The sequence below is a fragment of the Chloroflexota bacterium genome, from assembly GCA_035652535.1.
Taxonomy (GTDB): domain Bacteria; phylum Chloroflexota; class UBA6077; order UBA6077; family SHYK01; genus DASRDP01.
On the sequence record DASRDP010000004.1, the window covers coordinates 1 to 57671 of the forward strand.

The 57671-nt window shown below is 67.3% G+C and carries 39 protein-coding genes (1 of these 39 running past the window's edge); 12 read left to right on the plus strand and 27 right to left on the minus strand.

The window, feature by feature from the left end:
• The 14 genes from VFC51_00535 to VFC51_00600 form a co-directional block, all read right to left on the minus strand.
• Nucleotides 1-3071 (minus strand): right-handed parallel beta-helix repeat-containing protein (locus tag VFC51_00535; protein HZT05492.1); only part of this gene is annotated, 3071 nt, incomplete at its 3' end.
• Between the two features lie 404 nt (nt 3072-3475).
• Nucleotides 3476-3985: a hypothetical protein gene (locus tag VFC51_00540; protein HZT05493.1), complete on the minus strand. Its 510-nt coding sequence runs from the start codon at nt 3983-3985 to the stop codon at nt 3476-3478.
• Between the two features lie 209 nt (nt 3986-4194).
• On the minus strand, nt 4195-7956 hold the full coding sequence (locus VFC51_00545) for a DUF11 domain-containing protein (protein HZT05494.1): 3762 nt from the start codon (nt 7954-7956) through the stop codon (nt 4195-4197).
• A 1276-nt stretch (nt 7957-9232) separates the two neighbouring features.
• Nucleotides 9233-10318, minus strand: coding sequence for a hypothetical protein (locus VFC51_00550; protein HZT05495.1), 1086 nt, complete (start codon nt 10316-10318; stop codon nt 9233-9235).
• Nucleotides 10318-11337, minus strand: coding sequence for a dTDP-4-dehydrorhamnose reductase (gene rfbD, locus VFC51_00555; protein HZT05496.1), 1020 nt, complete (start codon nt 11335-11337; stop codon nt 10318-10320). The genes VFC51_00550 and rfbD overlap by 1 nt, the downstream gene beginning before the upstream one ends.
• A 14-nt stretch (nt 11338-11351) precedes the next feature.
• Nucleotides 11352-12665, minus strand: coding sequence for a glycosyltransferase family 87 protein (locus VFC51_00560; GenBank protein HZT05497.1), 1314 nt, complete (start codon nt 12663-12665; stop codon nt 11352-11354).
• Entirely contained in the window at nt 12652-13293 is a 642-nt protein-coding gene (locus VFC51_00565) for a hypothetical protein (GenBank protein HZT05498.1), read from the minus strand. Before VFC51_00565 ends, VFC51_00560 begins: the two co-directional genes overlap by 14 nt.
• Complete coding sequence (locus VFC51_00570) at nt 13286-14287, minus strand: glycosyltransferase family 2 protein (GenBank protein ID HZT05499.1); 1002 nt, start codon at nt 14285-14287, stop codon at nt 13286-13288. Before VFC51_00570 ends, VFC51_00565 begins: the two co-directional genes overlap by 8 nt.
• Nucleotides 14288-14329: 42 nt before the next feature.
• On the minus strand, nt 14330-16576 hold the full coding sequence (locus VFC51_00575) for a hypothetical protein (GenBank protein HZT05500.1): 2247 nt from the start codon (nt 16574-16576) through the stop codon (nt 14330-14332).
• On the minus strand, nt 16576-18117 hold the full coding sequence (locus tag VFC51_00580; GenBank protein ID HZT05501.1) for an O-antigen ligase family protein: 1542 nt from the start codon (nt 18115-18117) through the stop codon (nt 16576-16578). The genes VFC51_00575 and VFC51_00580 overlap by 1 nt, the downstream gene beginning before the upstream one ends.
• A gap of 1 nt (nt 18118) precedes the next feature.
• A complete protein-coding gene (locus tag VFC51_00585; protein ID HZT05502.1) occupies nt 18119-19129 on the minus strand; it encodes a glycosyltransferase family 2 protein in 1011 nt (336 codons plus the stop codon).
• Nucleotides 19126-20592 carry a flippase gene (locus VFC51_00590; GenBank protein ID HZT05503.1) on the minus strand — a complete coding sequence of 489 codons (1467 nt, stop codon included), beginning with the start codon at nt 20590-20592 and terminating at the stop codon, nt 19126-19128. The genes VFC51_00585 and VFC51_00590 overlap by 4 nt, the downstream gene beginning before the upstream one ends.
• A gap of 4 nt (nt 20593-20596) precedes the next feature.
• Nucleotides 20597-22087: a Wzz/FepE/Etk N-terminal domain-containing protein gene (locus VFC51_00595; protein HZT05504.1), complete on the minus strand. Its 1491-nt coding sequence runs from the start codon at nt 22085-22087 to the stop codon at nt 20597-20599.
• 90 nt (nt 22088-22177) lie between these two features.
• The gene (locus tag VFC51_00600; protein ID HZT05505.1) at nt 22178-22885 is read right to left on the minus strand and encodes a sugar transferase; all 708 of its coding nucleotides are present in this window, start codon (nt 22883-22885) and stop codon (nt 22178-22180) included.
• A 275-nt stretch (nt 22886-23160) separates the two neighbouring features.
• On the opposite strand from VFC51_00600, the gene VFC51_00605 reads away from it, so the two are divergent.
• A complete protein-coding gene (locus tag VFC51_00605) occupies nt 23161-24258 on the plus strand; it encodes a hypothetical protein (GenBank protein HZT05506.1) in 1098 nt (365 codons plus the stop codon).
• Nucleotides 24259-24294: 36 nt separating this feature from the next.
• Here VFC51_00605 and VFC51_00610 read toward each other — a convergent pair whose 3' ends face one another.
• Complete coding sequence (locus VFC51_00610; GenBank protein HZT05507.1) at nt 24295-25284, minus strand: glycosyltransferase family 2 protein; 990 nt, start codon at nt 25282-25284, stop codon at nt 24295-24297.
• Between the two features lie 83 nt (nt 25285-25367).
• Complete coding sequence (locus tag VFC51_00615; GenBank protein HZT05508.1) at nt 25368-26513, minus strand: glycosyltransferase family 1 protein; 1146 nt, start codon at nt 26511-26513, stop codon at nt 25368-25370.
• Between the two features lie 326 nt (nt 26514-26839).
• On the opposite strand from VFC51_00615, the gene VFC51_00620 reads away from it, so the two are divergent.
• Nucleotides 26840-27943: a glycosyltransferase gene (locus VFC51_00620; protein HZT05509.1), complete on the plus strand. Its 1104-nt coding sequence runs from the start codon at nt 26840-26842 to the stop codon at nt 27941-27943.
• Between the two features lie 23 nt (nt 27944-27966).
• Here VFC51_00620 and VFC51_00625 read toward each other — a convergent pair whose 3' ends face one another.
• Nucleotides 27967-30927: an N-acetylmuramoyl-L-alanine amidase gene (locus VFC51_00625; GenBank protein ID HZT05510.1), complete on the minus strand. Its 2961-nt coding sequence runs from the start codon at nt 30925-30927 to the stop codon at nt 27967-27969.
• Between the two features lie 161 nt (nt 30928-31088).
• On the opposite strand from VFC51_00625, the gene VFC51_00630 reads away from it, so the two are divergent.
• Both VFC51_00630 and VFC51_00635 read left to right on the plus strand, forming a co-directional pair.
• Nucleotides 31089-31850, plus strand: coding sequence for a class I SAM-dependent methyltransferase (locus VFC51_00630; protein ID HZT05511.1), 762 nt, complete (start codon nt 31089-31091; stop codon nt 31848-31850).
• 44 nt (nt 31851-31894) lie between these two features.
• Nucleotides 31895-32701 carry a class I SAM-dependent methyltransferase gene (locus VFC51_00635; GenBank protein ID HZT05512.1) on the plus strand — a complete coding sequence of 269 codons (807 nt, stop codon included), beginning with the start codon at nt 31895-31897 and terminating at the stop codon, nt 32699-32701.
• A gap of 71 nt (nt 32702-32772) precedes the next feature.
• On the opposite strand, the gene VFC51_00640 is transcribed toward VFC51_00635, so the two are convergent.
• From VFC51_00640 to VFC51_00675, 8 genes are all read right to left on the minus strand, one after another.
• Nucleotides 32773-33642: an ABC transporter permease gene (locus VFC51_00640; GenBank protein ID HZT05513.1), complete on the minus strand. Its 870-nt coding sequence runs from the start codon at nt 33640-33642 to the stop codon at nt 32773-32775.
• Nucleotides 33639-34436: an ABC transporter ATP-binding protein gene (locus VFC51_00645; protein ID HZT05514.1), complete on the minus strand. Its 798-nt coding sequence runs from the start codon at nt 34434-34436 to the stop codon at nt 33639-33641. Before VFC51_00645 ends, VFC51_00640 begins: the two co-directional genes overlap by 4 nt.
• A 177-nt stretch (nt 34437-34613) precedes the next feature.
• Nucleotides 34614-36059, minus strand: coding sequence for a glycosyltransferase family 39 protein (locus tag VFC51_00650; protein ID HZT05515.1), 1446 nt, complete (start codon nt 36057-36059; stop codon nt 34614-34616).
• 104 nt (nt 36060-36163) lie between these two features.
• Nucleotides 36164-36967: an ABC transporter permease gene (locus tag VFC51_00655; protein ID HZT05516.1), complete on the minus strand. Its 804-nt coding sequence runs from the start codon at nt 36965-36967 to the stop codon at nt 36164-36166.
• Nucleotides 36964-39522 carry a DUF6541 family protein gene (locus tag VFC51_00660; GenBank protein ID HZT05517.1) on the minus strand — a complete coding sequence of 853 codons (2559 nt, stop codon included), beginning with the start codon at nt 39520-39522 and terminating at the stop codon, nt 36964-36966. The genes VFC51_00655 and VFC51_00660 overlap by 4 nt, the downstream gene beginning before the upstream one ends.
• Nucleotides 39523-42066 carry a glycosyltransferase gene (locus tag VFC51_00665; protein ID HZT05518.1) on the minus strand — a complete coding sequence of 848 codons (2544 nt, stop codon included), beginning with the start codon at nt 42064-42066 and terminating at the stop codon, nt 39523-39525.
• A complete protein-coding gene (locus tag VFC51_00670) occupies nt 42059-43273 on the minus strand; it encodes a methyltransferase domain-containing protein (protein ID HZT05519.1) in 1215 nt (404 codons plus the stop codon). The genes VFC51_00665 and VFC51_00670 overlap by 8 nt, the downstream gene beginning before the upstream one ends.
• A complete protein-coding gene (locus VFC51_00675; protein HZT05520.1) occupies nt 43270-44592 on the minus strand; it encodes an ABC transporter ATP-binding protein in 1323 nt (440 codons plus the stop codon). Before VFC51_00675 ends, VFC51_00670 begins: the two co-directional genes overlap by 4 nt.
• Nucleotides 44593-44741: 149 nt before the next feature.
• Here VFC51_00675 and VFC51_00680 point away from each other — a divergent pair, with 149 nt between their 5' ends.
• The 8 genes from VFC51_00680 (at nt 44742) to VFC51_00715 (ending at nt 54099) form a co-directional block, all read left to right on the plus strand.
• Nucleotides 44742-46418: a flippase gene (locus VFC51_00680; protein ID HZT05521.1), complete on the plus strand. Its 1677-nt coding sequence runs from the start codon at nt 44742-44744 to the stop codon at nt 46416-46418.
• 113 nt (nt 46419-46531) lie between these two features.
• Nucleotides 46532-46735, plus strand: coding sequence for a CbtB-domain containing protein (locus VFC51_00685; protein HZT05522.1), 204 nt, complete (start codon nt 46532-46534; stop codon nt 46733-46735).
• Nucleotides 46736-46766: 31 nt separating this feature from the next.
• Nucleotides 46767-47495 (plus strand): CbtA family protein, encoded by a 729-nt coding sequence (locus VFC51_00690; protein HZT05523.1) that lies wholly within the window; start codon nt 46767-46769, stop codon nt 47493-47495.
• Between the two features lie 23 nt (nt 47496-47518).
• Nucleotides 47519-48184, plus strand: a complete 666-nt coding sequence (locus tag VFC51_00695) for an RraA family protein (protein ID HZT05524.1) — start codon at nt 47519-47521, stop codon at nt 48182-48184.
• 112 nt (nt 48185-48296) lie between these two features.
• Complete coding sequence (locus VFC51_00700; protein ID HZT05525.1) at nt 48297-50618, plus strand: xanthine dehydrogenase family protein molybdopterin-binding subunit; 2322 nt, start codon at nt 48297-48299, stop codon at nt 50616-50618.
• An 11-nt stretch (nt 50619-50629) separates the two neighbouring features.
• The gene (locus VFC51_00705) at nt 50630-51124 is read left to right on the plus strand and encodes a flavin reductase family protein (GenBank protein ID HZT05526.1); all 495 of its coding nucleotides are present in this window, start codon (nt 50630-50632) and stop codon (nt 51122-51124) included.
• Nucleotides 51125-51916: 792 nt separating this feature from the next.
• A complete protein-coding gene (locus VFC51_00710) occupies nt 51917-53395 on the plus strand; it encodes a response regulator (protein ID HZT05527.1) in 1479 nt (492 codons plus the stop codon).
• Nucleotides 53392-54099, plus strand: coding sequence for a response regulator transcription factor (locus VFC51_00715; GenBank protein HZT05528.1), 708 nt, complete (start codon nt 53392-53394; stop codon nt 54097-54099). Before VFC51_00710 ends, VFC51_00715 begins: the two co-directional genes overlap by 4 nt.
• A 29-nt stretch (nt 54100-54128) precedes the next feature.
• On the opposite strand, the gene VFC51_00720 is transcribed toward VFC51_00715, so the two are convergent.
• Together VFC51_00720 and VFC51_00725 are read right to left on the minus strand one after the other, a co-directional pair.
• Complete coding sequence (locus tag VFC51_00720) at nt 54129-54386, minus strand: hypothetical protein (protein ID HZT05529.1); 258 nt, start codon at nt 54384-54386, stop codon at nt 54129-54131.
• A gap of 109 nt (nt 54387-54495) precedes the next feature.
• Nucleotides 54496-57671, minus strand: partial view of a response regulator gene (locus VFC51_00725; GenBank protein HZT05530.1) — the 3' portion only. The gene runs 55 nt beyond the window's last position; the window shows 3176 of its 3231 coding nt (coding positions 56-3231); its start codon lies beyond the right edge, outside the window; the stop codon is at nt 54496-54498.

A 57671-nucleotide genomic window follows, 5' to 3' on the forward strand; every position in this document is an offset into this window, starting at 1 on the left:
GAGGTGTCCTCGGCCGCGAAGTCCCCGGCCGTGTTCAGATACGCGACGTTGTTCCAGAAGGCGATGCTGTCCGCGATGCCGTCGGTTCCAACGGTGTCGGCGTTTTTATGTTGGACGAGCACACCACCGCCCTGCGTCGGCGCCGACCCGAAGGTGAACGTGTTGTTATAGACCTGCATGTCGCTCGTGCCCGTGCAGACGCTGCACAGCGCGGCGAAGTTGCCCCCGCCCTGTAGCGACGTGTTGCGGGTCAGCACGTTGTCGTACACCCGAAGCCCCGGCACCTCGCCCAGAACCTTCAGGCCGCCGCCCGCGCCAATCGTGTCGCCGCAGCAGCCAGTATTGCTGGCGGAATTGGACTCGAACCAATTGTGGTGAATCGTCGCGTTGGGATCCTGAGTGGTGAGAATGTCGCCATTGCCCAGCTGGAAGGCGCCGCCGGCTCCTTGCGCGCTGTTGCGCGTGAACCGGTTCTCCCGCACCTCCAGACCGGTGCTGCCGCTGCTGCCGCCGAAATACACGGCGCCCCCACTGCCATCGGTCTTGTTACCGTCGAAGGTATTCCCCTTGATGAGCGCATTGGTGGTGGTGCGGGTTGCGTCCCAATAGATGGCGCCGCCATCGACGTCCGCGTTGTTGCCGCTGAAGGTATTGCCGATGACCTGGAATCCGTCCGAGGGAGCCGCGAAGGAGAGCGCGCCACCATCTTCGTACGCGTTGTTGCCCGAGAACGTGCTGTTGGTGATGGCGGCCGGCGTGCCCGCATTGTTGATCGTCGTGTCGTCGTAGAACGAGATGGCGCCGCCCCGGTCGTCGGTCGCCTTGTTCCCTCGGAACGTCGACCCGGTGACGAGCAAGCTGTTCACCAGAGCGTCGAAGAGGATCGCCCCGCCCTGGTCGTAGGATGAGTTGCCGATGAAGCTCGTATTCTGGATCGTCATATTCGGCGATTGCGCTTCGATCTCGATGGCGCCGCCGGAGCTGTTTGTCGAGCTATTGCCCTGGAAGGTGGCGTTCTTGATGGTGAAGTGGTCCATGACATACGACGACGAGGTGAAGATGGCCCCGCCGTCGCTTTGCGACGAGTTATTGGTGAAGCTGGCGCCGTCGATGGTCACCCGCGGCGAGGCGAAGTCAGGGCTGTTGCAGCTGCTGCACAGGAACGACACTGCCCCGCCCTGATAGTAGGACGCGTTGCCGCTGAAGCTCCCCCCCAGGATCTGGAGGTTCGGCATGCCGACGTCGAAGTGCACCGCGCCGCCGCCACCCAACTCGCCCGACCCGGCCGAGTTGCCCGTGAAGGTCTCGTTCTGCATCAGCACCTGGGCGTTCGGCTGGCCAAACGTCTCGGCGGTCGGCGGGGCCGGGGAGTACTCGCCGTAGCTGATAGCGCCGCCGCCATATTCTGCGGCGTTCTCCGTCCACGTGTTCCCGACGAACTGCAGACACGAGTTCGTCGCGCCGATCCACATCGCCCCAGCCGCACTGACGGCCGAGTTGTGGATGAAGGTATTTCCAGTGAAGGTCGTCGGCGCGCCGCAGGTCGAGTTGATGCCGCCCAGATGGATGGCGCCGGCGCGATCGTCGGCGAAGTTGCTGTCGAAGGTGTTGCCCGTGAAGGTGTGGTGGTACCCCTGGTCGCCGATCCGCAGCGCGCCGCCCTCGTAATCGCCGAAGTTGCCCTGGAACGTGTTGCCCGTGAACGTCGTGTTCCCGTTTCCGGAGCCGATGCTCACCGCGCCCCCGGCTGCATCGGACCCCGCAGCGTTGTTATTGAGAAACTGGTTCGAGGTGAAGGTCGGGCTGCTGTTGTTGCCCAGCGCGTTGCTGAAGTCGGGTCCGTTGCCCGACACCTTGACACAGCCGCCCCGACCGCCCTCGCTCTGGCCGTTGATGGATACGTTGGACTGGCAGGTATTCCCGGACATGGTCAGATTCTTGTTGGTCCAGCCAATGGCGATCGCCCCGCCCGAGCTGTTCGAGCTGTTGCTGGTGAAGGTGTTGCCGCTGATGAGCAGGTTGTCCACGTCGGTCAGCACCCAGAGGGCGCCGCCCTCCTGAGCCATGCTCCCCGACGTGGGAATGCAGCAGCTGCCGGTGTACATCGCGACGTTGTTCTCGAAGGTGTTGTTCGCGATCTGGCTGCCGTCGTTGTCCTCCAGGAGCGCGATCCCGCCCCCGCGGCTCGCCGAGTTCAGGCGGATCGCGTTGTTCCGAATCACGACCGGCGTGCCGATCCCGACGAAGATGGCGCCGCCAGCGTCGTCGACGCCGGTGTTGTTGAAGCCGGTGATCGTGAAGTTCTGGATCGTCACCGTTCCCAGGTTGTCCAGCACGCCGATGCCGGGCCCGGTGCTCGTATTCACGGTCGCCAGGGCGTTGGCCCTCGCATTGCTCTTGGGCGCCCCGACCCACTGGCTCACAAAGGCGTTGTAGATCCGCTGCGCGGTCGCCTTCGGATCGTTCTTCCCGCCGGACCGGGCGTTGCCCTGGCTGTTTGCGCGATGGGCTTGCTTCGCCGCGGCCCGTGCAGCGTGCCCCTTGCCGCTCCCGCCCTGGGCGTTGGCTCGCGCGCCTGCGTTCCGCCCGGCGCCGGTCCCGGAGCCCGGACCGGTGCCCGGCTTCGCCTGCTTGGTCGCGGGCCCGCTCGCTCCGCTGGTGTTGGCCCGCGCCCGCAGGGTCGCGGTCGCCGTGGCCAGCTTCGTCTTCGCCGCCGCCTTCGCCGTTGCCGCTTTCGCCTGGGCCGCCGCCACCTCCGCGGCGACGTTCTCGACGCCCGGCCCCTTCAGGTACGTGACGTCCTTCCCCTGACCCTGCAAGGTCAGCGTTTTGTCGATCACGATGGGCACGTCGATCTGGCAGTAGCTCACCCCGGGCCCCTGACTGACCGTCAGGGTATCGCCCGGGCTCGAGGCCGCGATCACGGCGTTAATGCCCGTGCCATCGGCGGAGCCCGTGCAGACGTAGCTCTGCGGGCTGCCCAGCGCGATCTGCGCCGGCACAAAGGGTAGGAGTGGCACGAGGGAAAAAACCACGGCGATTGTCGCGAGAATCGCAACGGATCGGTGCATCAACGTCCCCCCTGAATGTCGTCGTTTCGTGACACCGGTATCGCGGGAGCCGCCCTCCGAGGAGCGCGGCGGAGGAGATCCAGCGCCTAGTATAGTGCAAATCGAACATCTTGTGTTCGCAATTCGAAACGATTCGGAGACGTCGGCTCGTCACATTGTGACGGAGGAGCCCCGGCCCGCCGTTCACGGCGGCGGCTCTCGCCCAAGGGAGGGATGCCGCCCTAAAGGGCGGGCCTTCGTTCCCGGAGCCCCGGCCCGCCGTTCACGGCGGCGGCCCTCAGCCGCCCGGAAGGGCGGGCCTTCGTTCCCGGAGCCCCGGCCGGCCGTTCACGGCGGCGGCTCAATCCGCCCGCCCTTCCATGGGTTCAGGTTCTTCGCCAGGCTCAGGACGAGCGGGGGGCGGATCAGCCCTGGCGCCAGGCGCCCGAGACGCGCATCGTCAGGGAGCCGCCCGCGTCGTTGATCAGCGTCAGGGTCTCGTTGTCGCCGGACCCGGCGTGGCGAACGCCGACCGCGGCGGCCGACTTGTTCATGTCGGTCCACTTGTCGAGCGCCCGCTGGCAGTCCCAGTCGCCCGCCCGGACGACGCCGGCCAGGAACGTCCCATCGGACGTCTTGACGTGCATGAAGCCCGCCGTATCGCATTCGACGGTGGCGCCGGTCAGCTTCCCCTGGACAGTGCCGCCCGGGCCGTCGCCGAGCCCGAAATCCCCTTCGCCGAGGGGCTGCGCGTCGGCGGGAAGGGCCGCGGAATCGGGCGTCGAGAGCGGAAACGGCGTCCCAGCGGGGGCTCCCGGCTGAGACGAGCGCGCATCGTCGGCCCCACCGGAGCACGCGGCCAGCAGGCCAAGGCCGAGGATGAGGAGGCCGGTCCACCGGACCGGCCCGGCGAAGAATCGAGATCGACGAACCACGGCTGTATGTCTCCCCTTCGGCGCCCGAGCTGCGCGCCGGTCTCGCCTGATGGTACCCCGATTGGCCGCCACGAAGCGACCCCGATACAGAGCGAGGGGGCCCCCTTTCGGGAGCCCCCTCGCCTCGTCGGCTCATCCCTCGTTGGAGGGCGGCTCGCCCGTTGACACGCTGGGGGCGAGCGGTCCTCCGCGGAGGTTGGCGCCGACGGCTACGTCACCGACGTGAACTCCACGTCGCGATCATCGCTGCGGATGCTCGACGGCGGGTTGTTCGTGTAGGTGATCATGCCGCCGTTGGTGTTCTTCTCGCCCGCCAGGGCGCCGTTGCTGGCCGGGCCGAAGCCGTCGCCGCCGGTTGGGATCGAGTTCCTCGCCTCGGCGTCGGCGGAGAAGGAGCTGGCGGTCTGGGCCGCGGGCGCGTTCACCTGGACCACGATGGTTACGGTGTCACCCGCGTTGAGGCCCGCCATGGCGCACTGGTAGAAGCGCGTCGCCGCGCCGGAGCACGAGTCCGCAATCCGGCTCGACGTCACGGAGAAGACCGTCGCCCCGCCCGCTGGCGCGCCGCCAGATCCCGGGTCGCCGTTCGAGTTCCGGTCCGCGAGGCCGCCGCTCACGACCCAGCCCGGCGGCGATGGGTGCCCGCCCGCGCTGTTGTTCGTCACGGTGACGACGTACGCGAAGTCGGGCGCCGGGCTCGCCGAGTTGACCGGGTCGAGGTTGTCGTTGATCGAGACGACGAGGTTGTAGCTGTAGATCGTCGACACGGTGCCGTTCACCGTGTTGTTGGCGGGGGTGCCGTCGCCGAACTGCACCGCGCGGACGGCCGTCCACCCATGGTCACCCTGCGACGTGTTCGCCGCCGAGATCGCCACGTTGATGGTCGCGGTCGCCGTCGTCGCGCTCGGGTTCGACACCGTGCACGTCAGGACGTTGCTGGTGCCGATGCCCGTGCAGTTCTGCCACAGAGCGGTCCCGCTCGGGACGACGCTGGTCACCGTGTAGCCGGTGTCGAACGTCACCGTCACGGTGCCCTTGCCGACCGCCGTGCCCGCGCCGGTGGTTACGGTGACCGCCACGAAGTCGGTGCTATCGCCGCCGGAGGTATCGCGGGTCTGGAATAGCTGGGTCCCGATAGCGATCGACTCGTCGCCGCAGCTGATGGCCAGCGACGGCGTCGTCGAGCTGTTGTCGCCCGGCGTCGTGTCGGCCGGCGCCACGATGGTCGCCGTGTTGGTCACGCCGCTGGTGCAGGCGTTGGCCACCGTCGGGATCGAGATGATCGCGTTGGTGCCCGCCGCGATGGAGCCGCCCGTGCAGTGCACCGTGTTCGGCGATGGTGTGCTGTTCACGATGCAGGAGAACGAGTTGCTCGCCACGATGGAGCCGATGGTGAGCTGGCTCGGGACCGTGTCGTCAACGGAGACGCCCGTGGCCGTGCCGGTGCCCGTCGCGCTGATGGTCAGCGTGTAGGTCACGGCGCCGCCGGGGTTCGTCGCATTGGTCGACTGGGTCTTCACGATGCCGAGCTGGACCGTCGGCGTGCCCGTGGCCGTCGCGGTTGGCGTCAGCGTGTTGGTCACCGTCGGGGTCGGTGTCTGCGTGTTGCAGCCGGACACCGTGGTCACCTGGGTCGCCGTGTTGTTCGCCGCGGACGGCGACGTCAGCTTCGCGGTGTTGGTGATCGGTCCGCAGAACTGCGCGAGGCCGACGATGTGGATCGTGGCCGTCTCGCCGCTGGGGATCGAGCCGTCGCCGCAGCTCACCGTCTGCGTGCCGGGGAAGGTCGCGCCCACCTCGCCGCACACGATGCCGTGGTCGGCGTCGGTGCTCACGAACTGGACCTGACCGGGCAGCGTGTCCGTCAGGCCGATGCCGTTGATGGTCACGCCGCTGGTGTTCGCCAGCTGCAGGGTGTAGGTGAGGGTCTGGCCGAGGGCCACCGGGTCCGGATTGTCGGTCTTCACGAAGGAGAGGCCGCTCGCCGGAATCGCGGTCGCCGTCGACGTCGGCGTCTGGGTCACCGTCGGGGTTCGCGTCTGGGTGCTCGTGCCGGTCAGCGACGGAACGGTCGTCGGCGTGTTGGCGCCGGCGCCGCAGGCCGTCTGCGACACGGCCGTGTTGTTGTTGAAGTCGCTCTCGTTGACGTTGTGCGTCGGGTTCACGATGGCCACGTTCATGATGGCCGAGCAGGCCGCGTTCGTGCCGACGACGATGGTGATCGTCGCGCCGCCGTTCGGGCCGATCTGCCCGCCCGTGCACGTGACCGTGGGCGGAACGACGTTGCCGGGCGGGTTGACGCCCGCGTTGAAGTTGCAGACGAAGTTGCTGTCGCCTGCCGCGCTGAGGAAGGTGACCGCGTTACCCGGGTCGTTGGGATCCGACGAGTTGCAGAAGCCTGTCGTATTGTTCCCGTTCGCGCAGTCGAAGAAGATCCCGTTGTCCAGGATGTCCGTGACCGTCACGTTGTTGGCGCCGGCCGTGCCGGAGTTCTGGACGACCAGGGTGTAGGTGATCTCGCCGTTGTTGGGCCCGCCGCCCGGGTTGGTCACCGGGTCGGGCTGGTCCGTCTTCGCGATGTGCAGGTCCACCGCCGGGGTCGCGGTCGCGGTCGCCGTGTTGGTCGGCGTTCGCGTCACGGTCGGCGTGTTGGTCACCGTGCTCGTCGCGGTCGGCGCCGTCGCCGTGTTCGTCGCCGTCGCCTGGACGCATCCGTTGATGACCAAGTCGTTGGTCGCGGAGGGTCCGGGCGGCGTGTCAGACGGGTTCAGGGTCACGGTGTTGTGCACGGGGGACACGACCACGCAGGGGTTGTCCACCGTGACGAGGATGTTGATGCGGCTGATCGATGGAGTGGAGATGGTCCCACCCGGGATCGTGCCGCCGGTGCATCCCACCGTGTTGCCGAAGTTGCCGCAGTTGAAGCCGCGGCCGTCGATGTCGGCCGCGGCGAGGAAGTGCACGCCCGCGGGCAGCGCGTCCTCGACGGCCGTGCCCGGCGCCGCGGTCTGGCCGGAGTTCGTGATCGTGATGGTGTAGGTCGCCGTCCCGCCGGCGTTCACCGGGTTCGGGTTGGCGATCTTCGAGATGGAGAGGTTCGCCGGCGTAAAGGTCGCCGTCGAGGTCGGCGTCGACGTATTCGTCGGCGTGCTCGTCGGCGGAGGCGTCCCCGTCGCCGTCGAGGTGCTCGTCGACGTGTTCGTTGGCGCGAGCGTGTTCGTTCGTGTCGGCGTCGACGTGGGCGGCGTGCCCGTGTTGGTCGCCGTTCGCGTCGCCGTCGGCGGTACGACGATGGAAGAAAGCCCCGGAACGCCGCACAGGAGGTTTGAGACCCCCAACACAGCGCCGGTCGCTGTCCCCGTGATGACGACCACGCAGGTGAGCTGGCCGTTCGTGTTCACGTTCACCGTGGTCCCGGTCGTCACCTGGACGCCGTCGGTTCCAACGGCCCACACGATGTAGCCGGCTGCCCCGGGCGTCGAATCCCAGGTCACCTTCATCGTCGTCGTGGACTGGTCCAGCTCAACGCGCGCGTTGATTGGGACGAGCCCGTTTGCGATGCCAAACACGGTGCACAGCACGTCCGATCGGCTCGTCGTGCTGCCCGTCACGCCGACGAGCTGGTAGCAGGCCGCGCTCCCCGCCGAGGCGGGGACCGTGTCCTGGAAGAAGTCCAGCGTCGGCCCGAAGGGCTGGGTGGGGGTGACCGAGATCACCGCGTTGCCGCTGGCATTGCTCGTCATGCGCACCAGCGTGTACGTCGTCGCGCCGGGCGTCCACAGGAAGGCGACGTCCCGACTCCCGGGGCTCGCCTGGCTCGCAAGGCTCACGAGCGTGAAGTTCTCCACGCCCGCGGCTGCGGACACCTGGCCGGCCGGTTGGATGAGGCCAATGAGCCCAGCGGCGACGAGTGCACACAGCGCCGCTGCCCACAGGCCCATCCTCGGCCCGGACCGGTTACCGTCTATCATCGCTTGCGTTCCTCCGATGGATAAGTGTGTGAGAAACGAGAGCGGGAATAACGCCGTTGGAGCACCTCCGTGGGCTCCGGATTGGGGGGGATCGACGCGGGGGTCTGGGTTGCATGCAGTTCGCGCTCCTTCCTCCTAGCTTCCTCCGTCTTGGTTTGCGCGCTTCCTCGCGTCGCGCTTCTCAGCCGTCGCCCCCTTGACCGACGGCAACGCCTGATAGGCCCACCCAATACGCGCACGGCAGGCCTGCGCTGCGACGCAGACAATCACTCTACTGAAACGTTTTGCAAACCGAAATGTGACAGGGCACAGCGGACCACGTAACGAGTCCTCGACCGGTCACATCCATTCCAGCCTACCGTTGTACTCCTCAGACCGTCAAGCATTCGTTCCAATGCTGATACAGAACTGTGACTGCGCGGCCACACGGCCCGCATGCAATGGTCACGCGATCGAAACTGCGCCGCGCGACGGACCGGAACCGCGGGAAGGGCAGCCGTATGCCGGCTTAGCGTACCGGATCGTAACAAGCGAAAACAGTGAACGCACGCACACGGTGCGGGCGGGCCGGGTTGGTGAGGGCCGCCGCCGTGAACGGCGGGCCGCGGCTCCGAGAACGAGGGCCCGCCCTTCCGGGCGGCTGAGGGCCGCCGCCGTGAACCGCGCGCCGCGGCTCCGAGAACGAAGGCCCGCCCTTCCGGGCGGCATCCCTCTGTGTCCCGCCGCCGTGAACCGCCGGCCGGGGCTCCGCGAGCGAAGGCCCGCCCTTCCGGGCGGCATCCCTCCCTTGGGCGAGAGCCGCCGCCGTGAACGGCGGGCCGGGGCTCCGAGAACGAGGGCCCGCCCTTTAGGGCGGCATCCCTCCCTTGGGCGAGAGCCGCCGCCGTGAACCGCCGGCCGGGGCTCCGCGAGCGAAGGCCCGCCCTTTAGGGCGGCATCCCTCCCTTGGCTGAGGGCCGCTGCCGTGAACGGCGGGCCGGGGCTCCGAGAACGAAGGGCCCACCCTTCCGGGCGGCTGAGTGCCGCCGCCGTGAACGGCGGGCCGGGGCTCCGAGAACGAAGGGCCACCCTTCCGGGCGGCATCCCTCCGCTTGGTGAGTGCCGCCGCCGTGAACGGCGGGCCGGGGCTCCGAGAAGGAAGGGCCACCCTTCCGGGCGGCTGAGGGCCGCCGCCGTGAACCGCGCGCCGCGGCTCCGAGAACGAAGGCCCGCCCTTCCGGGCGGCATCCCTCAACCCATGGTGAACCGAAAACCCGTACCCTTGCGCCTGGCTGTACTACCGGAACGCGTCGACCCAGCGCTGCATCCAATCGCCCAGCTCAACGAACCCGCGCCGATAGTGCGCCGGGGCCCGCGAGCTCTGCGCGGCGCGCCGATACTCCTCGGTGAAGTGGGCGAACATCGTCCGATAGCTCGCGGGCGCAACGTTCTCGACGGCCCGGTCGACCAGCTCGTAGAACTCCCTGGCCATCAGATGCATGTACTGCTCGAGGCTGATGACCCGCTCCAGGTTGGTCTGCTTCGTGTGCTCGACCACGGGACGCCCGTAGGCGAAGAGGTCGCCCCGTCGGTCCATGAGCTTCTTGAGGATGTAGCCCCCCCAGATGTCGTCGTGGCGGGAGAGCTGCCAGCCCTCGATCCAGATGTCCGGCAGGAAGAAGTACGCGGGCGTGAGCTCGGCGATGAAGGCGGTGTTCATGCCGCACACGGGGATGTTCCCCAGGGCGACGCGGGTGCGCTCGCCGCTGGGGCCTGGATCGGCCGGCACCTCGCGCTGGAGCTTGTCCACACCGTTCATGTCGAGGATGTTGTCCCACAGCCCCATGTTGACGACCACGTTGCCGGTGGTCCGCCTGGGGGTTGGGGCCGCTTCGGCGTTGCGGTATTCGTACGGGTACCCGCGCGCGTAGATCCCCGGCTGCTCGATGGGGTTGATCCACTGCGCTTGGAGCGCTTCCGCGTCCCGGACCGGCCCGAGGGCATCGAGATGCTCGCGCATCCACGATGGGCGCGGGCGGCAGTCGTAGTCGAGGGCGATGATGACGTCGAAGCCTTCGCGATAGGCCACCACGTGCCCGAAATTGCGCGTCGCCGCGCTCTTGTGGGGGATCGCGTCGTAGTGGCTGCCCATGAACCGCCGCTGCGCGGCGTAGTCGAAGAAGCGCACATTGGGGCGTGGCGCGGGCGACAGGCGACCGTCACTGTCGTCCACGACGATGATCGGGATCTCCTCGGGGATGTACTCGAAGATGCGCCAGTCCGGATCGTTCGGGATCGGGATGACGACCGCCACTCGAGCGGTCGCCACGTCGATCGGCGGCACCGATGGGCTCGCCTGAGTCGCGCTTCGCGTCGAGTCCATCAGACACGCCGCCCGAGAGTCCCGGCGTGCGGTTCGCCGTCTGGCGACCGCTCGCCGGGGCAGGCAAATTGGGGAAATGCCGTGCGCAGATACTCCTCCAGCGACGACTCCCACGGCCGCATGGTGTTCAGACCCAGGCGATCGAGGTGCGCGTTGCGCATCATCTCCGATCGCGGGCGCGGGGCCGGATACTCTTCCCTGAAGAACTCGGACGGCACCGAGCGCAGCTCGACGTCGCTGCGGAGAACTTTGAGGATGGCTCGCGCGACATCGAACCGCGTGCCGCTGCCGAGACACGCCATGTGATACAGCCCGTACTCCTCCGTCTCCAGCAGCGCGGCGAAGCAGCGCGCGAAATCCGGCGCGTACGTTGGCGTTCCCCACTTGTCGTCCACGGCGTGCAACACCCTGGCCCCGGCGCGGATCTGGTGCAGGATCTTCGCGACGAACTTGTGGTCTCGATCGCCGCCGCCGACCATCCAGCCAGCGCGGACGATGAACGACCGGTCCACAAGCTCCCGCGTCCAGCACTCTCCCTGGAGCTTTGAGCGCCCGTACTCGTTGATCGGGATCGCCGGGTCATCCTCGGTGTACGGCTCGGTCTTTTCGCCATCGAAGACGCCGGCCGTGCTGACGTACGCGAGCGGGATGCCGTCCCTCCGGCACGCGCGAGCGACGTATTCCGTTCCGGCCGCGTTGGTGGCGAAGGCGTGCGCGGGCTGCGCTTCACAGAGGTCGACGTCCGTTTCCGCCGCCAGATGCACGACGAAGTCCGGGCGGGTCCACGCGAGCCAGGCGTCGATGGCCGTCGGCTCGCGCACGTCGAGGTGACCGAGCGGCGTCCCGGTCCGCGGGGCGCCCCGACCGTTTCGGGACAGCGTGCGATCGATGGGCGCACAGTCCTCCATCGCGGTGGACGCCCGAAGATCGGTGGGGAAGACGACATGGCCGGCGTCGGCGAGGGCCGGCGCCATTGCGCTGCCCAGCATTCCTCCCGCGCCGGTGATAAGGATACGCACGCGATAGGACCTCCTTAATGATCTGTCGAGGGCGCGGGAAGCCCGATGGCCCCCTCATGCTGCCCTGTCCCCCGAAGGGGGCGAGGGATTTCCGCGCGCCCGCCGGCGGGCAGCGTTGCGATGACCCACGCGAGCAGCGCGATGGCGCCGACGGTCCCCCAAACGGGCGCATCCAGCGCGGCGGGCCCGATGGCCAGCCAGGCGATCGACGGCGCGCCAAACACCACCGCCGCCGACGCGACGGCGACGCCCGGCCAGCGCCAGCGCGAAATGGGGGCGAAGCGGCCGCCCCGGGCCCGTCGGCGCGCCGAACGGGCGGCGAGGCGGACCTCGTGGACGAGAGTCGCGAGCGCTGCGCGGTCCAGCCAGAGCGCCGCGACGGAACAGGGAAGCAGAATGGCCACGTCCTGGTACACCAGACCCGGGAAGGCCAGCAGGCCGGCAGCCGTGAAACCGACGTACGCCCGGACGAAGGCCCGTCCAGATGGCGCTCGCCGCCGCCAGCGGTACGCCACCGTGAGCAGGGCGCCCGCTCCGATCGCCGCGGCGAGGGCGGCCGCGGCAGCCGCGTCCACCAAGGGCAGCCGCCCGATCCAGGGCATCCCGCCGGCCACCGGCCACGACACCCCCTCCATCGTCGGATCCCCGATGAACCCCCGGGTGCGCACCAACAACCCACCGTACGCCGCGACGCCGACCAGCCCGACGGTCCAGACGCCCAGGCAAATGAACGATGCGATCCCGACGAAGAACGCGAGCACCGCGCGGACCCGGCGCTGAACGATGATGAAGAGGAAGGGACCGAGGAGAATCCTCGGCTCGACGACCGCGAGGAGCGCCAGGCTGACGCCGCCGAGGTCCTCCCGACCCTGCGTGAGGGAGAGAAACGCGAGCACGAACAGCGCCAGGGTCACGCCGGCGGCCTGTCCGGAGAGCAGCGCCGACATGAGGGGCGCGCACGCGACGGTGAGGGCAATCGAGACGAGCACGACGGCGGCGTACGAGGGAGCGGGTCGCGTCAGCCCGAGCCCGATGGCGCCGGGGGTTGCGACCGTGCGCGCGAGGATCGCGATGCTCCCAGCGGCGACCACGACGTTCAGCATGACCCAGCCGACGGCCGCGAGAAAGGGTGTGACGGCGAGGCCGGGAAGAAACATCGATGCGGTGCGTTCCATCGTGCCAATGCGGGTCGAGAAGCCCTCCACCTGGCGGGCGAGCAGGGCGACGACGAAGATCCCCGCGACGAGGCGGGCCTGTCGCCGCAGGACGCCGCTCGTCCACGAGGAGAAATGGGTGGTCGACCGCGCGCGGGCCCTATCGATCGACACCGTTCATCACCTCTTCCTCCGCGGCGTCACCTGGCTCATCGATCCGGACGATGCGGGCTGGGGGACTCACGACGACGGCGCCGGCGGGGATCGAGCGCATGACCAGGGCATTGGCGCCGATCACGGCTCCGGCTCCGATCTCCACCGGGCCGAGGATCTTCGCCCCGTCCATGATCTTGCAGCCGTCGCCGATGGTCGGAAATCCATCCTTCTTGGGATCGTCGAACCCGCCCGACCCGATGTGCGCTCCGGCCAGCAGCGTGACGTTCCGGCCGATCCGCGTGCCGCCGCTGAAACCCGTGAAGATGGGGTGTGGCACGACGAGGCCCGGGCCGACCCGGGCGCGCGGCGCCATCTCGGTGCCAAAGATCAGGAGGTTGAGCAGAAAGAGGATCCGGGCGATGGGAAGCAGCCGGGCCCGATGGCAGGCGACGGCCAGACGAAAAATGACCACCGCCCAGAGGCCCGGTTGAGCGAGCACGTCGAGATGGCGGCGCAGCGAGGGCGGCCGCGCGCGCTCCAGGGCGACGAGGGCCTGGTAGTCCGCGCGGATCAGGTCCCAGAGCGAGAGGCCCTCGCCCAGGTCCAGCGCCACCGCGCCCGGCGCTTCGGTCCCTTTCCTAGCCACGGCCGTGCTCCTCGTGGGACGGCACCGGTTCGAGGCCCGCCCGGCAAAACGCCCACTGCGCGCGCGCCCGGGCCACCAGGTCGATGCGCGTCGGGCGGAGCGCTGCGGCGATGGAGAGCGCGACCCCACGGATGCCGAACCCCGCCACCTCGGCTGCGCGGAGGGCGGCGCAGCGCCGGGCTCCATAGCGGCGCGCGAAGTACGCATTGAAGGCGCGCACCGCCGCGGGCGGGGCTATGCCACCTGCCTCGGAAGAGCTGCGGCTCATGTAGTGGATGACCCGAGCATCGGGGCAGTACCAAACGTTCCAGCCCCGATCGCGGACACGCTGACAGAGGTCGACGTCGTCCATATAAATGAAGAAACGCTCATCCAGCAGGCCGACCTCCTCGAGCGCGGCCCGCCGGACCAGCATGCACGCGCTGGACACCCAATCCGGTCGAAACGCGCGGCGGACGTCCCGCGAAAGATACAGCCCCGCGAACCATGGGTGCGGAATCCCGAGGCGATCGACGAAGAGATAGTGGTTGATGGCCGTCCGGAGGGAGGGCGCCCGCCCGGCCGTTGTGCGCTGCCAGCGTCCATCCCCGAACTCCAAACGCGGCCCCACGACGGCCGCGCGCTCATCGGACCGCATGACACGCAGCATCTCGTCGAGCGCGCCCGGCCGGAGCCGCGCGTCGCTGTTGATGAGCAGGAGGAATTCTCCGGTGCTCGCTCGGATCCCGCGGTTGTTGGCGCGCGAGAATCCTTCGTTCTCCGCGTTCTCCAGCAGGCGGATCGTTGGCCATTCGTCGCGGACCATCTCGCGCGATCCGTCCGACGAGCCATTGTCTACCACGACGATCTCCATAGAGGCTTGACGCAATCCGTGGTCGACCACGCTCTGGAGACAGCCCTGCAGATGCGCGCGCGTGTTCCAGTTCACGATGATGACGCTCACACCCACCGTGGAACCCGTCCGCGCCGTGACCTCCGTCGTCTCGCCTGGCACGGTCAACGATCGAGGACTCAACATCTGTCCGACCACACCCATTCAGCGCCAGTCAAAAAACAACTCCCAGGACGTGGTCGAAACGAGAAGCGGCTTCGGATCGCCACCGGTCGCGGGGACCGTGTAGACGTCCGGCTGACCGTGCGCGTCTTCCAAAAAGGCGATCGTCGCTCCGTCCGGTCCCCACAGCGGGGCGGGACGGATTCCCCCGACGCCGCTGGCGATGGTACGCTCGTCGCCAGTCGCGAGATTCACCACGACGACCGACCACGGTCCGATATCGGAGACAGCGTCGCCAATCGAATCCGCCCCCGAAAGTCTCGTGTAGGCCAGCGAACCACCATCCGGCGACCACGAGGGATCGACCGCATCCGCGTCGTCATCCGTGACCTGGCGGTCACCCGACCCGTCCGCCAGCATCGTGTGAATCTGCATCCGCCCGCCCGCATACGAAGCAAACGCGATGGCAGACCCGTCCGGAGAGAAGCGAGGCGTTCGGTCGTAACAGAGGGCAAAGCCACACGTGACGCTGGTCAAGTTGATGACGTCTCCCGTTGCCAAATCGGCTCGCAGGATCCACGACTCCTGCCGGACGGACGACACGTTGGCGAACACGAGGGAGCGGCCGTCGGGCGACACGTCGGGCTCGACGTTGGAGCGAGGATCATTCGCGGGAGGGGCGTCGAGGGCGTCGTACGACCAGGGCGAGGTGATCTGGCGCAAACCCGACCCATCGGCGGACACGACGAAGACCTGGTCCAGGGCCTGAGTCGGCACATCATTCGCGGCCGCTCGCCCCGCCGCCCCTTCGTCCCCCGCGATGACAGGGTCGCCGAAGGAGGGCGCTCCCCCCGGAGCGGCGCGCGGAACGACCGTGGCGCCCGGTCGCGGCGGCGCCTGAGACGCGTCCACGGGCACGCTCGCGGTAAACACGATGCTGGAGCGGTCTTTCGTCCATCGGGCGAAGTCTGGCGCAAGGTCCGAACGGGGCCACGGCAGCGGCGCGACGTCGGATGGGCCTGCGGACATCGTGAAGAGCTGCGCTGTGGGGGACAACGACTGCCCGGCCTCGGTGTCTGCCCAGAAGTTTCCCGCTGGATCGCGACGCGTGGGGTAGGTCAACGCCCCGAAGAGCAGGCGAGGACCCGGCGCCGTTGCCGCGTGGAGGGAAACGGCTCGCTGCCGATCCGCGCCGGATTCCGGCGCCACCCAGTCGTGCCAGATGATAACCTGGCCGGGCAGCTCGACCACGATCCTGGCGTCGCCACCGTTTGCGTCGACCGAATAGATGCCGGCCAGGTCTTGACGCCGAAGCGAAAGAAATGCGATGCGGTCTTCGCCGGGAATCCAGACCGGTATCCAGCTCGGTCCCTCGTCTGGCGCGCACGGCTCGTCGGACGGCCGCCGCGGCGCGCAGTTCTTGCCCTGGGTGATCAGCGTCTGCGAGCCCGTGTCGACGTCCTGCACAACGATGTGCCAGTCAACCGGCAGGGGGAACTTGCCGCGCTGATCCGAGGGGAACGGCCACTCGTGGCCGCGAAAGACGGACGCGGCCATTCTGCGCCCGCCCGGCGCGAAGGCCGGGTCGGTGTACCAGAACTCATCGTTCGTGAGCGCCTGCCGGTGGCTCCCGTCGGCGGCGATGGTGTAGACCTGCGGGCTGCTCAGCGCGCCGTCCTGCGCGGACCCCGACGTGAAGATGATCTCCCCGCCGTCCGGCGACCAGCGCGGGTCGCTGTCGAAACCCTGCGCGGGCGACGTCACCGCGGTGAGATTCTGGACGCGCCCGGTTGCGAGATCGAGCTTGTAGAGGGCGACGACCGGGAACGTCTCCCAGGAGGCCGTGAAGAGCACGCTCGATCCGTCCGGCGCGAGCTTGGGCTGAACGACACGGTGGTGGGTCGCGAGGAGACGCTCGGCGCCCGTCCCGTCCGCGTTCATCAGATAGATTCCGCTCTCGTCCTCCCGCTCGCCCGTCGATTCGATCGTATAGAGAATCTTCCGACCACCCATGACCCAGACGGGCCAGTCGGCGGACGCGCTCTCGTCGAATGTGAGCTGGCGGAGATCCGTACCGTCTTCGTTGACGGTGTAGATCTGCGGATTGCCGGACGGGCCCGTGGGCTCCGGACGCGGAACCGCGGCGAAGACCACCTTTCGCGGAGCTGGGGCCGGCGGCTGATCGGCGCGAACGTCGGCCGCCAAGCGAGCAGGCGTGGTCAGCAGGCCTCCTGTCACGACGAGGGAAATCGCAGCCCACCGGACCTTGAGCCAGCCGTCAGAGAACATCAGCGGGCCCCTGTCGACATAGTTGCCGGGCCCTCGCGCTCGGCGATCCGCAGGCCCGCCGCCACGAGGCCGGCCAGGAGCCAGAAGCCGAGCAAGGGCACGTCGTGGCGAAGCGTGAAGGACGTCGTCTCTTCAAGGGCATAGAAGGCGTACATCGCCAGCGCCCCCACCCCGATCCCGGCGAGCGTTCGGTCCCTGGATCGCGCCAGGCGAAAGGCCCCGACCACCAGCGCGCAAAACGTGAGGAGCATCCCGGCGAGCCCCACCACCCCCGTGTCCGCAAGCACGAGGATGTAGAGGTTGTGCGGCGGCAGCCCCGTTAATCCGATTCCGTAGCGGTCGTACCGCGGCAGCACCTGTTCGTAGTTGTCAAGGCCAACGCCGACGAGGGGCGCATCCCGCGCCACGCTCAGCCCCACCTCGTTCACTTGCTGTCGCGCTTCCACCTCGACTCCAACGTGTTCGCTCAGGAAGTTGCGCGCAATGCCCTCCGCAATGTTGCCGTGGGTCACGAGCGCGTTGGCGACAACGGACACGATCCCGACCATCGCGACCACGCCAACCACCGTCCGGAGCCTGACGTACCCGCGGCTGATCGCCCAGACGCAGACGGCGCCGGCGACCGGGATGATCGTGAGGAACGCCACGCGCGTCTGGGACAGGACCATGCCCAGGAGCCCGGCTCCCGCGGAGAGCAAGCACAGCAGCCGCCAGCGCTTGCTCTCGGTGCTCAGCCCGACGCTCAGGGCCACCAGCCCGATCTCGGCGAGAATCGCGGCGAGGAAGACCGGATGCAGAATCGTTCCGCTCGGCCGAACGATCTCCGCGTCATCGGCGACTCGGGTCACGAGCTGGGACTCATCCCCGACGCGCACCAGGCCCAGCGAGCTCTGCGTCGCCCACTGGGCGGTGGCCAGCAGCGTTTGGATGAAGGTGATGGCAAGGAGCGCGCCGAGGACCGCGAGGAGGTCGCGCCGGTCGCGCACGCGGGCCGCGACGTAGACGTAGAGCGCGAGCATCCATGCCATGCGGACGAACTCGGCGAGCGAAAAGTAGGGCGCGGTGGCGGCCAGGAAGCTGGGAAGTACCGACATGGCGCACAGCAGGGGGATGAAGACCACGGGCCGCATCAACGCCTGCTTCAAATCGGTGAGCGCGGTGCCGCTCGCAGCCCAGAAGCACGCGAGCACCACCAGCAGGATGTCTGGAGTCTGGACGTAGAGACCGGCGACCCCACCCGCGATGTCCGTGTCCGTGGGCCCGAGGAGCTTATAGAAGAGGCGCTGGGTACTGAGGACCAGGACGATCAGGATGAATCGCTCGCGTTTCCGAGCCCCCAGGGTGACGAGCGCGAACAGCACGGCGCTGACGACGACCAGCTGCGCGTAGAACTGGCGCTCGGCGAGCAGGACGCCGCCCATCGCCGACGCGGCGGCCATGCCAACGGCGGCGACCAGTACGGCTCGCCGGCTGATTCCCGCCGACCATGGCCCGGCGCCTGCCGCGCGGCCATCCGCCGCCGGCCAGGAGATGCCCGTCACCTTAGGCGCCCATCATCTGGTCGCCGAGCGGCCTTGTAGGCACCGGCGTCGGGTGGCGCTGGGGGGCGCGCCGAAAGCCCCGGTTGCAGTAGAAGAGCATGACTTTCCAGCCGAGCCACTTCGCGAGCCAGCTGTACGACGTCTTCCTTCGGGAGAGCCACCGCTGGACGAAGGGCACGGTCCACGGATTGAAGAGCACTTCACGAATGAGGCCGCGCACGAACTTGCGGGGCCGATTGCGACGCGAGAACACGCCGTAGTAGCCCAGGAGATCGGGGTCCGGCACGAGGACGTGGAGATCGCGAAGCCCGCGGCCGATGCTCTCCGCGAAGGCGCAGCCGCTCTCGAAGGTCATGGGGTGGAAGTGCTCGCCGCGGGCGCGAGGGTTGTAGACGATCTCGTACCCCGCTCGCGTCCATCGATAGCCCAGCTCGACGTCCTCGTGGCCGATCTCCGCCCAGTCCTCGTGGAACACCAGGTTTCGATCGATCATGACCCGCCGTGGAAGGGAGAGGTTCATCGACCAGAAATACCGGTATGGGACGGTCTTGTGGGCCCGGTCGGCGATGTCGTCGTAGGCGAAGGGCCGCCAGACCTCCTGGAACGGCGACCAGGGCATCTCGGTGGACTGCTCCACGAGCCCGAGCACCGCGATCGGCGCGTCGTGCTCGGCGTGCGTCTGCGCGTGCTCGCGAAGGAGATTGGGCTCCACCCAAACGTCGTCGTTGAAGAAGAGCGCGTAGTCGAACTGGGCCTGGGCGAGCCCGAGGTTCCGTTTCCGCGCCGGCAATCGAATGTGGGTCGCGATCACGCGGACCGAGCACCGGGACTCCGCGGCCAGCTCCTCGACGAGCTGGGGAGTCCGGTCCGTGGAATTGTCGACGAGCAAGACCTCGAATCGGTCCGGCGGGTAGTCCTGCGCCATGAAATGCCGAACGGTCCGCGCCACGATCTCGGCGCGATTGTAGGTGGGTATGATGACGGAGAAGGTTGGGAGGCTGAGCGCCGTCACACCCCCTCCAGCACGGGCAATGCCGGTCGGCCGGCCCTCGCGCCCGGCGCCAGCTCCGCGATCTCGCGCCATCGGACGATCCGCAATGCGAGGACCGCCAGGACGTACGCCGCGAGCGCGGCGCCCGCGGCAACGAGCGCCGGAAGTCCTGCGGCCTGGGAAACGCCGAGCGCCGCGCCGAACGCTCCAGCCGCGACGCACGCTCGTACCAGCTCGCCGGCCGCGATGCTGACGCCGATTCGGCGCGCCATGACCGTCGACCAGACGACCGCCAGGGCGCTCGTCCCGAGCGCCGCCCAGGCTGCACCCATAAAGCCCATGCGTGGAACGAGCACGAGGTTCAGACCGACGTTGGCGACGAGCGCGGCGCCGTCGTACACCACGGTGTCCCGCTGGCGACCAGCAGCGAGCAGGGTGAAGCCGTGCCAGGCGGTGAGGAACGTGAACGCCATGGCGGCGCCGAGCAGCTGGAGGGCCGAGGCGCTGCCCGCGAATTCGGGCGGAAAGAGCGCGGCGACGATGGGCCCCGCGAGGAAGAACAGCGCGACGGGAATCGGGAGCGCCACCACGGCAAGCACGGTAACCATTCGTCGATACACGAATGCGAAGCGATCCAGATCCCGGTGGAACCAGCGCGCCAGCAGCGGATACGCGGGGTTCATGAGGGCCGTCGAGAGCAGGAAGACGTACTCGATGGGCTTGGACGCCGCTCCGTACAGACCGACGTCCGTCGGGGTTGCCAGGACTCCCAGCAGCACACCGTCGAGGCGAAGATTCACCATCGTAAACGCCACGGTGGTCCAGACCGGCAAGCCGGCCGCAGCCAGGGGAGGAATGAGCCGGAGGTCGAACCGGGCGGGTAACCGGTAACGAACAGCCGCGAGATACATGCCGACCATGGCGGCGCCAAATCCACCGATGGCCGGCAGCAGCACCAGCTCCTCGAGCCCGCCGCCGCGACCGATGAGCCAGATGGCGGCCAGTCCCTGAAGCGCGCAGCCAGCCAATCCCATCAGCGCTTCGACGTGCATCGCGATTCGCACCTGGAAGAGGATGGCGATGGCAAGGAGCGCGTCCGAGATGAACCACACAGACGCGACGAGGACCAAGCCCCGAAGCTCATCCCGCGAATGGATCAGTACGAGAATGACCTGCGCAGCCAGGGCGAGAGCCAGACCGATCCCGCAACGCAGACCGATCACCGTGCCGACGACCGCCGATTCGATGGAGGGATCACGCGCGATCTCACGTACCGCCACTTTGATGAGGCCGAAGTCGCTGAGAACGACGAGCGTCCCGGTGAATCCGAGCACGAACACGTAGTCCCCGTAGGAGCCGGCGCCCAGGTGACGCGTCAGCGCCAGGGTGATGAACAGATTGACGGCGAACTGGACCGCGCGGAATCCCAGCAGCGCAATGGCGTTCCAGGCGGCACGGCGGCCTGTCGGTGCCCCGGGCGCCATGGTGTCAGATCTCGAAGGTGGCGGGCGTTGCCACACCTGGTCGACTCGTCGACGGTGGAGGCGCGGCGCCAGCCTCGACGGTGGACGCCGCGGCGAGGCCAGAAGGCTGCGGGTTAAACACGGGCCGCATCTCCACGCCGCGCTGCCAACGATCGAGACCGAAGGCGAGCCCGGCGCCACCGGCGAGCCCGAACATCAGGCCGAACAGGACGAAGAGATACCGCAACGGCTTATCTGGATAGACGGGCTGCGTCGCGGCATCGACCTGCGCCACTTCCTGCGCTCCCCGGGCGTCATTAACCACGGCCGCCTCATAGCTGGCGCGGATGGAGGAGTAGGCCGAATGCGCGCTCGATCGCTGGAGATCGAGCGCGTCGATCCGCGCGGCGTCCGCGGCGAGCTGCGCAGCGGCCTGGGTTCGCGTCTGCAGCGCTGCGTCCAGTCGGTCTCGCTTGGCCTCGAGGGCGGCGATCTCCGCGGCGAGCGAGAGCGAGTCCTTTTGCAGGTCCTGATAGACGCGGCTCGGCGACACGGTCTCGCGATTCTCCGTCAGGTTCGTCGCAGAGTCGTTGGAGGTGGTCGTCGCCGCGCGGCCCGCCTCGGCCGTCGTCGACGTCGAGACCGAATTCTGGCCGGAGGCCTGAGACGTTGTGCGCTCCGTTGGACTGAGCGTTGCGATCGTCGACCTTAGCGCTTCCTGGCGGGCCCGCTGGGACCCCAGGTTAACCTCGACGTCGCGCAATTGTTGGCGAAGCGTCTGCTCATCGGCGGCGCTCAGCTTTTGCGCCTCTGCGATGTCGCTGATGCCGTGCTCAGACTTGTATTGCTCGAGGGCGGATTCGGCCCTGTCCACCTCAGCGCGCGCGCGATCCACCTCGCCGGCCAGCACCGACTGGAATTTCGACGCGTGTCGCTGAAATTCGTCGCCCGACTGCTGGATGAACGCGCGCGTGGCGGATTCGGCGATGGCCTTTGCCAGACCGGGGTCATCGGCCCGCGCCTTGATCTCGATCAGGTAGGAATCTTTGATCGGCGTGGCGTCGATCGAGCGGCGAATGCGATCCACCGCTGCCTCGTGGGGGGTAGGCTCCGCGTAGTAGCCGTACTGGAGCATGGCCCCCCCGACACGGACCCAGCCTTTCACGGTTGCCTTGATGCGCCCAAAGAAGGACCCATCTTCCGCCGGCGGCCCGTCGAGCTTGAGGTCGTTGACGACCTGCTCGGCGACCGCGCGGCTGGTCGCCAGGCCGGCGAGCGTTTGATTGAGCGACTTGGGTTGTGTCACGTCGATGGTCCCGGGTCGGGCCGCCACGTCCTCTCCCGTGGAGCTGAGGAGTCGAGCGTCATAGGCGCGCACGAGCACGCGAGTCGTAGACGAATAGGTGGGCGAGATCAAGAACGAGGCGGCATAGGCGAGAAGTCCAGCGAGAAGAGTGACAAAGGCCCCAAGGGGCCACCACCGGCGCGCCAAGTCCCATCCAGGTGTGAAGTCCATGGGCGTCCTCAATCTCTGCGGTCGCGCCTACGCGCTCCGCGATGGAAGCTCAGAGTGGTGGCGGGGGAAGTCCGGGCCATCGTGTGCGCCTCAAAATGCGCCGTCGCGCATGAATACGCATTTCACCGTGCGCGCAAGGATGACGAGATCCAGCCACATACTCTGTCGTGCGGCGTACTCGAGGTCGGCGGCGATTTGTTCCGGGACGGAGAGCGCCCCGCGACCGCTCGTCTGCGCGAGGCCGGTCAGACCAGACCGCACGCTGAACTTCGCCAACTCCCGCGGCGCGTAGAAGCGCATGAACTCGAGGAGCTCCGGCCTGGGACCAACGAGACTCATCTCGCCGCGGAGCACATTCCACAGATTTGGGAGCTCGTCGAGCGATGTTGTGCGCAAGACGCGACCCACGCGCGTGACCCGCGGATCATCTTTCCTCTTGTACACGACGGAGCCCCGGTCATCGAGGCACGGCGTCGTGAAGAGGTCGGGGAATCGATCGCGGGAGTCAACGTACATTGAACGGAACTTGTAGAGCATGAAGGTGCGCCCGCCAAGGCCCACGCGGCGCTGTCGGAACAGCACAGGCCCGGCCGAATCCAGGCGAATCAAGATCGCAATTGCCGCCATCAACGGAGCGAGGAGGATGAGCGCCAACAAGGCGACGACGATATCGAGGGCGCGCTTGGCCGCGTCGTATGCGGGGCGACCACGCCGAGCATCGACGGGGGCACTGAGCCCGGGGGCGAGCTCGCGCGCCGAGCGACGGATGGATGGGAACGCGCAGCGGCTCGCCGCCAATGGCTCCTGCGCCCGTGGTGCGTTGCTGAAGGTACCAGCCAAAGAGCGTTGCCTACCGATCAGCGAATTTGCGTGCACGCGCCGCACCCGATCAAGAGCGACGGGTCCTTTGCTCCTGCGGCTACTTTCAGAGTCCGGGAGCTCCTCGCTCAATGACGCGTTCGCGTTGAGTCAGAAGCAAACTCGCCAGTCGCCAAGCATGGGAATCGTTGTGTTTCGTGAACCAGAATCATTCCGTCAAGAACTGATTCCGTTGACGGAAGGGGATGGTAACATTGCGTACTATCCCCCTTCAATGTGAACGTCGTCACGGAGCGCCACTCATCCTGCGCCGGTTCCTCGCGCGACTGATCGTGCTCTCGGCTGTGCTCATCGCGGGGATCGTGGTCGGCCGGCGCAGCCAGATCGGGACCGAGTCGCCCGGCCCAGTCACGCCGCCCGAGCTATCGGCCGTCGGCCTCGAGGAGGCCCGCGCTCGCACGGCCGAAGTCGAGCCGCTGACGGCCGATCGCATCGTATTCTGCTCGGACCGGACCGGTAACCACGAAATCTACGTCATGGGCGCGGACGGGTCCAACGTCAAGCGGCTCACGCTCGATCTCTCGTTCGAGAGCTGGTGGCCGAGGATCTCGCCCGATCGGCGCAGGATTCTCTTCTACCGAGTCCCGGCGGGCGCGAAGCCGGAGGAGATCAAGGTTGCGAGTCTCTGGGTCATGAATGCGGACGGGTCGGATCAGCGACTGCTCCGTCCCGTCGGGATGGACGGATGGGTCGTTCAGGGACATGCCGAGTGGTCGCCATCGGGGGATCAATTGGTCATGGTAGGAGGATCGTTCCCCAACACGCAGATCTTCCTCACCGATGACGAAGGGCGGCACCCCCGCCAGATCACCCATCGAGACGGGGTGAATACCGATCCGAGCTGGTCACCGGACGGAAAGACGATCGCGTTCGTGAGCTGCGCCGTGTCCCCTTGCGTCGAGCAGAATTTCGAGATCTTCACAATGCCCGCCGCCGGCGGTGACGTCACCCAGCTTACGCACAACACGATGCGGGACCACGACCCCTACTTCTCGCCAGATGGCGCGTCCATCGCGTGGCTAGCCGAGACGGAGCCAAACGCATTCAAACCCGGCATCGGCGTGTGGAGCATCTTCATGATGCGCTCAGATGGGAGCGACCAGCACCCGGTGATCAAGGACCGCGCGATCAACAGCGTCCCGCGATGGACCAGCGGCGGCGCCACCCTCATCTTTCATCGCTATGACGTATCGCTCGCGCGCTGGGGCGTCTACCGAATCAACCTCGATGGCACGGGGCTGCACGAGATCACGGACGCGAGACTCGGAAACTCGGAATACCCGTCGCTGTAGAAATTCCCCGGATCGCGCGCGGGGCCACCACCCACGCTAGGGCAGCTCGGGCTCCTGAAGGACGCGGCCAATCTCTGCATCGTCGCGTCGCGCGTGCCGCGAACGCGAGCGTCTGAGCCGCTCCACTTCCAGGGCCCCTTGAATGGCGTAGGAAACGAGGCAGCGCGCGGCGAGGAGGCCCGCCACGATCGGGGCCAGAGGGTCCAGAAGACCGCGCGAATGGTGCTTGCGATAGTACCGCCACACGTCCTGATGGAATCGCCACACGCGCCAGCAACGCTGGCGAAAATTGTGCCCGGATCCACCTGAGTGCTCGTAGTGAACGACCCGAGACGCCGGCACGCAGTACACATGTCCCTGCCCCTGCAGCCGTCTGCAGAGATCGGCGTCGCCAAAATTGAATAGCCGCTCGTCGAAGCCGCCCGCGGCGAAAAAGGCGTCCCGGCGGATCATCACCGACGTCCCATGCACGAACTCGACGCGAAACGGCTCGCCCGATGTCGCACGCCAATCGAGTATCTCGCCGCGAGAGAACCGGTTCCCCGGGAACCACTTGGTGATGTAGGAGCGCCGGCCGAACAGCGCCGTTCGAGCGGAAGGGAGCGGCTTCGCTCCACCCTGGAAGCTTCCGTCCGGATTCAGCAGCAAGCTCCCCGCCGCGGCCGATTCGGGGTGGTCGTCGAGGAAGGAGGCGAGGGCGTCGACGGTCTGAGGAAACAGCTCGACGTCGTTGTTTGCAAAGTACAGGTACGCTCCGCGCGCTTCGCGCGCGGCCCGGTTGCTCGAGTAGGATTGTCCAAAGTTCTGTGAATTGGCTAGCAGCAGGACATCGGGGAACGACGAGCGGACCATCCTGTCGCTCCCATCCGTCGAGCCGTCATCGACGACCAACACTTCAAACGAACGCTCTGGTGCGTGGCGCTGAAGGGATGCGAGACAACGAGCCAGCATCTCCCGGGCGTTGTAGTTCGCAATGATGACGGAGACGACCGGACGATCCGCCGGCTCGGCTTCAGTGCGCGACATTTCCGCTCCGGGCCTCCTCAGCTCTCAGAACAACTTCCCCCGTCACGCTCGATCCGGTGTTTTGCGCGATTGGCCCGCTACCATCACGCGGCGCGGTCCATCGCCCAGTGAAACGCATCGAGCGCCCGTTCGGCCATCGCGCGCGGGGTAAAGGTCGCGGCGCGGCGCCGTCCCCGCTCGATGAGCGTGGCTCGCAGAGCTTGGCTTGTGGCGAGTTCGACGATCCCGCGCGCGATGGCATCCGTGTCGAACGGATCCACCAGGAGCGCGGCATCGGACAGGACCTCCGGGAAGGCAGACGTGTTCGACGCCAGCACCGGCGTCCCGACAGCCATGGCCTCCACTGGGGGGAGCCCAAATCCTTCCCAGAGCGAGGGATACAGCAGCGCGGTCGCCCGCTGCAGCAGGGCGTCCCGGACGGCGTCTGGGACGCGACCGAGGAACACAACCGAGCCCGGACGCGCCTGCCGAGCTGCGCGCTGCTCCTCTCCACCACCCCACCACCGACCGCCGGCGATGACAAGCTTGAAGTTGTCGATACCAGCCGCGGCGCGCTGCGCCCGGGCAAATGCGTCGATCAAACGTGGGACATTCTTCCTCGGATGCAGGTTCCCAAGGTATAGGAGATACGGCGGGTCGACCCCCAACGCCCCCAGCGGGTCGGGCGCCTCCTCATCCGATCTCGGCGCTGTCTCCAATGTTCCGGCAGTGGCCGCGCGGCCGCCAACAGTGACCGCGTTGGGCACGACGAACACCGAGTCGGGCGAAACGTCGTACGTCCCGATGATCTCGCACCGGGAAAATTCGCTGACCGTGATGATTGCGCGCGCCTGTCGGATGTGAAGCGGAATCAGCGCCCGGAACCGCACGCGGACGGCCAGCGGATGAAGAGCCGGATACCTCAGGAATGCCAGGTCGGGCACATAGAGGGCGACCGGGCGTGGGGGCCAAGGGGGGGCGTGTATCAGGGAATGCAACAGCGAGATTCGCGGCTCAAACCGCGAAACGGCCCGGCGCACCGTCAGCGCGTGGCGAACAGCGGAGATGCGCCCGCCCACAGACACGAGCGGAAAAGCCGCGCGAGATCGCACGATGTTGGGCAGCTCGACACCGGGACGGACGAGAAGTGGGAAGAGCCGATCGCCGTCGTCGTCCACGATCTCCGCGAGCCCTGTGAGGAGTCCCTTCGTATAGGTCTCGTCTCCGCCCCGCGCGGAGCCCAGCGCCATTGCGTCGATGGCAACGACGCGCTGGGCACGGGTTTCAGTGGCCTGGACTCGTTGAGAGGGGGCGATCTCACTACGCCAAGACGTGAATGGAATTCGTCATCATCCCTGATATAGTGCCTCTCGGTTGCGAAGGGCACGAGGCCGATCATACGTGAGGGTGCTTCTTATGGTCAACGTGAACAGGATCACGCATGCCGCCGCCTCTCCTGCCGAGCGTCGCAATTAGGGCTGGGACGACCCCAGCAATGTCGCCGGCGGCGCCGCGAGCCGCCTCTCCTGCACGCGTCGTCACTCTCGCTGGTACCCACGACCCGCGAAGCGGCCGAGTGCCAATCCTCGCCCAGGGGCTGGCGGAGCGAGGCCTGACCGTTCGCCGGATCGTGGAGCCGTCCTGGGGTTCAACCACCGAACGCGTTGAGTTAGCGCGGAGAGGGCTGGGCAACCCCCGCCTCCTGGGACGGCTCGTCCGCGCGTATGCACGCCTGGGGCGTCGAGTAGCGGAGGCCGCGCGCCACGGGGTCATCCTCGTCGGCTACCCGGGCCAGCTGGACATGGTGGCGCTTCGGCTGCTCTTCCCTCACGCGCTGTTGGTGCTGGACGCGTTTGTGGGACTGGACGAGACCCTGGCCGATCGGCGCATCGGCGCCAGAAACGATGCGACCCGCCGCGCGGCACGGCTCATCGACCGCCTCGCGTTTCGGTTCGCGGACCTCGTCGTCGTCGATACCGCTGCGCACGGGCGCCGCTTCTCCGTCGAGTGCGGCCTCGACCCGGGACGAGTCGTGGTCGCGCCGGTCGGCGCTCGAGACCCGGGCACCGTGCCGAGGGCCCCCGCTTCGCCGCCCCTCCGCGTCCTCTATTTCGGCGGGTTCGTGCCGCTCCACGGCCTGGACACGATCCTGGCGGCGGCCCGGTGCATCCCGCGCGGCGCGGGGGTGTGTTTCGACCTCGTGGGAGACGGCCAGGAGGCCGATGCCGTCGCGTCTTCCCTCGCGGCCGATCCTGTCCCCAACGTGCGATTCACCCGGACGTGGCTCTCCGAGGACGACTTGATCCGCGAGTACATCTCCCAGGCGCACGTATGCCTGGGCATCTTCGGGGCGGGAACGAAGGCTATGGACGTGGTCCCCGCGAAGCTCTACCTCGCCCTCGCCTGTGGGCGCACCGTCGCCACCGCCGAGTCGCCTGCGCTCCGCGAGGAGGTGCTCGCCCGGTCCAGCGCCACCCCTCCGGTCCTCGTCTGTCCGCCGTCCGATCCGCCGGCGCTGGCATCGACCCTGCTTCGTCTGCGTGACGATCCCAACGTTCGCGAGGAGGTCGCGGCCGAGGGGCGACGGCTCTACTCGGCGGCGTTCACCCCCGCGGCCGTCGTCACGCCCCTCGTCGATGCCATCGAAGCCGCTTGCGCGCGTCGCGCACGGCGCGGATAGCGTGACCACGCCCGAAGCTCCGCTCAGCGAACGTCGTTCACGACGGCTGACAGCGCGGATCCGGGGGCCGCGCTGATGGTCAGCGAACCGCCGAATCCGGCCGGCAGCCCGGTCAAGGCTGCAGAGTAGAAGGTCCGGGCGCCCGAGCCGGGAATGACGTCGTCCGTCTGGTACACGAGCCCGCCACGGGGATCGGTGAAGCGAAGGCTGATCGGGGATGCTCGCGGCAGAAGGTTCACGACTTGCACGCCCGAACGCCAGCCATCGCGGTCGTTCGTGAACCAGGGGACGAACAGGGTCGACGCGCTGTCTGGCGAGCTGCCCACCGCGGTGCCCGTCTTCTTCACCGCGTTGACGGTCTGCGCCAGTGTGAGAAGCGGCTGGCCCTCCAGCGCGCGAACGATAGCCGAAGCAACGAGGTTGTCGGGAAGATCGAGCGCCGCCGGCAGATAAAACGTTGCGCTGATGCCGAACCCGACGAAGCCGCGCTGCTCCCACGGTCCGCCGGATCCGTCGGTCTGCATATACGTCGCTAATACGTCGGCCGGTCCAGCGCCGAGATTTTGTACTTGCAGCCCGGAATTCCATCCGTTGCGGCGGCGGTACAGGAGCGGCGCAACCGCGGCCTGGCTCCCGCCGGCTCGAGCCGCGTAGCTCATCGCGACGCCGTCAGATCGAATCTCGTTGACGTATGCCGCCATTGGCTGGCCATCTGTGCTCTCGATCACCGCCGAACCGACAAAGCCGTCCGGCAGGCTGTCGTTCGCGGGAGTGTAGAACGTCGCCGCCGCGAGCGGTGCGACGACGGCCGTCTCCGACCAGGTCGCCCCGTTGTCCTGAATCAAGGTGACCGAAACTGAGCCGGGCTCGCTCCCCAGGTTTTGGACCTGGATGCCGGTCGAAAGCCCGTGGTAGTTCTTGGCAATGAGCGGCGCGTAGAGCGTCGTCCAGCCGTGGGACACGCCCTCCACAGCCATTCGATCGGTGTTTGCGCGCTCCTGAAACGCCACCCCCGCGACAGGCCCATCGGCCTGGACCACGGCGGACCCGACGAAGCCATCCGGAAGCCCGGTGAGCGTGGCCAGGTCGAATTGGGCGGCGGCGCGGCCCTGAAGGGCGAATGGGACCGCAGCGGCCGTCGCGCCATCTGGAGCGATCAGGGCGAGGGATCCTTGCAGGGGCGCATCGGCGGCACTCGCCACGACCAGACGTGTGCTCCACCCGCCAGCGCCGCGCATCGCCAGGGGGAAATACACCGTGGACGACGGGGCAGCGATCGCGGCGTAACTACTGGCGCCCGGCGTCCAAACCGTCACCGACGTCGGAGCCACGCGGTCCTGAAGCCAGGCGACCCCTTCGTCGACAATGCCGGCCCACAGCGTGTGCGCGCCAGGTTCGTCGAAGCGGATGAACCCGGTTACGGTCCGCGTCTGGCCGGGCCCCAGGTCCTGTCCGAGGCCCCAACGGAATCGCCGATCGATTACGCCGCCGCCATCCAGCTCGACGCCGACGCGAATTCGGCCCGGCTGCTCCGGCTGGCCCACGGAGAGGTAGCTGTCCTTTTCATCATAGACCGCCCCCGGGTCCGGCCCCTGCGTGGTGACCGGCGACGCCCCCGTATTAGCTACCGTTATGTCGACCCTCACCACATCCATCGCGCTCAGCGAGGTCGGACTGAACCGCGCGCCGACCACCGAGACAGACGGCCGCGGCTGCGGAACGGATGGGCTCGGGCTGGGTGTCGTAATCGGTCCAATTGGACCCGTCGGAAGGACGCCGGTGGCGAGATAGGTGGCCACACGCTGGCGGATTGTCGGCAACAGCGCGTAGGCCGCGTCGCCCGGACAATCCGTCGACATGACGTCCCGGTGGCCGAAGATGTTGGGGACCTGCTTATCGACGAAGAAGCTCGAGCCGAGCGGGTCCACGCCCTGGGCGCGGGCTCGCCACGCGATCAGCGACACCAACGCCGCGAGCATCGCATCCGTCGGTCGATCGTCCTGGTAGGTGCCGAGTAGCGCGATGCCGTCCGCGCCGCTGCTGTACTGAGCCGCATGACCGGCGACGACGTTCGGCCCACCGGCCCGCCCCTCATAGATGTTCCCCGATCGGTCGATCAGGTAGTTGTAGCCAATGTCTCCCCAGCCGAGGGTGACGGCATGGTAGTAGTAGATCGCGCGAATCGCCGCCGCCGGGTCATTGCCGCCGTCACTCGTAACCGTATGGTGGATGGCGAACTTACGAGCTGGCGCAAATTCCGGCGTCCACGTCAGGTACTGGGGATCAGCGCCCCAATCGGAGCGGGCGATGATCCGAGGCGCCGCGATCGGCGGACCGGACGGAGCGGATGGCGCTGATGGGGCCACTCCTGGCGGGAGTGGCGTCACGGCCGGCGTGACAGATGGAGCAGGGGTCGGCCGCGGGGTCCCGATGGGCGCAAAGGGAGAGAAGGGTGTCGCAGGGGGCGGCGTCGGCACGGGGACCTGCAGCGGATTCCCAGGCGCAATCGCGGGATCGATCGCTCTTCCCAGGCGCGCCGCGGCGACAGGAGGATCGGGCTGGCCACCGGATGGGTCAATCGCGACGATTCGCAGGTCCGCCGGAAGACGCCCCGCTGCCCCAGCAGAGACACGTACTTGAGCCTCGATCGCCGGCGCCCCGATGATGAGCTTGCTGGCATTCCCACCGGAGACGGGCGGGAAATCGTCCTCGATTTCAACCTCGTGCCAGCCGCCCATGGTTCCATCCACCGTCACCACGCGCTCTTCCAACGTCGGGGCGTCGCCGGTCCACAGAATGCCGAATGCCTGAAAAGCGAAGGCGCTCTCAAACGTGGCGATGGCAAGGCTGTCGGCTGCAACGTCGCTTCGCGTCGCCGCGAGCTCAGCCGCGCGGACAGTGGGCGCTCGCGCGCGCGCCGATGACGGGAGGGTGGGCGCCTGGCATGCAGCGACGACGAGGATCCAACGGATCGCGACTGCCAATCTGCGCGCAGCGCGACCATCGGCCAGCAGGCGCTTCAGTAACCCAGCTCCGGTCCGGAATCAGAACAATTCTACCGACCAGGGATTCCATGGACGCGCGGTGTGATGCGACTGTGTCCGCACAGCCTGCTATCATCCCGATACGTTCGCGCGAGGCGCATGTGGCTCTTACCCAGCAACCCCCACCCATGACCTGGGGCACCGCTCCAGAGCTCGTTGGGCCGCGACACGCCTACCGGATCAGGCGGCTCGCGCGCTGCCTGCGCTCCGCCATGCCCGCGGGCACCATCCTCGACGCGGGCTGCGGTGCGGGCGGCCTCACCGAGCTCCTCGCGCGCATGGGCTATTCGGTCACCGCTATCGACGAATCGCCGGAATTCGTGGCGTACACGCGCGCGCGAATGGATTATCTTGGCCTGGCCCATCGGGTCCACGTCTTCCAGGCGGATCTGCCACGCGCCTCCCTCCGCCCCCATTGGTTCGACGGGGCCGTTTGCGGAGAGGTCCTCGAGCATCTCGATGACGACGACGCGGCGGTGCGCGCCATCGCCGCCGCGTTGAGGCCAGGTGGGATCCTGGCCCTCACGGTACCCGCGGGGAGCGATCGATTTGGCTGGCTGGACACGTGGGCTGGGCACCGGCGCCGCTATGAAGCGGCCGACCTGCGTCGTCTCATCGAGGGGAACGGCCTTCGCATCGACCTTATGGTGCGATGGGGATTTCCCTTCATGATGCTCTACGAACGGTTCCTCCAGGGGCCCGGGCTCGCTCGGGCCGGTTCGCCGGGGGGCGAGCGGTCGCTCCTGGCAAAGATCGCGCGGGGTCGCGCAACGACGGCCCTCGCCGGCCTCTTCCACCTCGACGAGCCGTTCGACCGTCTCAGTCGGGGCACTGGGTTTCTCGTCCGGGCCCGCAAGACGTGACCGATCAACCCGTCCCCGCCTCGCAATACTCTGAAGAGGTCGTGGTGGGATTCGCCGGGCCGGATTATCGCGATTTCGTCACGAGCGGGGGCGAACGGCTGCGGCCGCGGCTGGCTCGCTCACTCGATCTCGCGAAGATCCGGCCCGGGGTTCGCCTGCTCGATCTCGGATGCGGCCGTGGCGAGGTGGCTGTGCACGCTGCGCGGCGCGGCGCCGAGGTCATCGCGGCCGACTATTCGCCCGACTGCGCCCGCCTCACGGAGGAGGCCGTCCGGATGGTCGGGTGGGTCACCCCGGAGGCTGCCCGCGTCGGATCCGCGGGAAGCGTGCGCGTCCTGCTCGCCGACGCGACTGCCCTGCCGTTTCCGCCTGGGAGCTTCGACCGCGTAACGCTTCTCGACGTGGTCGAGCACCTCGTTCCCTGGCAGCTCGATGGCGCGATGCGCGAGGTGCGGCGGATTCTCAAACCGAGCGGCTACGCCGTCATCCACACCGTTCCGAATCGATGGGCGCTCGGCATCGGCTATCCGCTCCTGCGCCTCATCCGACCGGGGCTCCCTCGAGACCCACGAACGGACTACGAGCACCAAGTTCACGTGAATGAGCAGGACATCGTCGGGCTGCGGCGCACGCTCGAGCGGGCTGGCCTCGCGAGTCGCGTCTGGCTGGAAAACCTCACGCTCGAACAGGCTCGCTGGCAGCAAAACTCGGATCAGTTCGCTGACCTGCGGGGCGCATCGTATGGATTCTTTCGCACGCCGGCGGTCCGAGCGCTGGCTCGCCTCGCGCTGAGGACGCCGCTCCGCCTCGTCGCGTGCAACGACATCTACGCCCTCGCATGGCCCAAGTGACCGGGTCCACCGCGCCGACGCAGGACCGGAGCGCCCCAGCGACTCGCAACGATCGATTCTTCGGGCCGCCGCTACCGGGGCTTCCAGGGGATGAGCACGCGATCGAGCGTATTGAGGAGGATGGCGCTCGCAAAGCCGATGAGCGCGCTGACCAGTAAGCCGACGTACATCTTTTCGACCTGGAACACCTGCCACGAGCTCCAGATCATGTAGCCGATGCCGCTCTTGGCGCCGACGAACTCGGCTGACACGATCACGAGCAGCGCGACTCCCATCCCGAGGCGAAGGCCGGTCAGGACCATGGGCAGCGCGCCCGGGAGCGCGATGTCGCTGAACATCATGCGCCGGCTCGCGTGGAAGTTCTTGCCCACGTCCAGATAGACTCGCTCGATATTGCGTACCCCCGCGACCGTGTTGATGAGCACCAGATAGGTCACCGCCACCGCGATGATCGCGTACTTGCTCGCCTCGCCGATCCCAAAGATCATGATGAAGAGCGGCAGCACGGCGATCTTGGGGATGGGGAACGTCCCGTCGATGAGCGGCTGAATCACGGCCCGCACCGGGCTGAACAGGCCCATCGCGAGGCCGACGATCACCGCCGGGACCGCGCCGATCGTGAAGCCCACGGCGATTCGGACGAGGCTCACCGACACGTTGCTCCACAGCTCACCGGATTGGACCAGCGCACCGGCGGTCTTGAAGATCGACGACGGGGCTGGAAAGAATCGCGTGTCGATCCCTCCCGTTCGCGCAGCAGCCTCCCAGAGCAGAAGGAGGATGACCGGCGAGAGGAACGAGAGGGCGCGCTCGACGTTCCATCGGCCGATTCCGCCCCGGGCGGGCTTACCCACCAGCGCGGCATTCGCCGGCGCGCCCGCATGGGCGCTGCCGGACGCGGCCCGCACGTCGACGGCCCCGGTTTTCGTGGAGACGTTCATGCGCCCATGCCCTCCTGCGTGGCGTCCCCGATCAGCTGGGAACCTAGCACTTCCGCGCGAAGCAGCCCCCAAACGCGACCGAAGACTTCCCCGTACTGCGCGCTGCTCTTAACCAACTCCACCTGCCGCGGCCGGCCGAACACCGACGCCACGTCGATGATCTCCTTCACCCGCCCCGGACGTGCGCTCATAACCATGATACGGTCCGCGAGAAGGATCGCCTCGTCGATGCTATGGGTCACGTACACGACCGTTTTTCGACTCTCGTCCCAGATCCGCAGTAGCTCGCCCTGGAGGACCAGCTTCGTCTGCTCGTCCAGCGCGGCGAACGGCTCGTCCATAAGCAGGATCTCCGGATCGTTGGCGAAGGCCCGAGCGATCGACACGCGCTGCTTCATTCCGCCGGAGAGCTGGTGGGGCAGAGCGTCTTCGAACCCGGTAAGCCCAACCTTGTGGATGAAGGGCTCCGCCACGGCATAGCGAGCCCGCCGCGAAAAGCCCCGAGCTTTTAACCCGAACGCGATGTTGTCGCGCACGGTCATCCAGGGAAACACGCTCTGCTCTTGAAACACCATTGAATTGAGAGGTCGCTCGGTCGCGGGATCTCGGACCACCTCGATGGTGCCGCTCGACTCCGTCTCGAGCCCCGCGAGGATGCGCAAGAGGGTCGTTTTTCCGCACCCCGAGGGACCGACGATGCAGAAGAACTCGCCACCGCGAATGTCGACCTCGATGCCGTCGAGGGCGAGTATCTCTCGGCGGCGCACCGTGAAGCGTTTCGTCACGCCCCGCACGCTTACCTTCGCTGGAGCGGTCACCTGCGCCCTACCCCCAGGAGTCGCGCGCGCCGTCGATGGGGATCGACGGCGCGGTTCTCGGCCTGCTCCCGATCATCGTCGGGATCCATGAGCCGGGCACTATGTCCCGACCATTTAATCCGCGCGCGACGCACCCTGCAACGAGCTGATCCGTCAGGCGCCTCGTGCGCGGTACCGCACGACGCGCACAGCGTGAAAGTCGCGATCCTCCACCGGCGTTCCCCATCGGTCCAGCGCTGCCAGAAGCGTCGCGCTTCCGCGGCCCTCGTCGTGCGAAAGGACCGCCCATGCCTGGCGCGTGTGCTCGAGGGCGGGGACGACGCGCGCCTCGATGTCGGCCGTCGTGGCCACATACCGTGCCGCGTAGCCACGAGTCCAGTCGAAGTTTGCGGGCAGCCCGATCCGCGGCTGGCTTCCCGAAAAATACCGGTCGAAGGGAATCTGGGCGCCGTAGTGGATCAGAAAGATCGGATCGTTGATCCCTGCCCCTCCGGCGACCATCCCCGCCGCACCACGCCAGTCCTCCTTGTGCTCGGTCGCATCGAAGACGATTCCGCTGATCGCCATGGCGGCGGCCGCGACAGCGACGAAGGCCCGACCGGCTCGATCGAATCGGGGGAGATCGCGAACGCCGCCGATTGCCGCGGCCAGGAGGACCCAGGTTGCGCCGACTGCCACCATGAACCCGCGGTCCCGAAAGGAGTGAAGGCCAAGGGACACCAGGCCGGCCGCGATCGCGGGCCCCACAGCGATGACTCCCATCAGCCAGATCGACGGGGTATTGCGTCCGATCCGCATGACGCCCGCCGCCGCCAGCCACACAAGCACGAGCACGCTGAGCAGCGACTGGGACCATGGAGCGCCGTCAGCAAGCGCGGTCGCACACCAATGGGTCAACGCGCCAGCCAGGGTCACTCCGTCCCAGTCCGTCACGGATGCGGCAAGGCGCGCCTGCTGCGCCATGGCCGGGAGCCACGGGACGAATGCGAGCGCGATGACCCCGTGGGCCGCCGACCAGAGCACGAGCCCGTGCCTGCTCCGTTGCTGGGCGGATCGAGCGACGCCCACCAGGGCCACCGAGGCCAGGAGATACACCGCGTAGTAGTGCGTATAGAGCGATAGGGCGCCGAACACAACGTACGCCGCGAGCCCGCGCGCGCGCCGCTTGCGCAGAGCCCGAGCCGACTCGCCCGTATCCGCCCCCGTGGCGAGCGCGTCCACAGCGGCGCGGGTGGTTGCGAGGGAAAGGCACAGGAGCAACGCGTACATCCCGGCTTCCTGGCCGTAACGGATGGCGAAAGGATGCAGGGCAGCGAGCACCGCCGTCAGCAGCCCGGATCGCGGGCCAGCCACCGCGGTGCCGAGCGACCACGCGACGGCGACGGTGGGGACCACCAGCACGGCGGAAAATAGCCGAAGCGCCGCGTCGGTGTCCCCGAACGCCAGCATCCAGACGTGGAGCAGAAGGTGATACAGGGGTGGCGAGAGCTCCACGACGCTGACCGCGCCCGGTATCTGACTCAGCGGGAGATGGGCAATCGCCGCCCGCCCCGCTTCGTCGAGCCAGAAGCTTTCGCGGGCGATGTCGTGAAGGCGCACCGCGAGTCCGACCCCAGCGACACAGAGAACCGCGATCGCCGTCGCTGCTGGTGTCTCACGCCCTCGTATGGCCGGGGCCGCTCGTGCCTCCTGCCGTGCAACGATCAGAGCTCTTCTCCAAAACTGGGCTCCGAGCGCTTGAAAACCGCGTACCCGACGATCAGGACCATGATCGAGACCGCGAAGGTCCGCGCAAGGAACGCCGGATCGGGAGGGGCAGCGTCGATGAGCACGAGGCGGTACGTGGAGATAAAGGATGCCATCGGATTCAGCACGTGCATGAGCCAGCGAACGTTCATGGCGCCGATCTCTTTATCCGCCAGCACGTCCAGCGGATAAAAGATCGGCGTGAGAAAGAACCAGGCCAGCATGGCAACGTCCATGATCGATTCGGTGTCGCGAAAGAAAACGTTCACCGCGGACAGGAAGAGCCCGACGCCCGCCAGGAACGCGGTCTGAAACACGATGGTGATCGGAAGCCAGAGAATGAGCGGCGTGATGGTCAGTCCGGTCAGTGGAAGCATCACGAACACCAGGGAGAGGGCGAGAACGAAGTGCACCAGGCATGACAAGACCGCGGAAAGCGGCAACATCTCGCGCGGGAAGTACACCTTGCGGACGAGGTCGCCGTTTCCTGCCACGCTGTGGATCGACGCCATGACGGAGCCAACGCAGAAGTTCCAGGCAAGGATCCCGATGAGCACGAAAACCGAAAAGTGCGGGATGTTCGTGGGCAGCAGGACCTGAAACACGATGGTGAAGACGATCATCAGAAGGAGCGGATTGAGAAGGGTCCACAGAAACCCCAGAACGGAGTTCTTGTACCGAACGGATAAGTCGCGAGCGAGCAGATTCCGAAGCAGTCCGCGATAGCGATACGAGTCGACGATGGACGAGAGGGCCGTCACGGGCCAGCGACCTCGCGACCATCCGATGGCGCTCGAGCCAGAGAGCCGGACAGCTCGTAGATGCTGACCCCCTCCCGCTGGTAGATCCGCCGAAACGCCGGGCTCTCCTTGAGCGCTTGGTCGGACAGCGGGCCACCGCGCGAGCCGAGGTACACGTGGGTCACTCCGGCCTTCCGCAGCAGGGCGAGCGTGTCGGTGTCCCCCAGGCGCGCCGCGGACGCGCGGCTGATTCGCTCCATCAGCTCGACCTGGGCCCTGGTCACGCCCCGCTCGCCAGGATACACGAGCGGGAGGAGCGTCGTCGCTCGATGGGCCAGAAGCGGCATCCAGTAACCGGCGTCGGTGGGAACGACGTAATCGGGAGACCAGCGCCGGATCGCGCTATTGACGAGCAGCATCGCGTCGGGCGGCAGGGACCGCTCGATCCACCGCGCCGCGTCGAGGTCGCCGGAATCCGCGATTCGGCCGTCAGGGCTCACGCTCGCCGCCATAGTCGCGACGCCCCAGAGACTCAGGCCGACCAGTGCACTGGCCGCGGTCGCCACGGCCAGTGGACGGATGAGTCGTGCGTGTGCGCGAGGGAGCCGCGCCCACATTCGTTCCGCGCCGAAGCCGATTCCAATGGAGACCGGAAGGAACAGCGAGCTGAAGAGGGTCACACTGTCGAGAGCCCCCGCGCGCGGTATGGGGAGCCAATACGGGTTTGAGAGCGCGGTCGTCAGGCCGGCCCAAGCGCCGACGAGCGTGATGGCCCCCCGTCGCCCATGGACGGACGCGACGAATCCCCCGACTGCGAGGGCCATGAGAGGCCAGAACAGGGGGTGTTCGAGCGCGGTCCCCAGGCGCTCCAGGCTGAAGTACTCCGGCCCGTACCGTCCCTGGCCATCGCCGAGACCCAGTCGGAACGTCGTCGCCAATCGGACCAGCCACGGCGCGACGAGGACCAGCCCCACCGAGGCGGCGATGATCGAGCCCAAGAATCGCGCGCGCGCGCTGCGCCACGCGATTTCGCTGGCCCTGCTCCGCACAGCCGCTCCAACCACGGAGCCCAGCGCGAGAATCCCAAGCATCACCAGGGCGATCGCGAGACGGTAGTGCGTCAGAAACACGCCGGCGGCCAGCACGCCAAGGCCGACCGCGGGCCGAACCTCGCTGAGCGACCACCGGTGCCCAGTGCCCGATACGCGGTCCGACGGCAAGCCAGCCCCCTGCGTGATGGCCAGAGCGCCAGCCACCGGGAGGATCACCAGCCCAGCCGTTTGCGGGTAGCGGGCCAGGTCCAGCAGGTCCGCGGGAAACGGACTCAGCAGTGCCACGACGAGCACCGCCGTGATCCGTCCCATCGGACCAAGCCCCAGCCACTCGGCGCAAAATGCGACGGATAGAGCGATGAGGACATTGAGGATGAAGGCCGTTGCGGTCATCGACGCTAGGACCGGGAGCCCCGTTAGCCAGGAGTCCCACGCCACGAGCGCGTGAAACCCGAAATGGTAGGCGAATGAATCGATCGCGGCGTATGGCCGGTACGACGTTGGCAGGGCTCCGACGTCGTGGATGAGCTGCGCGATGATCGCGTGGTGGTACGCGTCGGCGCCCGGGGGCAGAACGAAGCCGTCGAAGGCGATCGCCCGCGCCAGAGCACCCAGCAAGACGATGCCGGCCACCGAAATGTCCCCGATACTGGCGAGGCGAGCCAGCGACCTCCCACCTCGGTTGCGCAGTAAAGGCCGAGCCACCATCAGCGCGAGCCCGACGCAGGACAGGATCGCCACGAGGATGGCGGTGGGTGCGCCGAGGCGAAGGCCAAGCGTACTGCACCAAAGCGTGACAATGGCGACTCCCGCCACGCTCAAGGCTGGCGCCGCGCACAGCAATGCGAACGGGCGAGCGCGCGAGCCGAGAACGGCGCGGGCCATGAGCAGCCCGGGGACGACCAGTACAAGCGCCACGACGAGGACCTGCACCCCCGAGGCCACGAGCGCGCCGATCTCCATCGCTGCGAGCCCAAGAATCGGGTCCGCGTAAACCGGGGCAAACGCGAGGTCTACGTCCAGGGGGACGCCGTCGTATGACGTCGTGGCTGGCCCATCCGGGGAACGGCCCCATACGGCCACCGCGTCTTTGTCGTCTGGCGCGTCGCTCGTGATCTCGAGGACCAGCTTGCCTGGCGTCGACTGGCCATCTCCAGAGTTGGCGAGATCGAGGGCATCGAAGGCGAAGCGAAACACTTGGCTGTCCGCGAAATCCACGGCGGGGATCCGGACCGTGCGCAGGGCTTGGCGCGCATCGGCAGCCGACTTTAGCTGCAGCGTCACCACGCCGCCGTTGTGCCGAGCGTACGTCGCGACGCGGAGGTCGATGCCGACGAGGGTCGCCGGGCGGGGCGTGAAGGCGACGGTGACGCGGTGTCCCGCGAAGAGCGGGCCAATCGGCTCGGAGCCCTGCGGTACGCTCCCGGCGCGCGCAATGCATCCCCCCGCGCCGGCAACGCACGTGAGAAGCCCAAGGAGCAGGACGACTGCCCGGGGGAAGGCGCCCAGTTGTCGTGGTCGCATCTACCCTTCGGCTCTCAGTCCTCGAATCCGCAGCCACCTGAGGTAGGACCTGACCTCCTGCCACAAGCGAGGAGGCCCCCCCATGCGCAGGTAGAGCAGCGCGCGCAGCGGCAGCCGGTGAAGGGGGGTAGGCGGCCGGCGCAGGGGCGCGAGCGGCCAGGGGCTCGGCCCACGCAGCCGTCGCTCGTCGGGTTCGATCGAGAGCCTCAGGGGCTGAGTCGGAAGATGGTCCGCGGCAAATCGCGGTTCAGCGCAGTAGTCGATGAGCGAAGCCATCGCGCGCTCCCACGTCAGCTCCTCTGCCACGGCTGCAAGCTGTTCCGCGTACGCGGCGCGGCCCTTCGGATGGTCGAGAACCGAAAGCAGCGCTTCGGAGAGCCCATGTTCATCCAGGTATCTGACGACCCGGCCGAGGCCACGCTCATCCACCAGATCCCCGACCGCGTCGCCACCGGTGCAGACGACGGGCAGCCCAGCCCAGATGTAGTCGAGCACACGGGTTCGATACGAGTAGCGGGTCTCGAGGTGGTCGAAATGCAGGCTGACCCCCACGTCGGCCTCGAGGAGATAGTTCGCACGCTCCTCGTACGGCACCCACTCGTTGAAGAATATTCCGCGCCCCTCTTCACCCAGCTCACGAGCGAGAGCGATCGCTCGGTTGGTCATATCCATCTCGGGGACGAGCGGATTCGGGTGTTTGATCCCCATGAAAAAGAGCTTGACCTCTGGGCGCGTCGATCTGACCCGGTGCACCGCGCGGATGAGGGTGAGCGGGTCGAACCACTCCCAGATTCCGCCCCCCCAGAGAATGACGCGATCGTGCTCCTCGATGCCCGGAAACACGCCCTTCAGCACCCGGCGGGTCGAGACCGGCGGGTCGGATGGAATCCCGAACGGGACCACGTCGATCAGGCTCCGAAGGGTTGGGTCGGCGTCGTATTGCTGGGGATTGACGCGATTGTTCGCGGCCAACATGCCGAGCCAGTAGTCTCGCTGCTTGTCGCTGGCGCACAGGAAGAAGTCGCCCGCACGGATCTGCGCGTTCAGGACGTCGAGGTGCGACTGGTGGACGGCCGCCCGCTCTTCCATGGGATCGTGAGAAAAGACGTGGAGGTTCTCGAGCGTGAAGGGATCATACAGGTCCACGACCAGACGCTTTCCCATTTGCGCGAGAAAGGGGAACAGGTGAAGCACAAAACCCTGGACGATCAGTACGTCGTGCGCTGAGGCCAGCTCGCGAAGACCGACCCCTGTCTTCGACCGATACGTGCGGACGCAGAACCCATCCGCTGCCGGCGGGCGCTCGTTCGGCACGGCGAGGGTCACGTCATGCGCGCGCGCGAGGACTTTCGCCATCTCCCACGCGCGGATTCCGGGCCCGGCCATGCGCGCATCGACGATGTCGTTGGCGATGATGAGCACCCGCCCGGCGCCCTGGGCGTCCGCGAAGATCTCATCGATGCCGAATACGGCCTGCGCCTGTTGCTGCGTTCGCATGTACCCTTCATCGAGACAGTTCGTCTCAAATGGGGACTCCAGAAGGCGAAGGATCTCACGATCCGATCTGCGCCGCGCCCGCTGCACGATCGCGCGCTTGGTCCACAGCTCCGCGGCGCCGTCGGCAAGGTCGGCCATCGCCACCAGGTGGCTCATTCCCACGCGCCGCACCTCTTCGCGATCCTCCGTTCGGTCCGCCCAAGGTCGGTACGGGCGATCGTCTACGCGCCCGTAGACCATCGCCCGCTTGCCCATGAGCAGCAAGGCGGCGGGCAGCACGCGCGCGAGATTGGCGTCGTCGTAGTTCTTGATGATGGTGGCGAGGGCGTTTCGTTCGTAGAGGACGCGCAGCTGATGGGCCGGAATCTTGCTCCCGGTCGCGTGGCCCTTGTGATACGCCTCAGCGGTGGGCACATAGAGCACCCGATGGCCGAGGATCCAGAGCCGCCAGCCCAGGTCGATGTCCTCAAAGAAGGCGAAGTAGTCCTCGTCGAATCCGCCGGCGCTCAGAAAGAGCTCCCGACGGATCGCCATGGAGCCCCCGCACGCGAACAGCACGGGCTTGATCCCTGCGTCGTCTGCTTCGGACGTCGGCCGCCCCCGCAGCGGCTGAAAGCCGTGGCCGTAAAAGTTGACCGCCCCGCCGACGAAGTCGATGGCCGCCCCATCCCAGCTCAGGATCCGGGAACTCGTCGCCGCCACGTCCGGGTGCCGCGTGAGGGGGGAGACCAACTCCCTCAGCCACCCCTCCCCGACGCGCATATCGTTGTTGAGAAAGGCGACGACTTCGCCGCGCCCCTCATGTGCGCCGCGATTGCACGCGGCCGCGAACCCGCGATTTTCCCGGAGCTCGAGCAATCGGACGGAGGGAAAGCGCTTCCGAATGAACGCGGCGGAGCCGTCTGTGCTCGCATTGTCCACGACGATCACTTCAAGGCGGTCGAGTGGATAGTCCATCCGCGCGAGGCTGGTCAGGCAGTCCTCGAGATGCTCCATCCCGTTGAAATTCGGGATGACGATACTTGCCTTTGGGCACTCCTCAGCCATCGGGCTTCCTGTCGGAGTGCCCGCCTTTCGGTGGTGGGATCGATCTCCCCGAGAGCAGCGCCGATACACCTTGACGAATCTTGGCGAGAGATTCGAGCGCGTGCACGGCGCGCCCTGCTCGGATCAGGGCGATCTCGTGTTCCAGGGCCTTGACCTGTTGCTCGAGGGCCGCGCCGCGGGCCTGGGATTCGCGTAACGCGTGTTCAACGTTCAGAATGTGTCGGTCTTTTGCCAGCAGATCATCCCGCAGCCGATCGTCGCGACGAGACGACACGTGAAGGTCGGCGAGCTTCAGGAGCAGTCCGATCTGCTCCATCCGCTCGATCACCTCATCCCGGTCGGCCTCTATCCCGGGGGCCAGGCGGCTCGTGGCTTCTTGAAGCACACTCTGGGCGCCGCCGGCCGCGATCAACAAACCCTGTCGATAGCCGGGCGCCTTGGCGTCTGAGTGCTGGAGGGTGACGTTATAGAACCGATCGATCGCCCGATGGAGGGCCTCGGAGTCTGGCAGCGACGACACGTAGTGCTTGAGCAGCATCATGGGCAGCCAGTTGTACACGAACCCGCTGCAGAAGGTGACGTAAGGGAGACCGTGATCCTCCGCGAAACGCGTCCAGTCGTCCAGTCGCGGCAAGCCGAACGCGCGATGTTCCCGAAGCTGCGGCTGCTCCTCTCGATTCACGACGCGAACGAACTCCGCGAGCAACCGCTCGGCTAGCTCAGTCTCGTCCTGGGCGAACGGAGCGAGGATGAGCACGAACCCACGGCTCACCCGCGCCAGCTCGGCTACGTACGCAGGGCGCCGATCCGGGGGCACGTGCTCCAGCGAGTCCAGGGACACGACGAGATCGAACGCGCGAGGCTTGAAGGGAAGGCAGGACCCATCGGCGCGGATGTATGCGGCTGATGCGCCGGCGGCTCCATTCCCGGGATTCTCCGTGCCACAGGAGTCTCCTTCAACCCAGGCCAGATGGTCGGAGCGGGGATTCACCACGTCGACGACCCGGACTCGATCAGCCGGCAGAAACCGTGGGGTGAGGCACGGATATCCACCGACGTCGAGAACGTGGAGCGCATGCGCTCCCTGGGCGCCCCGAACGCATTCGGCGACGACGCGCACGATTCGGTGCCGCGTGTACTGGTCGAACGGGAGGTCCAGCAGATCATCCGGTGCGGCGTCGAACAGGGAGAAAGGCTGCGGCTTCACGCGCGGCGTACCCCACGAAACGTCTCGGCGTTCAGCCGCTCCGCGCGCTCGGCCCCGGCGACATGGGACCAGCGCGCCGGAATCCTGACGAGACCGTATCGGACCCCCGATTCATCGGCGAGAACACGCAGCGCGTACCGTCGGTCGTGGAAGTCGTACGCGTGGGTGCACGTTTCGTCGTAGACCGACGCCGATACGGCGTAGACGCCGGGCAAGAGCGGAAGCTCATCCGTCGCGTAAAACACGCGTCCATCGCCATAGATTGAGTCGATGCGGGCGCCATCCACTCGCGTGTTCGGGCCCGCGATGTGCACCCCATCGACGCTGGTCAGGCCGATGCCGAAGACCGGCGCCTCGATCCGCTCCTTTGCGCGATACCGCAACGCGATGACCAAAGGCTGGCCCATCCGAAAGGCCGAACGCGGTTGGCCGTCGCCGTCGAGAAACTCCACGTCAAGGATCTCAACTTCGCCGCTTCCCCACCGGTCGGGGACCGGCTCACTCGGGGGCGGTGCGTCATCGAGCGCACCGGCCGCGGGTGCGACCTTGAGATCCGGCGCGGCAGTGCCATGCGCGGCAGCCTGGTAGTCGCTGACCACGACCCGCGGGGGCCCGTGGGCGCGAATCCGCCCGGACTCGAGCCAGATCGCCTCCGTGCAGATGTTGCAGATCGACGCGACGTCGTGGCTCACGAGGATCAGCGTCTTCCCGGCGCGATGAAACGTCCGAATGGCGTCGAGGCAGCGCTCCTGGAACCCCTCATCCCCTACCGACAGCACCTCATCGATTAGCAAGATGTCTGGATCGACGTGCATCGCGACGGCGAAGCCCAGTCGCGCATACATGCCCGATGAGTAGTGCTTGACAGGGATATCGATAAACCGCTCCAGCCCCGCGAATCGCACGATGTCATCGAATCGATTTGCCACCTCACGACGCGGCAGACCCAGGATCGAGGCGTTCAGGAAGACGTTGTCCCGACCTGATAGCTCGGGGTGAAATCCCGCCCCGAGCTCCAGGAGCGCCGAGACTCGGCCGTTCACGACGATGCGCCCGGACGTCGGCGTGAGAATGCGCGTCAGAAGCTTCAGCATGGTGCTCTTGCCGGAGCCGTTCGCGCCGATGACGCCGAGCGACACGCCGGGCTCCGCCTCGAACGATACGTCCCGCAACGCCCAGAACTCCTCGGACTCGCGGCGGCGCATGCCGCTGACCAGGAGGTCCTGGAACGAGCGCGGACGCTCGTGCTGGATTCGAAACCGCTTCGACACGTGCTCGAAACGAACGACGTGGCGCGGGAGATTCGTCGCCCTATCCATCACATCTCTATTGCACGCCTGGTGGACACGATCGGGCAAACGTCACGCGTCGACCTGCCTGGGATTATCACCGTCTCAACTGCGCTCGACCAGGTCAATCTCACCCCAACAGCGTCACATCGGGCCGCATTGCCGGCCGTTCCCGTTGATTGAGCCTGCTATACTCGGTTCCATCCGCCACATTGCGGCGGGCCTGCGCCGTCCGAGGAGGCCGGACGATCCTTCCCATCGCCGGAATGATCCTCGCCGATTCCGCGTCCCCCGACCACGGACACGTCGAAAATGGTCCCTCTGCGCCCGGGCACGGTCAAATCCCGCCGACCCGCCTAACCGCGGCTCAGCGAATCGCCAAGAACGCGGCGGTCCCCACCGTCGCGAACCTCATCAACCGTGGCCTCGACTTCGGTTTCGCCATTGTTATGCTGCGCGTCCTCGGACCAACCGAGGTGGGGCGGTACACCTGGGCCGTCCTGGTCGTGGGCTATTTTGACATTCTCATCAACTTCGGTCTGGCCGTACTGATCACCCGAGATGTTGCGCGCGATCCGGGAGCCGCCGGACGCTACCTCGGGGGCGCGCTGGTCGTTCGGGGCGCCATGTGGGCTGGAGCCATGGCAATATCAGCCCTCATTGCTGGGCCACTGGCATCCACCATTGGGATCGCGGACGAGGTGCGCCTCACGCTGCTTCTCCTGACCCTCGGGATCGGGGTCTCCAACGCGTCCGGGATTGCAGGCGCGCTCTTTAACGCCGCCGAGCGCATGGAGGTCCCCGCACTGGTGACGATCTTCACGAGCGCCATGAAGGTCGTGTCCGGCGTCGTCGTCCTCGCCGCTGGGCTGGGAATCGTGGGGATTGGCGCCGTATCGGTTGGCGTCAACCTGGCCACGGCCGCTGTCCTGGCCGCGCTCTTCGTTCGGCTTGTCGGCACACCTCACCCCACTGTTTCGTTTTCCAGCGCGCGCGCCATGGTCCAGGATTCATACCCGTTGATGATCAACAATCTCCTCGCTACGCTTTTCTTTCGCGTCGACGGGTTGATCTTGCGGGCGATGGCCGGAGACGCCGCGCTTGGGTGGTATGGATCCGCATACAAATTCATCGACGGAATCGGGACGATCCCGGCCAACGTCACGCTGGCCCTCTTCCCGATTCTCTCCCGTATCTCCGACGGCTCCACCGGGCCGACAGCGCATCCTTCGGCTGAGATGTCCCGCATCGTCGAGATCGCCCTGAAGGCGCTTTTGAGCATCGCCTTTCCAATCTCCGTCGGCGCCACGCTGCTCGCCGAGCCGCTGATCCGCGGGTTTGCCGGCGAGCAGTATCTGCCTCACGCTGCCATCGCGCTGCGGATCCTGGTCTGGTACGCACCGTTCGGGTTCGTAAACAGCCTGCTGCAGTATGTGCTCATCGCAGCCAACCGACAGCGCTTCATCACCGTCGCCTTTTTCGGCGCGGCGTTGTTCAATGCCGTGGTGAACCTTTTCGCCGTCTCGCGCTGGAGCTACGTCGGCGCCGCCATCGTTACCGTGGCCTCGGAGGTCCTCCTGCTGACCCTGTTTCTCGTCGCCCTGCGGACCCGCATTCGAGTCCAAGGCGCACTGCGGCAGGGATGGCGACCCCTCGTCGCGGCGGGCATCATGGCGCCGGTGGTATGGCTCGTCGGGAATGGGTCAATCGGGTTCGCGGTGCTGTCTGGAGCGGTGATGTACAGCCTCGCGCTCGTCGCCCTAGGCGGCGTTCGAAAGGACGAGCTGGAGCTGATTCGCCAGGCTATTCCGCTGGGAGCACTTCCCGCGCGGCAGGGCACCGGCGCCCGAGATTGACGCACCCCTCTCCCAGACGATATTACTAGCACGAGCGACAGCGCTTGACCCCGGACCGATCCGCTCACGCCGCCACGGGAGACCCGGCACATCAACCGCCAGGGAGCTTGCTCATGGAGCACGTGTTCGCCCCCGCTCACCGCCCGCACGCAGCTCTGATCCCGGCCGCCTTGCTTGGAATCTTTGCCCTGTACGTGCTTGCCCTCGATCAGGGTTTGCTCCTGAGTCTTGTGCAGGGGAATGTCGCCTTCGACACGAACCTGATCCACGAGTTCGTCCACGACGCGCGGCACGCGGCCGGCTTCCCCTGCCATTAGCCCTGCGTACGCCGGTTCGCGGGTAGGCGGCTTGGCTGAGATCTCGTTTGGAAAACTTCTCATTCGGGCGATTGTCGCTGGGCTGATCGCTGGAGCCGCGGTCGCAACCTATCATTTCTTCGCAACCGAGCCGCTCATCGAACACGCGATCGCCATCGAGGAGGGCATCGCCCCCACGCCGCACGTCGAGGTTGTGAGCCGCGACGTTCAACGGATCGGTCTCTTTGTTGGGTTCCTCATTTACGGCGCAACCTGGTCCGCGTTGTACGCCGTCGCCATCCAGCTTCTGGGGAGACTCATCTGGACAACGAGCGCGACGCGACGTGCCCTCGTCATCGCGCTCGCCGGCTACTGGGCAGTCGCCCTCTTCCCATTCTTGAAGTTCCCCGCCAACCCGCCGGGCGTCGGCGAGGATGCCACAATCGGTTACCGCCAGTTGCTGTACGTCGCGACGCTCGCCGTGTCAGTGACGGGAACCGTCGCGACGATCGTGATGGGCTCGTACGCATCGAAGCGGTGGAACGGTTGGATCGCCTCGGGCGCAGCCGTCCTGCTCCTCGCCGCGTACAGCGGCATCGCATTTCTGGTGATTCCCGCCAGCCCGGACCCGATTCGGCTCCCAACGTTGCTCGTTTCCGACTTTCGTCTGCGATCATTCGTGGGGCTCACGCTGTTTTGGGGTGTAATGGCCGCGGTGTTTTGCGTGCTGGGCATGCGCGCTACGACACGGCGCGCCGCATCCATTCCCCAGGCGACATAGAGCCGACGACGGAGGGCTGGCGCATGGATACGGTCACTCAGCAGCGATTGCTCAAGTTGGACACCGGAGCGGTGTCAGACGCGCTCGACCAGCTTCACATGAAAGGCGCCACGTACGGAATTCGGCCCGTGTGGCAAGCGCCCCGTGTCGCGGGCCCGGCGGTGACGGTCAAAGCGATAGCGGCCGGCCCCACACCGCCAGCCCAGCACATCAACATCCACGCGATCTCCACCGCAGATCCCGGTTCAGTCCTGGTCATCGACAACTCCGGGCGTCCGGACGTTTCCTGTCTGGGCGATCTGCAATCGCTGGCGGCCAAGATCCGCGGCCTGAGCGGCGCGGTGATCGACGGCGCGTGCCGGGACGTCGATTCGATTCGGGAGATGGGATTCCCAGTCTTCACCCGCGCCGTGGTTCCGATTACCGCGCGGGGCCGCATCCAGCAGGAAGCGTGGAACGTCATGGTCCAGATTGGCGGCGTCCAGGTCAGACCGGGCGACTGGATCATCGCCGACGGAAGCGGTGTCGTGGTGATCGCGCAGGACAACCTCGAGGCGGTCCTATCCGCGGCGGAAGACATCGTCGCACGCGAAGAGGCGATGGCCGAAGCCGTCCGCCAGGGGCAATCGATACTCGACGTGATGACCAACTTCAATTACGAGCGCATGCTCCAAGAAAAGCGCGCCTGAGCGTTGGATTGAGGCCGAATTCCCGCCGACTGCCGCCTAACTCGGTCCCGGGCGAACCAGAACCCCGTGTCACCGGCTTTCGGAATCGCGTTGTTGGTGGAGAGGAGTGATCATGCGCGAAGCCCTGTCTCAAGGGGATGGTGACCACAGACCTCGCACGGCTGTCCCAGCCGACATCGCGGCCGCGCTTGCGGAGCCCGAGTATCGCGTGGAAGGACCGCTCAAGGTCGCCGGCCGGGCGCGCTACGCTGCTGATATTCAGCTCCCCGGGATGTTGTGGGCGAAATTCCTGCGAAGCCCCCACGCCCATGCGCTCATCCGATCCATCGATACCTCAGCCGCGCGTGCACTGCCGGGCGTACACGCGGTCATTACCGGCGCGGACGTCGGACCAAAGCGCGTGGGCAAAGTGCTCTGGGACTGGCCAATCCTGGCCTACGAGAAGGTCCGCTACATCGGCGAGCGGGTTGCGGCGGTGGCGGCGGAATCGCCTCAGATCGCGGAAGAGGCCGTGAGGCTCATCCAGGTCGAATATGAGGAGATTCCCGCGGTCTTCGACGCGGAGGAGGCGCTCGCCGAGGGCGCCCCAATCATCCATCCGGCTGCCGCCGAGTACCGGTACGAGCCTGGCAAACGGCCGCCCGTGCCGCATCCCAATCTCCAGGGGTACCGCCTCATTACCAAGGACGATTCCGACCTCGATCGGATCTTTGCGGAAGCCGATGTCGTGGTGGAAGACACGTTCCTCGCCGCTCGGCAACACCAGGGCTACATCGAGCCGCGCGCGTGCGTCGTCTGGATCGACCCGGCCGGAATCGTTCACATCCATTCGACCAACAAGGCCCCATTCGTGATCCAGCACCAGATGGCAATCGTGACCGGATTGCCGGCGGAGCGCATCGTTGTGGACTCGATGTTCATCGGCGGTGACTTCGGCGGAAAGGGGCATTCGATCGAAGAGTTCCCCTGCTACTTCCTGGCCGCGGCGACCGGGCGACCGATCAAGTCGGTCATGAGTTACGCCGAAGAGCTGGAGTCCGCCGCTCCGCGACACGGCGCAAAATTCCATCTGCGCACGGCGGTCGGCAAGGACGGCCGAATCCTGGCGCACGAGTCGCGCGTCTACTACGACGACGGCGCGTATGCGGGGGCACGGCCCCTTCCCGGCCCCATCCTCGATGGCTGGAGCGCCCTCGAGGTCTATGCCGTGCCTCACGCACGGCTAGAGACCTTCATGGTCTACACCAACAAGGTCCCGGGCGGTCAAATGCGCGCCCCCGGCGCGGCGCACACCGGGTTCGTCGGCGAGTCCCACATCGATCACATCGCCCGCGAGCTGGGGATGGACCCGCTGGATTTTCGAATCCTGAACGCTGTGCGCGAAGGCAGGACCGGACCGACCGGCGAGCGGGTCCAAAACCCGCAGGCCGTAGAGGTCTTGGAGGCGCTGAAGCGCGAGTCGGGCTGGAAGACACACCCGCTTCCCGCCAACCACGGCAGAGGAATCTCGCTGCGCTCCCGGGACGTCGGCGCGGGACGCGCGGAAATCTTGATCCGCCTCCGTCCCGACGGAATGATCGAGGCGATCCACGGCGCCCCGGATCAGGGCGGTGGCTCCGCCACGCTGGTGCGCAGGGTCAGCGCCGCGGTCCTGTCGGTCTCGCCTGATCGCGTGATCGCGCGCTACGGTACGACCGCGGAAGCGCCGCTCAACCCGGGGCCCGGCGGAAGCCGGCTGACGCGCGTTCTGGGGCAGGCAACGATTGCCGGCGCGACGGACCTCAAGAATAAGCTGGAGGAGCTGGCCGCGGAGGTCATGGGCTGGCCTGCTGCCGCGGTCCAGCTGCGCGACGACCGCTTCATCACCACCGATGGCTCCGGCGAGTCTGCCGCGTACGAGGAGGTCGTGGCACGAATCCTTCGCGGCGGCACCGTCGAGGGTTTCGGCGCGTATGACAGCGCAGAGCACGTCGAGGAAGACGAGGGCATCGCCAACTATTGCGCCTACATGATCGAGGTCGAAGTCGACCCCGACACGGGCCAGGTGCGCCCGGTCGAAGCGCTCGAAGTGGTCGACGTCGGAACGGTCATCAACCCCATCGCGCACTCGGGGCAGCTCGAAGGCGGATTCGTCTTCGGGCTCGGCAACGCCGTCATGGAAGAGCTGGAGTTCGCGGACGGCCGCGTGAGCACCCTGACCCTCGGTGACTACAAGCTGCCCACGCACATGGATGTTCCACCGCTCCGCGTCGTGATGCTGCCGAGCGCATCAGGCCCCGGTCCCTTTGGCGCCAAGGCCGCAGGCGAGCTGACCAATAACGCTGTTGCCCCAGCCATCGCCAACGCCGTCGAGGACGCGGTGGGTGTACGCGTTCGCACCATGCCCATCACCGCGGAGCGCGTCTACGCGGCGCTCCATGGGAATAAGCCGTAAAGGAACTGAATGTGTCGCCAACAAAGGATGAGTTTCGCCGCGTTATGGGAACGTTTGCCACGGGGGTCACGATCGTGACGACGGCTCACGCGGGAGAGGTGCGGGGGATGACGGCGAATTCGGTCGCCTCGGTGTCCCTCGATCCCCTTTCCGTCCTCGTTTGCGTCAATCGCGAGGCGATCACCTTCGGCCTTCTCGACGCCGGGCAGGTCTTCTGCGTCAACATTCTGGCGGAGCACCAGGAAGCCCTTTCCCGGGGCTGCGCGAAGCCGGACACGCCCGAGGCCGCCTTGATCGGGGTTCCGCATCGAATCGGAAAGACCGGGGCGCCGATTCTCGACGGCGCCCTCGCCTACCTGGACTGCCGCGTCGTCGACTCGATGGACTTTGGGACTCATCGGATCTTCATCGGCGAAGCCGTCGATCTCGATGCGACGGATGCGCAGCCGTTGCTATTCTTCCGCGGCAAGTATTTCCGGGCGATCGAGCCGCTGACCACCTCGTAGAAGGCCGGATGGAAACTGACGTTCTGTGCCCGCCGGCGAAGACTCCGCGGATGGATCACGGCGACGAACGGGATGCTTCGCTTGACTTCAGGATGACCGACAAACTTCCGGCCGCGCCTCTGATGTCGGTTCGCTAAACGACTGGCCGACAAGCGGCAAATTTTGCGAAGGCTGGGACGAAGCCACGGAATCCGAATGGCTCGCACCTGATGAGGCGATCGTGCGGGATAGGGGTTCGGAGAAGCGTCCGGATGGCGAGGAGCGTTTTGTGACGCTGTCCTCAATCAGGCTCGCTGCCAGTTGCCCGGGGCACACCCGCCGCCGGGGCGTGCTTAGCCTGGCGGCCATCTCGGCCAAGGCATGCCACGTCTGTGGCCGGAATCCCACCAATCGACGAAATGTCCACGCTGGGTCCGATGGTCGTCCTGGCGTGGCGCTCGTTTGGAGGCATTCGGCGATTTCTCCCTGGAGTTGAAGCACGCCAAAAGGCCCGTGGGGTTGGGTCCGGACAGGCACCGGCGGATTGGCACCGAGAACCTTCCGCATTTCTTCTGAACCTCGAGACATCACGTCAACTCCCGCCGCTGCTTCTCCACAAGGTGCGCGATGCGCTCGACGCCGCCGCTCCGCACGGCCGTCGTCACGAAGCGCCGCTCGCAGCCCTCGCCTGATCTCGCAAGACGGGTAGCACCGCCCGTGGTAGGATCATCCCGTTCGGTCTCGTGAGAGCCCCATTGCGGCGTTCCGCCATCGGACAGCGCGGGGCTCCGCGAGCGCGTGGGGCTGCCGCGGATGGACGAAGAAGGATCCGCTCAACGACGGGCGCCGCTCGTCCTCGTCGTGGACGACGACCCGAGCAATGTCAAGCTGATCCGCCTCGAGCTGGAGCTCGCCGGTTACCGCATCGCGGCGGCCTCGGATGGGGTCGAGGGGATTCAGACCGCGGTGTCCCTCCAGCCTGACCTGATCTTCCTCGACCTTTCCATGCCGATCATGGACGGGTTCCAGACGGTCGGCGCCCTCAAGAGCCAGGATTCAACCCGCGCGATACCGGTGGTCATTCTGACGGCATCGACCGAGCGCGCCGACCGGCTCCGTGCGCTGGAGCTTGGAGCCGACGACTTCCTGACCAAGCCGTTCGACCCCGCCGAGCTGCTGGGTCGCGCGCAGACGCTGACCAGACTCACCGCGCTCCATCGCGAGCTCGAAGACACGCGTGCCCGGGCCGCGCGCCTCCAGGAGCGTGAGGCGGGCGAAGCGCGACTCGGCCTCATCCTGGATACGGCGCCCGAGGCGATCATCCTGGTCGCCGCAGACGGGATAATCGCCCGCTTCAATCGCGGCGCCGAGCGCATATTTGGCTACGCGCCCGACGAGGTCGCGGGCAAGCCGCTCGGGCTCCTCCTGGCAACCCCGCTGGCGGTGCCGCCCCCGGGAAGCGACGGCCGCGCCGGCTCCGAAGGCGGCGCCTCCCTCCATCGGGAGTTGCTCGCCCATCGCCGCGACGGGGCTGCGTTTCCCGCCGAGCTGTCCGTCGCGTACGGCGAGGACGGCACGTACGCGGTGATCCTGCGCGACGTCTCCCTCCGCAGGAAGGCCGAGGCGGAGCGCCAGCAACTGCTGGAGCGGCTGCTGGTCGCCCAGGAAGAGGAGCGCAGGCGCGTCGCGTATGAGATCCACGATGGGTTCGCCCAGGTCGCCGCGGCCGCCCAGCAGCACCTGGAGGCGTTCGCCTCACGCTATCGCGGCCGCTCGCCGGCTGCGCGCCAGGAGCTGGACCAGGCGGCGGCGCTGGCCCGGCGGACCGTCAGCGAGGCGCGCGGGCTGATCGCCGGCCTGCGGCCCACCGCCCTGGACGATTTCGGGCTCGTCGCGGCCGTGCGGCTGGAGGTCGACGCCCTGCGCAACAACGGCTGGTCGGTCGAGCTCGTCGACCAGACAGGCGGCGGCCGCCTTCCCGCCACGGTCGAGACCTCGCTCTTCCGCGTCGCGCAGGAGGCGCTCTCCAACGCGCGCCGCCACGCCAATACGCGAAAGGTCCGCGTCTCGCTGCGGCGCGCGGAGAGCGCGGTGGAGCTCGACGTGCGCGATTGGGGCGATGGCTTCGCGGTGTCCGCGGTACGCGAGGCGGCAGGGCCAGGCGAGCGCGTCGGCCTGGCCGGAATGCGGGAACGCGTCGCGATGCTGCGGGGCGAGCTGTCGATCACCAGCAGCCGCGGCCGCGGCACCCGGGTGATCGCCAGCATTCCGCTGCCGCCGGAGGTGACATGACAGGACTGCCGACCTCAGGCGCCGACTCGCGGGGCTCCGGGCGCTCATGGAAGATCATGGTGGTCGACGATCACGAGCTTGCGCGCGCCGGGGTGATCAGCCTGCTCGCGGGTCAGCGCGATCTAGAGATCGCAGCGGAGGCGGCGACCGGGCGAGAGGCGATCACGCGGGCCGCACTCGTGAAGCCGGACCTCGTGTTGATGGACATCCGAATGCCGGAGATGGATGGGCTCGAAGCCACACGCCGCATCAAAGAGGCGCAGCCGGCGACGAGCGTGGTGATCCTCACCATGCACGAGGACCCGGACTATCTGCTGGCGGCGGTCCAGGCCGGGGCGGCAGGTTACCTGCTGAAGGGCAGCTCGAAGAGCGAGATCGTCGGGGGGATTCGTCGGGTGCTGGGGGGCGAGTCGCTGCTGGATCCGGGCTTGATGGCCCGCCTGGTCCAGCGGATCGCCGGAGAACCAAAGGCTGCCGGGCCGATAGCCGGCTCGCTCAGCGCTCGTGAGCTGGAGGTGCTGGGCTGTATCGTAGAGGGGAAGACCAACGGGGAGATCGCCGGGGCGCTCGCGATAACCCGCGCCACCGTGAAGAGCCACGTGGAGCGGATCATCTCGAAGCTCGGGGTCTCGGATCGCACGCAGGCGGCGGTGCGCGCCGTCCAACTCGGCCTCAACGCGGCGGAGCCGGGCCCTGCTTCCTGATGCTCAGACGGGCCTCCCATCCCTGATGCTCAAAATGGAAGCGCGCTCGCCACGAGCTGGATCACGCGCGTCACGGTGAGCGTGACTGCCGTCAGCATCGCGAGCTCGAAGACGACGAGCCGCTGGAAACGGGCAGACTCGCGCTTGGCCCGTAGCTGCCGCGCCCGGAGCACGAGCTCGGCGGGCGGCTCCGATGGGAGCCCCTCGAAGTGGCGCACCCGCTCGCGCTCGACCGAGCGCGCCCACGCGGCGCTGAACGTCCTTGAAGTGGACTGCTGGCTGATCATGAATGCACCTCCCGATGCTACGTGACCGCTCGCTCGGCTGTCACGTACATGGTGCGGTCGGGAGGGCTCTCGGGGAATCGGCCAGGTGGCCGATCTTTTCTGGCCGCCGCTACGCGCCGGAGTCCAGCACCTCGCGGACCTTGCGGGAAAGAAGCGCCGCGGTGAACGGCTTTTGGAGGAAGGGCATCTTCGCGTTGAGAACGCCCTGGCGGACGGCCACGTCGCTCGTGTAGCCGGAGAGGAACAGCACCTTCAGCCCGGGACGGGCCGCGGCGAGCTGGTCCGAAAGCTCCCGCCCGGTCATGCCCGGCAGGACCAGGTCGGTCATCAGGAGGTCGATGCGGCCGGCGTGGGCGCCGGCGAGGGTCAGCGCCTCCTCGCCGGTCTGCGCTTCCAGCACCTGATAGCCTGACGTTCGCACCACCGACTTCAGGAGCGCCCGCACGCCGGGCTCGTCCTCCACAAGGAGGAGCGTCTCGGAGCCTCGAGCTAGGGGGCCGATCCGCGACGCCATACCCACCGGCGCCTCGTCGACGACCGGCAGGTAGATCTTGAACGTGGTACCGACGCCGGGCTCGCTGTAGACGGTGATGCTGCCGCCGCTCTGCTGGACGATGCCGTACACCGTCGAGAGGCCGAGACCGGTGCCCTTGCCCGCGTCTTTCGTGGTGAAGAACGGGTCGAAGATGCGCGCCTGCGTCTCCGCGTCCATCCCCACGCCACTGTCGCTCACGGCGAGCATCACGTAGCGGCCCGGCTGCACCCCGAGCTGACCACGTCCGTGGCTCCGCAGGTATGTCTCGTCCAGATCGACGGCCGCGGTCTCGATCGTGAGCTTGCCGCCGCCGGGCATCGCATCGCGCGCGTTGACGGCGAGGTTCATGATCACCTGGTCCATCTGGCCGCGATCGACCTTCACCGGGGAGAGATCGCGCTGCAGGATCGTGGCGAGGTCGATGTTCTCGCCGATCACGCGCCGCAACAGCTTGTCCATCTCGGTCACGATGCCGTTCAGGTCGAGCACCTCGGGCTGCAGCACCTGCTGGCGGCTGAAGGTGAGCAGCTGGCGGGTCAGGTTCGAGGCGCGCTCGCCGGCGGAGAGCACCTCATCCGCGAACAAGCGGGCCGGCGAGTCGTCCGGCAGGTGGGCGAGCATGAGATCCGTGAAGCCGAGGATCGCCGTGAGCAGGTTGTTGAAGTCGTGGGCGATGCCGCCGGCGAGCAGCCCGATCGCCTCCATCTTCTGCGCCTGGCGCAGCGCCATCTCCGCCACGTGCTGATCGGTGAGGTCGCGGAGAACGGTGACCATCGCCGGCGTGCCCTGCAACGTGATTGACGTCCTGGATCCCTCGACGGTGCGGACCTGGCCGTCCGCGCGCCGGACTCGGAACTGCTGGGTTGTGGCCACGCGCTCGCCCCGGAGCTGCGCATCCAGGAGGCCCCGGATCCGCTCCCTGTCTTCTTCGACGACGCGGTCGTCGAAGGGCCGATTCAGCGCCTCGGCTTCGTCCTGCAGGCCGTGGATCTCCAGATAGGCGCGGTTGACGAACGTGCGGATGCCGCCGACATTGACGGACACGCCCTCGGCCAGGTTCTCCACCACCGCCCGGTGGACTTCCTCGCTGTCGCGGAGGGCGATCTCGGCCCGCTTCTGATCAGTGATGTCGGCCACCGTTCCGACGATGGCGGCCTCCTCGGTGGTCATGTGCCGGTGGGCCCGCGCCTGGACCCAGCGAATCTCGCCGTCCGGCCCCTTGATGGGAAACTCGTACGGATGGTCGTCGTCGCGTGCCGTCCGCAGGAACTGCACGATCCCGGGCATGTCGTCGGGCTGGATGAGCGAGCGCCAGCCGGGGCCGAGGAGCCCAGACATCTCCTCGAACGTTCGATTCACATAGACGCACGACAGGTCGTCGGCCAGCTCGAACACGCCGACGGGGATGGCGTCAGCGAGGGACCGGTAGCGCAGTTCGCTGCGGTGCAACTGCTCGCGCCCCCGGGCCAGCGCCACAGCCGCGCTCATGTGGTTGCCGATCGCCGCCGCGAACGGAAGCCAGGCGTCGGTAAGCCTGCCGGTCCCGGCGGAGAGCAGCATGGCGCCTACCACGACATGCTCGACCTGCAAGGGGACCACGATGGCCGAGGCGCCCGTCGCGAGCGGCAGCGCAGAGCCGCCGCGAGCCGTGCTCGGGCCGAGAATGGACGGTCCGTTCACCCGCGCGGCGTGGCGAATCAGCGCCTGCCAGGCTTTCGGGTCATCCGCGGGGACATCCTGCCCGAGCTGGGCGACCAGCTCCGGCTCCCCCGACTCGTCGAGCAGGCAGATCCAGCCCGTGGAGAGGCCGGTCCCGTCCAGGCAGCGGCCCAGTAGATCCCCGAGGACGTCGGCGGCCGGCATCCGCTGCATGGTGAGGTCGGAAATGCCGGTCAGGATGCCAAGCTCGGTCTGGAGGCGCGCGATCCGGCGCACGTGGCTCATGTTCTGCTCGGCCAGGCGCTCGAGCTGGCGCACGATGCGCTCCAGGTACGGCGTGTCGGGGAGATCTCCGGGTTCGGCGCTCGGCGCCCGCCTGGATCCTCCGAGCACCCGCTGGACGGCGGCCAGGATCTCGGCCCAATCGGGCGTCCGCAGCAGCAGGTCTTCGGCGCCGACCGCGAGGCCGAGCTCGCGATCGGCTTCGTCGGTGAACGCGCTGGAGTTCAACAGGACGGCGGTGTCCGCGATCGACGGATCGTGCTTGATCTCGCGGCAGAGCCTGAACCCGTCCATCCCGGGCATGAGCACGTCGGCGAGCACGAGATCCGGGGGGGACTGACGGATGAGCGCCAGCGCCTCCTGCCCATCGGCGGCGGCGGACACGTCGTAGCCCTCGTGCTTGAGCCGCAAGGTGGCCAGCTTCAGTTGCACCGGATCGTCGTCCACGACCAGGACGCGACGCGTCGTGGTCGGAGGGGTGGTGACCGGTGGCCGAGCGTGGATGTAGCTGCGGACCGTCATCACCAGATGGGACGGCTCCACCGGCTTGAACAGGAAGTCGGTAAATCCGGCCTTGAGGCGCTGGGCGAGCTCCATCTCGGAGAGAAAGCCCGACATCGCGATCACCGGGATGTTCGCCCCGGCCGGGCGCGCACGGATCGCGCGCACCAGCTCGATGCCGCCGATGTCGGGCAGGACCATGTCCTGGAGCACCAGGTCCGGCCGGCGCTGCTCCAGGGCCTCGAGACCCGACCGCCCGTCCTCGGCCTCGACGACGTCGTATCCTTCGACGTTGAGCGCGACGCGGG

What these genes read in the sequence shown, in the direction of transcription:
- VFC51_00545 (HZT05494.1), bottom strand. Translation starts at nt 7,956, where the DNA reads ATGATAGACGGTAACCGGTCCGGGCCGAGGATGGGCCTGTGGGCAGCG.
- VFC51_00550 (HZT05495.1), bottom strand. Translation starts at nt 10,318, where the DNA reads ATGGACTCGACGCGAAGCGCGACTCAGGCGAGCCCATCGGTGCCGCCG.
- VFC51_00575 (HZT05500.1), bottom strand. Translation starts at nt 16,576, where the DNA reads ATGTTCTCTGACGGCTGGCTCAAGGTCCGGTGGGCTGCGATTTCCCTC.
- VFC51_00590 (HZT05503.1), bottom strand. Translation starts at nt 20,592, where the DNA reads ATGGCGCCCGGGGCACCGACAGGCCGCCGTGCCGCCTGGAACGCCATT.
- VFC51_00595 (HZT05504.1), bottom strand. Translation starts at nt 22,087, where the DNA reads ATGGACTTCACACCTGGATGGGACTTGGCGCGCCGGTGGTGGCCCCTT.
- VFC51_00610 (HZT05507.1), bottom strand. Translation starts at nt 25,284, where the DNA reads ATGTCGCGCACTGAAGCCGAGCCGGCGGATCGTCCGGTCGTCTCCGTC.
- VFC51_00615 (HZT05508.1), bottom strand. Translation starts at nt 26,513, where the DNA reads ATGGCGCTGGGCTCCGCGCGGGGCGGAGACGAGACCTATACGAAGGGA.
- VFC51_00640 (HZT05513.1), bottom strand. Translation starts at nt 33,642, where the DNA reads ATGAACGTCTCCACGAAAACCGGGGCCGTCGACGTGCGGGCCGCGTCC.
- VFC51_00660 (HZT05517.1), bottom strand. Translation starts at nt 39,522, where the DNA reads ATGCGACCACGACAACTGGGCGCCTTCCCCCGGGCAGTCGTCCTGCTC.
- VFC51_00665 (HZT05518.1), bottom strand. Translation starts at nt 42,066, where the DNA reads ATGGCTGAGGAGTGCCCAAAGGCAAGTATCGTCATCCCGAATTTCAAC.
- VFC51_00675 (HZT05520.1), bottom strand. Translation starts at nt 44,592, where the DNA reads ATGGATAGGGCGACGAATCTCCCGCGCCACGTCGTTCGTTTCGAGCAC.
- VFC51_00685 (HZT05522.1), top strand. Translation starts at nt 46,532, where the DNA reads ATGGAGCACGTGTTCGCCCCCGCTCACCGCCCGCACGCAGCTCTGATC.
- VFC51_00695 (HZT05524.1), top strand. Translation starts at nt 47,519, where the DNA reads ATGGATACGGTCACTCAGCAGCGATTGCTCAAGTTGGACACCGGAGCG.
- VFC51_00700 (HZT05525.1), top strand. Translation starts at nt 48,297, where the DNA reads ATGCGCGAAGCCCTGTCTCAAGGGGATGGTGACCACAGACCTCGCACG.
- VFC51_00710 (HZT05527.1), top strand. Translation starts at nt 51,917, where the DNA reads ATGGACGAAGAAGGATCCGCTCAACGACGGGCGCCGCTCGTCCTCGTC.
- VFC51_00715 (HZT05528.1), top strand. Translation starts at nt 53,392, where the DNA reads ATGACAGGACTGCCGACCTCAGGCGCCGACTCGCGGGGCTCCGGGCGC.
- VFC51_00720 (HZT05529.1), bottom strand. Translation starts at nt 54,386, where the DNA reads ATGATCAGCCAGCAGTCCACTTCAAGGACGTTCAGCGCCGCGTGGGCG.